The following is a 57671-nucleotide window of genomic DNA, read 5'->3' on the forward strand; positions in this document are numbered from 1 at the left end:
TTCGGCCTCTACAACATGGTGCAGTCCTGGCTACCCGCCCTGCGCGCCACGCGCGGCTGCATCCTCAACATCGCCTCCGGCGCGGCCTTTATCGCCCAGGGCAACGCCATGGGCTACTCCGCCTCCAAAGGCGCCGTCAAAATGGCCACCCAAACCTTGGCCCTCGACCTGGGCCGCGACGGCATTCGCGTCAACGCCCTGGCCCCCGGCGTCATCCACACCCCCATGACCGAAGCCACCCGCAACAACCCGCAGCGCCTGCAAGGCTTTATCCAGCGCACGCCTGCCGGGCGGATTGGCGTGCCGCAGGAGCTGGCCGGGCCGGCGGTGTTTTTGGTGTCAGGGTTGGCTAGTTATGTGAATGGGGTGACGTTGCCGGTGGATGGGGGGACGGTGGCGGTTTAGGGGGTGGGAAGTTGTTGGTAGAGGGTAATGGTTCCACTGATAGCGATTCGAAACGCCTTTAAAACCAGTGACGCGTTGGAGCGAGCGCTTAGGCGCGGCTGAATCCAATAGTCTTGACGTTTATATTTACTCGAATTGGAATCTCGTGCATTTATGGAGGTTAAGCACTGCCTAGCCTCCGCTTTTGCCGGTGAATTTGCAACGCCAAGACACCTTCGCATTTTATAGGCAATACCTGCAATGCAGCGATTGAAGTCTTTCGCGTACCGATCTCAACCGCGTACGTTGGTTAAGAGCTGCCACTCACCGCACTGTTGATATTCACGCAAACTCACCGCTTACTAGGATATTGGTTGCTCATTGGGGGCTTCACACAAAGAAACACCCTCTTCCAGTCGTCATGCATTGCTTTGTTCTTAGCATTGATCTCGTCAACGTGCAGAGCCCAGTGCACTAACTTCTTATATGGCCAATCTGACCCCCACCTCTGAACCAAATCCGATTCGACGAAGCGAGGATCAACTGTCGCGAGGAAAAGTTCAAAGTTCACGAATGCATCTTCATCTACCGAAGTCGAAAGAAATAGCCCAAGCCAGTGAAAGCACGCCTTTGCTCGAACATAGCGGTCATAGGAAGCCATTTTCACTTGCGCAAGCCATGGACTAAGGTTGGTAGATGTATTGATCTTGTCCCAAATTCCATCGCTGACCCCAGAGGGCACCAAGAAACCTGCCAGGGTGATTCCTCGGGCGACGTAGCCTGCCATTTCCATTGTCAAATCAGACTCAATTTGCTCCAAAAGCTTGTGTTCGAGGTTCGACCTTCTGAGCCCTGCAGCGTAAGCGTATAGTTTCTCATCGGTGTTGGCCTCTGCAAGAACACTAGCCCGTAGTGTCTGGCCCGCCTTCGTAGCAATGCCCAACGCCGTGTCACGGATACTGCCAAGATGAAATATTGACTCCAACTCATCTTCAAGTAGCGCCTCAACCAGTTGAGCTGAAAGCTCTGGTCGAGTTTTCGATATCGCTTGAATGGACTCGATCAATGGAAATCCTTCAGCCCCCCCGGAAATCATGCGTCGATTATCCTTTTTCAAGAACGGCAATAACCACTCTGCAAGCTGCGACTCGAATCTATCAATAAGTTGATCCCAACCCGAGTGCTTATTAAGAAGAGATCTTGGAAAGGTCCCTGAACGAGCAGTTACAAGATAGGAGAGCTCATCTCGCACATGGTCTGCGAACAGATCAAGATACTCGGCCACATCGGGAAATACCTTCACAAATTCCCCCATCACTTCAGGATGCACACGGCGCTTGCATTCGTCGACTGAAATAGGGCTAGAGGTACATGAAAGCAATATCGACCCGTAGGCTTTCTCCTCTCTGGATTTCGCTTGTGAACAGCTCCAATTGCTCGCTGCTAACGCGTCCGCCAATATAGATGACTGTGTATTAAGGCCAATCCGAATAACTCTTTCACGTACGCTAGTTGAGACATGACCCAGGTACTCTTCAAGAACGACACCATCCAAATCCTTCACACTAATTGCAGTGCATTGAAGATATTCAAGCCAAAATATCAGTTCGCTTTCGGAGGCGCAATTTTCTAGGCGCGTCATTACTTCTTCGCCTGCCTCAGCACTAATTCTTACAAGCAAGTTTGCATAGTAGGTCGGCATTGCCTGCTTAGGAGACGAGTCCAAAAGCAAGATCTGCTCAGCAGACGGTGCCTCCAAGAAGCTCACGAGTTGAAGATCCCAATTCCATTCTTCTCTTTGTACTCGCGCTCTGCAGGCAACACCTTTCCATCGATGCAATTGGTCTAGACTCATCACCATAAAAGACCGTGGCAATTCTGCAGCTAAGACTGCAATTTCGCTCCTCTCTATTGCAGGAGAACATAGCTTGTTAAGAACACTTTCTATACTGTCACATTCAAGCTTGACGCGTAAGGACGGTGACCATCGGGAAAGAACGTGTCTCGTTGTAGCCGCAGCAGTTTTTGAAAAGCTTCGGGGAGACTCCTCCGGATTTGGCGTAACCAAATTGAGGGCAGATTCCTCAACCCCCGAAAGGTAGTTTTGAGGCAAAGCTGACTGCGGATCAGTAGGTCTTGCAGAGACTATATCGCTCGCGTTTAGCTCCTTCGGAGCGATCCCAAACGCTGTAAGGGAGGCACCAGCGCTTGGCGTAGACAACAGCTCCAATAGGCTGCGAGCAGCTTCAAGTCCAACTCCGCCAAGTGATGCAAGCTCTTTGGATCTCAGCAATAGCGCTTGCTCGGACGCTTGGAAGTCGCACTCATTCCATCGGATCAGCCACGCAAACATTTCCTGCTGCCGAAATTGCCCCATGACACCGCGTGTTATCGCCCACGCTGTTATGGGGCGTAGCAAAGGCTCGCGCGGCAACCAAGACATCATTTCAATGGCCCTATAACATCCCCAGGCTCTATTAGAAGCATCGACTTGCCGGATCTCCACGCCAAATTTCGCTGCATCAGCACTGGCTGACCATTCCTCATAACGGCGCTGCGTCTGCGCTCTACGAGCTTTAGCTTGGTCATCGTCAGAAATCTGGCCAAGCACCTCACCCTCAAGCGGGTCAAGCCAGAAGCCTTCAAACCATCGGGTCAAACGAGCCTCACAAGCCTTTTCGACTGAAGCCCACTTGAACGAGTTTGCGAAGGCCTTGACCAGAACTTCATGTTCGCTATGACGCCCAGTTCTGTTGAACCAACAGCGCTCGGCGACGTCCAGAACTGTCTCAGGGAACAAACCAAGACATCGCCAAAAACTCTCAAAATCGGTCAGGCCAAAATTTTGCGCAGCAAGCCAGTAGGTTAAGAGACCTCGACGCACAACCTCAGGTGTTCCCTCTTCCATCATTGCAAATGTGCTTGCACACCGTAGGATCTTTACGCTGTAATCAGAGCCCTGGTACGCATCAAGTGCCTTATCCAGACTACTCCGTACCTCCTCCTCTGACTCAGCCTCACTGAGCTCGGAGACGAGAGCCAAGCCGAGAACGTAGGGAAGCTTGCTATCAAGTACTTTGAACTGGTGCGTTTTTCCCGACGAGGTTACCCACCCTCCATCGATGATCTCACTTAAGACACCCTCGTACCTCAGCGAGTCATCTCCGCTATCCATTGTGAGCTCGCTGAGGAGCTGCTTTCTAGAGACTTCGCTACCCTTTATATTGTCCTTATAACGTTGAGCAAGGCCAGTAATGAACGTTCTAAACTCTTTCTCACTCAGAACCTTCAATGCTTGTGGCTGCCTCCCTCGCCAGTCTTCATACACGACACGCTCCGGTGTAATGTCTCCACTTTCTTCGAGTTCCTTTCGTCGACGCAAGGCCTGTCGGCATGGCCTGGGATTTCGAAATAGCTTCAATAACGGTTCGGATAATTCACGAATTTCCAAACCATAGAGGGCGAGAAGTTGTTCCAACTCTGCATCATTAAAGGGCTCAACAGTAACTTGGACCGGCGTCGTCGAAAGGTCCTGAAGACATTTCAGCCGAAAGTTAAAAAAATCCGGGCGGACGGTCAACAGTACCGCCGCCTTACCCCTTCGATCTGACCCGGAAATAGCGAGAACCAGCTCCGACCAGCTTGAGTACATCCAGTTCTGATTGAGACCATCAATGATCACAAGTAGGTTTGGGCGCGAAGTCTCATCCGATAGCCAACGCGATACCCTGCGTTTCCAAAATGCCTGGTCCCGAATCTGAAAGGCGGTATATAGTGTGTTGGCAATGATTTCATCAGAATCTGTACCTCCTACGTTCTTAGCTGGTACAACCACTACCAACGGAAATGCAGGATCTGAGCCCATGCGTCCCAGCACCCAATCCAATGCTGCCCAAGTTTTCCCAACGCCTTCCTGACCGAGAAGCACACCAGTTTTGGTGCAATCTTCAGTCAACCATGCGTCAAGTCTCGCGCTTATTTCATCACGACTGATCCTATGCGAATCGGTCTTAAGCAACGCTGCATGGGAATCAAATGCCAATCTTGATGCGTCCTCATCCTTCATTCGAGACTTCAGCCAACCCAACATCTGGTTCTTGGCAGCGGCCAAGCCAGCCAGTGGACTTCGTAACCGGCTAAGTAGGCGTTTAGACGCTGACTCGAATAGCTCGTGACTGCGCACAAACGCCAATGCATCCGTCAGCGACCTTGAGGCCTGCAGCCTCACACTGACTGTTGTCGGCGACAACGCGCAGAGAACTGCAAGCAGAGGTGGTTCCGTCGCTGCTGGCTCCCAATCCAGCACAAGTACATCGATCCCGGCAGAGTTACCGACTGCCTCCAACTCTTTGACATCTCCGCCGCTTATGGGACGTGTCGCCGCGAGAACCCACAAATCAAGCGTCGGAAAATTATCCGCCGCGTCACGGATTTTTGACTTTAGTTGATCCAATGGCAGTGACGTCGAAGGAGCGTAGTGCTTACCCTCAATGCCGACATCCAGACCGTTCACTGGGGTATCCCCAATCACATCCACGCCACCCTGCGGCCCGTTCTTCATCAACCGAAATCCCATTCCGGTGACTTCAGTGAACATGTCACGGATCAGCCCCTCAAACCCGTCGGACTTCGTGGCACTGAGATCTCTCATCGCAGCAAACAAAGGAAGTAACTCGTTCATGCTTCGTCTTTTCTATCTGAACAGTTGGTAAGTTTCGTGTGGAGGCCATCAATTCAGGTTAAGGACCTGCCCTAAATCTGTTTCCATCGAGCAACCAGCAGTCTGCATGCCGGCAGTAATTCTTGTACTTAAGGCTGAGCAGGCTCAAAGCGTCATGCTAAATCCGAGAATCGATCGGTATCGATTATTGCTGTTGACCGGATATCTCGCGAAGCTTATAGCACCAAAAACCGTAAACATTTCCGCGGGCGCAGGTCGAAACTTCGGCGCTCTGAGAGCAATACACTACGACACAGCTATTCCAGAGAATTCGATGCGTCTTGCCGTCGTCTAATCTTCCCGCCAGCATTTGTATGCATAAGCGTCCAACGCACCGTCATTGCTTGGGACTGGCCCATGCCCCCTCGAGCCCTTCTAAGCCTATGCCAAAAGTTACGCCTAGGCGCAAAGCGTTCAAACATAACCAAGACCCGTCACTTCATCACCACACAACTAGCCGCCACCTGCCAGCCCTCCCCCCAATCACCTGAGCGACACCCCCACCCCTCCCCCGTACCAACCCGCTTGAGCCCTCCGCCGTTATTCGCTAATATTTACTTGCCGACCGGTAAATTACTAGTATTCAACCAGGAGACCCTGCATGGCCTACAACACGCTCATCGTCGACATCAAGGACAAGATTGCCGTTGTCACCCTCAACCGCCCGCCCGTCAACGCGCAGAACAAGGAGTTCCGCAACGAGATCATGGAGCTGTTTGACGAGCTGTCTGACCGCGACGATGTGGCCTGCATCGTGCTCACGGGCACGGGCAAGGTGTTCTCGGCCGGTGCTGACATTCGCGAGCGCCCTAACCTGGCGGGTGAGCCCGGCGCCTATGGCCGCCACAACCGCCTGGTGCGCGAGTCGAACAACGCGATCATGGAATGCTCCAAGCCCATCATTGCGGCGATCAACGGGCCGGCGCTGGGGGCTGGCTTTGGGCTGGTGATGGCTTCGGACATCTGGGTGGCCTCGGAAGATGCCTATTTCTCGATGCCTGAAATCAATGTGGGCCTGGCGGGGGGTGTCACCTTCTTGCAGCGCTATTTCAGCCAGTCGCGCGCACGCCGCATGTTCTTTACCGGCATGAAGGTGTCGGCGCAAGAGATGTACCGCCTGGGCCTGATCGAGGCCTGCCTGCCCGCCGACCAGCTGATGCCCTATGCGATGGAGATGGCGCGCGAGATTGCCTCCAAGAGCCCTATCGCCTTGCGCCTGGCCAAGGAAGCTGCGCGCATGACCTTGCTGATGCCCACCCGTGATGCTTACCGCTATGAGCAAGGCAACACCGTGGCGCTGTCCAAGACGGAGGACACGCGCGAGGCGCAGCAGGCATTTTTGGAAAAGCGCGAGCCGGTCTACAAGGGCCGCTAAGCGCCGCTTACGCCGCCCTTGGTACGTCCTTGTCTGGCGAGCCGCGCCCTGCCTTGTTGTGCGTCCGCACTGCCTGCGTCAGGACGCCGTGTCAGGGACGCTCAGCTGGGGGCGCCTAGCTGGGGGTGCCAAGTCAGGGGCGCCGAGCCTCAACGGCAAACCTTCGGTTTGCTGGGTGCTATTAGCAGCTCCCAGTCCCACGCGCCGAGAATCATCGATCGCTGCCGCTGTCCCAGGGCCACAACACCCGGCCAGCGCAGCCTGGGCGGCCGCCAAACAGCGTCGGGCGGGGCCCGATGGATGGATGATTTTCGTTGAACTATGATGGTGCCACCGCCCAGAAGCCACAAGCCTACGGAAGCGGATCGGCCGTCTACCGGCCGATATCAGGGCAAACAAATTTTGGTGACTATGCAAAAAAACACGACGAAACCCTCCGACGCCCCCGAAGAAGGCAGCAGCACGCGCATGCGTGTGGAAGACCGGAAAGAGCAACTGATAGAGATAGCGGTCCGGCTGTTTGCCAGCAAGGGCTTTGACGGTACCTCGCTGCGCGACATTGCCGACGAAGCCCAGATCACCAAGGCAGCGCTCTACTACCACTTCCCCAACAAGGATGCGCTCTACGAAAGCATCCTCGTCGATGGCATGCGCACCCTTGTCAACTATGTGTCTACAGCCATGGGCAAGGTGGCCAGCCCCGAGGGCAAGGTGCGCGAGTTCATGCTGTCCTCGGCCGACTACATGGACCGCAACCGCGACTCCTGGATCGCCGGCTCCAACATGTTCTGGTTTGGCGACAATGCCAAGCCCCGCACCGAGAACCTGGCCCTGCGCGACCAGTATGAAAAACTGCTGCGCGATGCGATCAAGCAGGCCGTGGACAGCGAGGTGTTCCAGAAGGTGGACCCCACCATTGCCAGCCGCATGCTGCTGGCCGTGCTCAACCAGCTGCCCCGCTGGCATTCGCCCACCGGGCGGCTCAGCGCCCGCCAGGTGGTGCAGCAGTACATTGACATGATTTTCCAGGGACTGCTGGCCAGCAACCCGTCCCGATAAGCCAGACACGGGATACCTACAAAACAAGGCCCAGGCGCTGCAAACGCCTGGGCCTTGTTGCGTATGTCAGCCTTTAGAAGCTGTGGATGATGCCCACCCGGTAGGCATTGCTGTTGCCGTTGTTGGTAAAGCCCGCAGCGGTCACCGCGCCGGTCAAGGTGTAGCCGGCACCGTTCTTGTTCTTCACATAGCCATAGTCCGTGTACAAGGTGGTGCGCTTGGACATCGGGTACAGATAGGCCACGCCGTACTGGCGCGCATCGCGGTTCAGCGGGCCGGTGTCGTTCAGGTCGATGGCGTTGAGCAGCAAGGTGCCAGGGCCGAGCTTGACGGAGGCGCCAATCGAGAAGCTGCGGTCGTCCTGGCCTTCGTAGTAGCCCACCGAGGGGAAGCCGGCGAGCTGGCCGCTGTTGTCCAGGCCGGTGTTCACCGTGGGCGTGATGGCGGCGCCCGGGTTCTTGAAGGTGGCAAACGAGCCAAACAGCTTGAAGGCCTTGAAGTCATAGGCCAGCGCCGAGTTGAAATAGCGCGTCGCCGATCCATCGGTGGGGTTGGTCATGCGCGTGGCCGATACGGCTGCGCTCCAGGCATCGTTCTTGTAGAACAGCGCCAGGGTGTACTGGTGGGCACGGTGCTCGATGTCGATGCTCTGGCGCGTGTACTCGCTGATGGTATAGGCCGCCTTGCCGATAAAGCCGCCAATCGACGGGCTTTGGTAGAGGATATTGTTGTTCTGCCGGCCGGGCGATGGCTGGATGCCCTGCAGGTTGCCGCCGCCGCCCAGGCCAAAGGGGTCACCGACGGCCTGCACTTCGGTCGGCAGCGATGCCAAAGTACGGCCCATGCGCAGCTCGCCAAAGTTGCCGGTCAGGCTGATGAGCGAACCCCGGCCAAAGGCCTTGGCGCCAAAGCCCTGGTTTTGCTGCTGCGCGCCGTTGGAGGTGTTGATGCCCATCTCCAGCTGGAAGTTGGCCCGCAGGCCGCCGCCCAGGTCCTCGCTGCCCTTGAAGCCCAGGCGCGAGCCCATCATGTGGCCGCTCTCCAGCTTGGTGGCGCGCTGGCCCTGCATCGATACGCTGGCCACGCTGCTGTCGATCAGGCCATAGACCTGTACCGAGCTGCTGCCGCCCGAGGCCAGCCCCCCGGCCGGCGAGGTGATCTGCTTGAGCTCCTGGGTCTGCGCGGTTTGCGCCGCCGCCCCCCCGGCCGCCGTGGTGGCGATGAGTGCTGCGAGCAGCGGATGAAGTCTGGGCTTGTTGGCTTTCATGGTTTGTCTCCTGGTGTAGTTTTGGAAAGACGTGGTCGGGCCTGGCCCCATGCACGACCACGGTGAAAACGCTTTGCTGTTTTTTTTAGACCGAGCAGATCCCCACCGCGCTATGCAGTGCAGTGAGAAAGGGAGTCCCTGCAGTCAAACGCAGGGGCAGAAGGGGCGGACGCGATCCGCCAGATGGAGCGCGGTGAGCGGCGCGGCTATGGGCTAGCGGGCATGGCCACCTCGCGCATCAACGCGTACCAGGGGTCGTCAGGCGCCCTGGCACCCATGGGCAGGCGCCGGCCAAAGCGCGTGGCTTCGTCCTGCGTGGGCGCGGCCCAGATGTCCTGCCAGTCGTAGACCACCACGCGCTTGGCCACCCGCCACTCGCGCGCGGCCGTGGCCGTGGCGCGGCAGGTGAACAGATCGACATAGCGGCCGCACAAGAAGGTGGCGCGCGGCGCGCCAGCGGCATCGCTGTCGGTCTGGTAGGCCAGAAAATACGCCTCCACCGCAGCCGCATCGCCGTTCAGCTGGATCGACAGGTTGGCGATGTTGTGGATGTAGCGCCCCTTGGCCAGCTGGGGCAGCGCCGCCTGGATAAAGCCTTCCGCACTGCCCTGGTAGGCGCCATGGCGGTCGGTGGCATCGGGCCAGTAGGCGGCACGCAGCGCTGCTTCATCGCCCCGGTCAATGCCCCGGCAGTACGAATAGAGTGCTTCGCGGATCGCCTCGCGGTCGCAGAGCGCCTGGAGCCGCGCCTCCAGCTGGGCCAGCCTGGCTTCGCTGCTCATGGCTGTGCCCCCTGCTGCGTCTGCACGCGCAGCTCGATCACCGCATCCAGGCACATGGCTCCTTGGGTGCGCACCATCAGCGGGTTGATGTCCACGCTCTGGATGCTGTCAGCATGCTGCATCGCAAACTCCGACAGCCGGCACAGCGCCTGCACCAGCGCGGCCTCGTCATACTGCGGACCGCCGCGCCAGCGGCGCAGCAGTTGGCTGGAGCGCACCGCATCGACCAGCGCCTGGGCGCGGGCGGTACTGAGCGGTGCCGATGCCAACGCCACATCCTGGAACAGCTCCACCGCCGTGCCGCCGCTGCCATACATGACCATCTGGCCAAAGGTCGGGTCGCGGTGCAGGCCCAGGATCACTTCCACACCACCGCTCAGCATCGGGGCGATCAGCACGCCCTCCAGCCGGGCGTCGGGCCGCGCTGTGCGGGCGCGGTCCATCAAGGTGCCAAAGGCGCGCTCGACGGCAGCAGCATCCTGCAGGTTGAGCATGACGCCGCCGACCTCGGTCTTGTGCGCGATATCGGGCGAGACGATCTTGGCCACCACCGGGAAACCCACCTGCGCTGCGGCAGCGGCAGCTTGTGCGGCACTGCTGCACAGGTGTTCGGGCGGCACCGGCAGGCCGGCGGCCGCCAGCGCGCGCTTGGCGCCGCTTTCGGTATGCACATCGTCCAGCGCCAAGGCGGGTGCGGCGGGTTGCGCGCTGCCTGGCAGCTGGTACAGCGCCTGCCAGCGCTGGCGGATCTTGGCCAGGCCGGCAACGGCGCGCACGGCGCGGGTCGGGTCTTCAAACACGGCCACGCCCTGCTTTTCCAACGCGCTGCGCACCTGGGGCAAGGCCAGCATCACCAGAATGGTCAGGCGCTCGCGGTGCTGCGCGGCCAGTGCGGCAATCTCTTGCTGCGTGCTGGCAAAGCGCTCGGGCGACAGGCCCACATGGGCCAGGTAGCCCAGCACCGCGCCATAACGCGTGTGCTCCAGCATCACGCCCAGGGTGCGCGAGGTGCCACTGGCCACCGAGGTGACCTGGGCCGTCATGTCCAGCGGGTTGGCGGCCACCGCAAAAGGCAGCAGCGCCAAAGTGGCTTCGCGGGCGGGGGCGGGCAAGGGTGGCAGCTCCATGCCCTGCGCGCCCGCCTCGTCGGCCATCAGCACGCCGATGCCACCCGAGCCGGTGAAAACACCCAACTCGTCATTGGCCGGCAGCACGCCGCTGACGGTGTAGAGGTAGGCGATGTCGAGCATCTCCTCGATGGACTCGGGCCGCAGGGCGCCGCATTCGCGGAACACCGTGTCGTAGACCTTGTCGTTGCCGGCCAGCGAGCCGGTGTGGGTGGAGGCAGCAGCGGCACCCAGCTCGGTACGCCCCACCTTCATGATCAGCACCGGCTTGCCGGCGCGGGCCGCCTTGAGCAAGGCGCGGCGCAGGCGGTTGCCGTCACGGCAGGATTCAACCGCCGCGCAGATGATGCGGGTGTCCGGGTCGTCTGCCAGGTAGTCGATGCTCTCGGCCACGTCGACATCGGCCTCATTGCCCGTCGCGATGATCTTGCTGAAACCCAGGCCGCGCAAGGTGGCCAGGCCATAGGCGGCCGAGCCAAAAGCGCCGCTTTGCGTGGCCAGCGAGATGGAGCCCGGCTGGGGCTGGGCGCCGTTGAGAAAAGTGGAGAAGGTCGAGAAAAAGCGCGCCGGCACATTCAGCAGGCCCAGCGAGTTGGGGCCCAGCATGCGCACACCGGCAGCACGGCACAGGCCCACAATGCGGTCCTGCAGCGCGCGGCCGGCCGCGTCAATCTCGGCAAAGCCGGCCGTCATCACCTGGATGGCCTTGACGCCCTTGGCAATGGCATCGCGCACGGCCTCTTCCACCCCGGCCACCGGCACGCAGATGATGGCCTGGTCGACCGGGAACGGAATATCCGACACCTTTTGGTAGGACTGCAGGCCCTGGATTAGCGCGCCGCTGCGGTTGACCGGGTAGATGGGCGCGGCAAAGCCGGCTTCGCGCATAAAGCGCAGCGGGCGGCCGCCAATGCGCTCGGGATCGGACGAGGCGCCGACCAGCGCCACCGAGCGGGGGTGGAACAAGGCGTCAAGGGACGAAGATGCGTGGCTCATGGCGGGTCCTCTCAGGCGCGGGCGGCGGTGGGTGCCGATTCAGCGGCGACTTCGGCTGCGATCTCGGCGGCCATGTCGGCTGCCAGGCTGTCCAGCTGCTCGTAGCGGTCGCCCCACTGCAGGCTGCAGCCAATCGCATGCATGGCCAGGCGGGCGGCAGGCAGCTCACGCGACATGCCAATGCCACCATGCAGCTGGATGGCCGACTCGCCCACCTGGCGGGCCGCGATGGACAGGTAGTGCTTGAGCAGTGCCACTGCATGCGCATCGCCATCGCCCAGATCAAAGGCCACCACGCGCTCGCGCACCATACCGCGCACGCTTTCATAGGCCACATACATGTCCACCGTGCGGTGGCGCAGTGCCTGGAAGGTGGCAAGCTGCACGCCAAACTGCTGGCGGGTGTTCAGGTACTCGATGGTCTGCTCGACCATCGCGCCAATGGCGCCGACGATCTGCGCGCAGCAGACCAGCGCGCCCACGGTATTGGCGCGCTCGGCAGCGGCCACTGCCGCCCGGCCGCGTTGCAGCACGGCGCTGGCGGGCAGGCGCGTGGCTTTCAGGCTCAGGTCGGCCGTCAACCGGCCGTCGTGGCCAGCCCAGCTTTGCAGGCTGCCGCCCAATTGATCGCGGCTGGCCAGCAGCAGCAAGGCCTCGCCAGCAGCGCTGCGGGCTAGGAAGAGCAGATGGCTGGCGGGCTCGCTCAGGTCAATGCCGCGCAGGCTGCCCTGCAGTTGCACGCCTTCGGCATCCACCATCGCCGTCAGGCTGCAGCTGCCGTCATGGGCAAACACGGGGGCGATGGAGACTTCGCCGGCCGCTAGCAGCCCCAGCATCTGGGCCACATCGTCGCGGCCGGGGATGGCGCCCAGCACCGCTGGCACCACGGCGCAGCGTGCGACCAGCGGCGTGGTCAGGCCATAGCGGCCAGCGGCCTCTGCGATGGACGCGACATCGGCAAAGGTCGAGCCCGCGCCGCCACTGGCCTCGGGCACCAGCACGGCTTGCCAGCCGAGCTCCAGAAACTGCTGCCAGCTGTCACTGGCCTGGTCGGAGGCCTGGGCCTGGGTCAAAGTTGCATTCACCGCCTGGGCATCGGCTGCCACCCGCAACGTCGTGTCGTACAGATCGCCCGGAAACATGGGAGAGGCTTGAAAAGGCATGGGTCAGGCTCCAAAGATATCGCGTGCAATCACGTTTTTTTGTACTTCGCTGGTACCACCGGCCAGGGTGCGCGAGCGGTAGAAGAGGTAGGTGTGGATCAGCTCGCGCTTGAGCTCCACATCGGCGGGGCTGTGTTCGGGCAGGCTCGGAATCAGGCGGGCTGCGTAGTCGGGGCTCATGTCGAAGGCAATGCCGATGATCTGCTGGGCCAGGTCGGAGCAGAACAGCTTGAGCGCCGAGGATTTGGACGAGGCCAGCGTGCCCTGCATCTCTTCGTCGATGGCGCTGATCAGCATCTCCTTGGCGCCGGCCACGGCGGCTTGGGCCAGGAACAAGCGCTCCAGCAGCATGTGCTGGCTGGCGCCCTGTTGCGTGCGGCCGCGCTCGCGCAGCGGCTGCTCGATTTGTTCCAGCAGGCGCACCAGGCGCGGCACGGTGGCGGGCGACAGGCGCTCGCGGTCGAGCAGGAACTTGGCGCAGGCCCAGCCGCCGCCCTCCTCGCCAATCAGGTTGGCCACGGGCACGCGCACATCGCGCAAGAACACCTCGTTGACATGGTGCCAGTGGTCAATCGTCGGGATGGGGCGCACCTCGATGCCGGGGGAGTCCATCGGCACCAGCAGCAAGGAGATGCCGGCCTGCTTCTTGCCCTCTTTGGAGGTGCGCACGAGGGTGTACATCATGTCGGCCTCCTGCGCATGGGAGGTCCAGATCTTCTGGCCGTTGATGACATAGTCATCGCCATCGCGCACCGCTGCCGTGCGCAGCGAGGCCAGGTCGGAGCCAGCGCCGGGCTCGGAATAGCCCTGGCACCACCATTCGCTGCCGTCCACAATGCGCGGCAGGTAGCGCTCCTTTTGCGCGGGCGTGCCAAAGTGCATGATCACCGGGCCGATGTGGCCAATGCCATGGTGGTAGAGCGGCGGGCAGTCTTCCTGCGCCATCACTTCTTCAAACAAATAGCGCTGCTGCATGTCCCAGCCGGTGCCGCCCCATTCGATCGGCCAGTTGGGGGCGCTCCAGCCCTTGCGCTGCAGGATCTTGGCCCACTCGCTCATCTCGGCGCGGCCCAGCTTCTCGTTGGCGCGGACCTTGGCTTTCAGCGCGGGCGGGCAGTGCTGCTGCGCAAAGTCGCGCAGGGTTTGTCGAAAGTCGGCATAGGGATCGGTGGTTGCTGTCATGTTTCCGGGTTCAAGGTCAAATCAAACGACAAGGGGCGGGCAAGGGCTGGGCGCCCCCTGCCCTCATTCCTGGGTAATGTGTTTTTCTCGGATCACGGCGGCCCAGCGCGGGCGCTGGGCATCCAGGTAAGCCGTGAAGTCTTCGGGGCCGAGCAGGTGCAGCTCGCCGCCGGGGCGGGTGACGCCCTCGGCCACCGTGGGCACTTCCACCACCGCACGCAGATCGCGGTAGATGCGCTGCTGCAGTGCTGCGGGCACCTTGGCAGGCATGAAAAAGCCAAAGAAGCTGCTGCAGCTGTAGGGCTTGAGCTCGGGCGCGGACGACTGGGAGAACGGGGTCAGCGGCAGCGCGCTGCGCACGGGCTTGTCGCTGGCAACGCCCAGCACCTTCATGCGGCCGGCCTGTACGTAGCTCACTGCGCTGGGTGCATCCAGCAAGGCTGCTACCTCGCCGGCCATCAAGGCATTCAAGGCCGGGGCATTGCCCCGGTAGGGCGCGTGGATGATGTGCGCGCCGACGGCCGAGGCCAGCATCTCGGCACAGATATGCGGGCTGGAGCCGACGCCCGACGAGGCGAAGGCCACCTTGCCGTCATTGGCGCGCATATAGCTGGCGAACTCGGCCAGGTTGTTGGCGGGCACCTGCTTGCCCACATAGAGCACGCTGGGCGACTCGGACACCATCATCAATGGTTTCAGGTCCTGCGGGTCATAGGGCAGGCGGGGCATCATCAGCGGATTGGTCAAATAGCCCAGGCTGCTCAGCAGCAGGGTGTGGCCATCGGCGGGGGCGCGGGCGACCAGGGCCGTGCCAATGGTGGTGCCGCCACCGGGACGGTTGTCGATCACCACCGGCTTGCCCCATTTCTCGGCCAGCACCGGCGCAATGGCGCGGGCCACCTGGTCGGTAAAACCGCCGGCCGCATAGGGCACGACGATGGTGACCTGCTTGTCAGGGAATTCCGCCGCCTGCACCACGGCCCCGGCCCAGGCGCCGATGAGCACGCCCCAGCTGGCGGCCCGCTTGAATTTTTGAGAGATAGACACGGCAGGTCTCCATCACAAAATACGTTGTTGCTAGGGGCTGGCCCGTTGCGGCCTAGCCTGCGGCAGCGGCCTGGGGCAAGCGGCGCTGGGCCGCCTGGTCCTGCCAGGCCTGTTTGGGCAGCGAGGCCATCATGGTGTGGGCCAGTCCGCCATCGATCACCAGCTCGGCGCCGTTGATGTAGGCGGCCGCATCGCTCAGCAAGAAGCTGACGGCACCGGCTATATCGCCGGGCTCACCAATGCGGCGTAGCGGCACGCGCTGCTCGCGGTGGGCCTTGGCGGCCGGATCGGCATAGGCCAGCGCAGTACCGGGCGTGGCGATCAAACCGGGCGAGAGCGCATTGATGCGCAGACCCAGAGGGCCCCACTCGGTTGCCAGCTGGCGCACCAGCATCAGCGCGGCTGCCTTGCTGGCGCTGTAGGCGCCCAGCGGTGGTGTGGCATGGCTGGCCGATACCGAGGTGATGACCACGATGCTGCCGCCACTGGCACGCAGCGGTGCCAGCGCCGCCTGGGCCAGCAACAACGGCGCCCGCGCATTGAGCGCAAAGGTCCGGTCCCAGTCGGCCACCGGGTAATCGCTCAAGGCCCCGGGAAAGGCCGCGCCCGCATTGCTGACCAGGCCATCGAGCCCGCCCCAGTGCTGTACGGCAGCGGCCACCGCCTGGGCGGCAAAGTCCAGCCCCGACAGATCACCCGCCAGCACCTGGACCTGGGCGCCCAGCGCTTGCAGCTCGGCGGCCACGGCATCCAGCTCGGCCGCATGCTGGTCCAGCAGCGTCAGCTGCGCTGGGCGGGCCTGGACGTCGCCCTGGTCATGGGCGTCTTGGGCCAGGCGCAGCGCAATGGCGCGGCCAATGCCGCGTGCGGCACCGGTGACGAGTGTGCGGCCCATCACTGCCCCTTGAGCAGATCGCAGGCGCTTTCGGAGGCGGGGCGCCAGGCCTCTTCAGGCGCGATGGTGCCAATGATCTTGTAGTAGTCGAACTTGGCCTTGGACTCCGCCGGCGTCTTGACCTGCACCGCATAGAGCGGGCGCAGCACCTGGCCATCGGCCCGCACCTTGACCTGCTTGGAGAAGAAATCGTTGACCGGCAGCTCGCGGATCTTGGCCGCCACGGCCTTGCCCTCGTCGGTGCCAGCGGCCTGCACCGCCTGCAGGTAGTGCATGGTGGCGCTGTAGGCACCGGCCATCAGGTAAGTGGGCGCGCCATTGTTGTAGCGCGCCATAAAGCGCTTGGACCAGGCCCGGGTCTCGTCGTTCTGGTCCCAGTAGAAGGGCAACGCCAGTTGCAGGCCCTGGGCCACATCCAGGCCCATGGCGGTGACGCTGTTGATCGTCATGCCAAACACCGCTACCTTCTGGCCGCCCCGCGCAATGCGGTACTCGGCCGCCTGCTTGAGTGCGTTGGACAGGTCCAGCCCGGCGTTGATGATGACAATCGCCTCGGCACCGCTGGCTTGTGCCTGCAGCAGGTAGGACGAGAAATCGGCCGTGCCCAGCGGATGGCGCGTGACCCCGGTCACCTTGCCGCCGCCCTCTTTGATAAAGCGGGTGGCCTCGTCCAGGTAGGCCTGGCCAAAGGCATAGTCCACCGCGATGAAGTAGAAGCTCTTGACGCCCTGCTTCATCAGCGCCTTCACCCCTGCCTTGGGCATGGCGTAGGAGTCGGCGACAAAGTTGAAATTCATCGGCGAACAGGCCTTGTTGGTCAGGTCGGCCGTCGTAGTGCCTGCGATCAGATAGGGCTTGCTGCGCTCCTTCATCAGCTGGGCCACCGTCAGCGCAATCGACGAGGCGGAGTTGCCGACGATCGTGTCGAACTTCTCCACATCCAGCCAGCGGCGGGTGATGCTCAGGCCAATGTCGGGCTTGTTCTGGTCATCGGCCACCACCACCTCGATGGGTTTGCCCAGCACCTTGCCACCAAAGTCCTCGACTGCCATCTTGACGGCCAGCGCATGGCCGGGACCGCCGTTGCCCGAGTAAGGCCCCGTCTGGTCCCCCATCACACCAATGCGGACCACGTCATCACTGACCTGGGCCCAGGACGCGGACGGTGCGGCCATGGCTGCGAATAACGACAAAAGCAATGCATGCGGGCGAAAAGATTTCACGTTGTCTCCTTGATCAGCTCTTTTTTTGCGATGAACCGTGTCTTTGGCCGGCCGTCCAGATCTTGGTGTTGGACTACATACCTGCCGACAGGTAAATAGTACAAACAAAAGCTTGAATGGCTTTCAGTGCTAACCCTTGGTCGCTGGGAGCTGTGTGTTTTTGCCCCTGCTGGATGGGGCTTGGGAGGCCGATGCACGGGCGGTGCTGGCTGCCATGAAAGACCTGAGAGAACGCCGAAGGCGCCTTGCTCTAGGCGGCAGTTGCGCATGCCCCAGCAGGCAGGGGCCAAAAAGAAAACGCCTCGGCTTTGGATAAGCAGAGGCGCAAAGGCGCATAGAAGGCGCCGCTGGGGGAGGCCGTAGCAAGCGTTGCCTGGCGCGACGGCTTGCCGAATCTCACAACATCAGCCGCAAGCGCCCTATTCCCAAGCGTTTGCAGCCAGACAAGGTCACGAAGCCAGCGCCCGCATCTCCGCGATCAGATCGGACTTGCCTTCAAAGCCAATGCCCGGCAGCGCTGGCAGGGTGACATAGCCGTTGTCCACCTTCACGCCATCGGGGAAGCCGCCATAGGGCTGGAACAGGTCCGGGTAGCTTTCGTTGCCACCCAGGCCCAGGCCTGCGGCGATGGCCAGCGACATCTGGTGGCCGCCATGGGGAATGCAGCGGCTGGGCGACCAGCCGTATTCCTTGAGCATGTCCAAGGTGCGCAGGTATTCCACCAGCCCATAGCTCAGTGCGCAGTCAAACTGCAGCCAGTCGCGGTCCTTGTGCATGCCGCCGTGGCGGATCAGGTTGCGGGCATCCTGCATGGAGAACAGGTTCTCCCCGGTGGCCATGGGGCCCTGGTAGACCTCGCCCAGCTTGGCCTGCAGTTCAAAGTCCAGCGGATCACCGGCCTCTTCGTACCAGAACAGCGGGTACTGCGACAGCGCCTTGCCGTAGTCGATGGCGGTTTGCAGGTCAAAGCGGCCATTGGCATCCACCGCCAGTTGCTGGCCCGGGCCCAGGATCTTCAGCACCGATTCGATGCGCTCGCAGTCCTCGGCCAAGGTGGCGCCGCCAATCTTCATCTTGACCACCGAGTAGCCGCGCGCCAGGTAGCTTTCCATTTCGCGCTGAAGTGCCTCCAGGCCCTTGCCGGGGTAGTAGTAGCCGCCGGCGGCATAGACAAACACGCGCGGGTTGGGCGTGCCATTGCCATAGCGTTCGGCCAGCAGCTGGAACAAGGGCTTGCCGGCGATCTTGGCGGTGGCATCCCAGACAGCCATGTCGATGGTGCCCACCGCCACCGAGCGCTCGCCATGGCCGCCGGGCTTTTCATTGATCATCATGCGCGCCCAGACCTTGTGCGGGTCCAGGTTCTCACCGGTCTCGTCCAGCAGGCTGCCGGGCTCGGCTTCGAGCACGCGGGGGATAAAGCGCTCGCGCATCAGCGCGCCCTGGCCGTAGCGGCCGTTGGAGTTGAAGCCGTAGCCAATGACGGGCTTGCCATCACGGATGACATCGGTAACCACAGCCACAAGGCTCAAGGTCATCTTGGAGAAGTCGATGTAGGCGTTGCGGATGTCCGACTTGATGGGACGGGTGGATTCGAGGATGTTGACGATCTTCATGGTGGTCATCGGTTGTGAAAATGGGGGGATGAAATATCAGCGGGCCAGAGACGAGCCACCACAGATGGCGATGTCCTGCCCGGTAATGGCGGCAGCCGCCGGAGACAAAAGAAAGCCCACCAGGGCCGCGATCTCGGCCGGCTCGATCAGGCGGCCCATGGGTGGCAGGCGCGGCGCACTGCCGGCGCGGGCCGGGTCGCTCAACATACCGGTCGCCGTGGCTGCGGGCGAGACCACATTCACGGTCACGCCCTGCGCAGCCACCTCGGCCGCCCAGCTGCGCGCCAGCGCGATCAAGGCCGCCTTGGTGGCCGCGTACTGGCCGCGCCCTGCCATGCCTTGCGCCACCCGGCTGCCGATAAACACCACCCGGCCCTGGCCGCGCTGGGCCATGCCGGGCACGATGGCATCGGCCAGGCGCGTAGCGGCATCCACATGCAGGCGCCACATCAGCGCGCCGCCTTCATGGTCAAGCTGGCCCAGCGCGCCCACGCGCAGCACGCCGGCGGCATGCACCAGTGCATCCACGGCGGGCAAAGCCGCAGCGCTGCGCGCAATGGCGGCACCGTCCGTCAGATCCACCGGCACATGCGCATAGCCGCCATGCACGATGGTGGCCTGCGCCACATCGAGCCCCGTGACGCGCCAGCCAGCCGCCAGCAGCGCCTGGGCAATGGCGCTGCCAATGCCACTGCTCGCGCCGGTCACAACGACATGGCCCAGCTCAGTCTGCACGGATGCCTCCTTCGCTCACGATCTTTTGCGCACGTTCGATCTCGCTGCGCTGGAATTTCACAAAGTCCTCGGCGCTGCCGGGCGTGGGCAGCAGGCCTTGCTCCTTGAGCTTGGGCGCCATATCGACCAGGGCCTTGTTCACCTCGGCGTTGAGGCGCTGCACCAGCGCGGGCGCGGTCTTGGCAGGCGCCCACAGGCCATACCAGCTGTAGAACTCATAGCCGGGAATGGTCTCTGCCACGGTAGGCACATCCGGCAGGCTGGGCACGCGCTCGGCCGAGGTAACGGCCACCACCCTTAGCATGCCGCCCTTGTGGTACTGGAGGGATCCCAGGATGGGGTCGATAAAGCCGTCGATCTGCCCGCCAATCAAATCCTGGAACGCGGGCGCCGTGCCTTTGTAGGGAACGATCAGGTAGTCCAGCCCGCCCGCGCGCTTGAGCAGCTCGGTAGACAGATGCCCGGCCGAGCCCAGCGACCCCACGGCAAAGGTCATCTTGCCGGGGTGGGCCTTGCCGTAGGCGATGAGCGACTTGATATCGGTCACCGGCAGGTTCTTGTTGATGGCCACCGACAGCGGGGCCTTGGCCACCAGCGCAATCGGCACAAAATCCTGCGTGACGTTGTAGGGCACGGACTTGAGCGTCAGCGGGGCTGTGACATGCGTGGAGGCACTGAACAGCAAGGTGTAGCCATCGGCCGGCGCGCGGGCCACCGTCTCCCCGCCGATCACGCCGCTGGCACCGGGCTTGTTCTCGATGACAAAGGGCTGGCCCAGCTGGTCGGCCAGCTTTTGCCCCAGCATGCGGCCCACCGCATCGAGCGTGCCGCCCGGCGGAAAGGGGATCACGACCCGCACCGGCTTGGCCGGATAGGTCTGCGCAAAGCCGCTGGCGGCCAGGGCCAAGGCGGCGGCACCGATGGCGGTGCGTAGCGCGGTACGGATAAATGGTTGGCGTTGCATGGTGTCTTGTCTCCTGTCGGTTTTTTTAGATGTCTGACCCCAGGGCGCAGGAGCTCAAAATCCCCTGCCCTACTTCAACGGCTGTTTAGCGCTTGAGCAGCCCGGCTTGCTTGACGGCGGCGCGCAGTACCTCCACTTCCTTGGCATTGGGCGCTTCGGTCGGTGGGCGCACGGTGGCGTCGTCGATCACGCCAGCCAGGTACATGCCGCCCTTCATGCGGGCATGGGCCTCGCCGGTGGGTTCGCCACCGCCGTACACGGCATCCTTGAGCGGGGTGATGATGGCCTGCACTTCCATCGCCTTCTTCAGGTCGCCCGCCTTCACGGCGTTCCACAGGTCGATGATCAGTTGCGGAATAAACGTCGCAAAGCCCACCAGCGCGCCGTCCACGCCCTGCACCATCGAGGCGAGCAGGTACTCGTCGTGGCAGGTCAGGATGGCCTTGGAGGCATCAGCCTCGCGGATCGCCTGGATGTCGCGGGCATATTTGTTCATGTCGCGCTGGCCCACCTTGAAGGCCTGCAGGTAGGGCAGCTTGGCCAGGTCGGCCAGCAGTTGCGACGAGTAGGAGGCACGCGTCCAGGCCGGGTAGACATGGCAGACCAGGTCGGCATGGGGGGCAGCTTGGTGGATGGCATCGAAGTACTGCAGCGCGTGGCCGGAGGTGAAGCCAAAGCGCAGCCAATGGTGCGGGGGCATCACATCCAGCGCCACGGCGCCGACTTCCACCGCAGCGCGGGCATGTTCGGCCGCATCGGCCAGGCCTTCGCAGACGATGGACGAGATGACCGGCATGCGGCCCTTGAGCTCGTCGGCCACAATGCGCGTCACCTCAGCGCGCTCGGCCGGGGTCAGCGAGAACACCTCGCCGGTGTGGCCATTGGTCATGATCGCGACCACGCCTTCGTGGCCGGCTAGCCAGGATGCGAGCTTGCGCAGTGCGGGTTCGTCAATGCGGTGGTCGGGGGTGAAAGGGCAAGAGATGGCAGGAATAATTCCACGATAATTCGTGATGGCAGGCATGTTTTTGTCTCCGTTAGGGGTGCTGGTGGTCAACGGTGTTCATCATTTCCTACCGGGTCCCTGCTGTCCAATACCCGAAACGCATACAACTATCTACGAGCCAGGCAGGCTCCAAGGAAACCCATGGGACCCGGCAACCGCCCGCTCGATCTGGAGTGGCTCGAAGACTTCATGGCACTGGCCGATACCGGCAACTTCTCGCGCGCAGCCGAGGCCCGCGCCATTGCCCAGCCGGCCTTTAGCCGCCATATCCGCTCGCTGGAAGACTGGGTCGGCGTGGAGCTGTTTGACCGCAGTGCCCACCCTGCCGCGCTCACCCCCGCCGGCCAGCGCTTTCTGCCGCTGCTGCAAAACGTGCTGGCCAACCTGGAGGCCGCCCGCATCAAGGCCCGCGCCGCGCACGACCAGGCTGCCGCCAGCCTGCGCTTTGCCGCCACCCATGTGCTGTCGCTCACCTTCTTTCCGCGCTGGCTGGTCGGCATGGAAGCGCAGTTGCGCATGGGCCCGATCCAGACGATGAGCGACAGCTCACTTGCCTGCGAAGACCTGATGCTGCAGCGGCGCGTGCAGTTTGTGCTGTGCCACGGCCACGCCGCCGTGCCCGGGCGCCTGGACGAAGGCCAGTACCCCGTGCTGCGCCTGTCCGATGACCTGCTGCGCCCGGTCAGCGCCGCCGCCCCCAATGCACCCGGCCAGCCGCTGCACCGCATCGGCCAGGACAGCGCTGTGCCCGTGCTCGCCTACAGCGAAGCCTCGGGCCTGGGCCGCATCATGCGATCGCGCATGCGCGGCATGTTTGCCGATGGCGCAGACGCCGTGCACTCCCCCACCCCCGGTATGGCACAGGGCGTCGCCGTCGTCTTTACCGCCCACCACGCGGCCTTACTCAAAACCATGGCCCTGGAAGGCCGAGGCGTCGCCTGGCTGCCCCACAGCCTTATCACCGAAGAGCTGCGCAGCGGCAGCCTGGTGCCTGCGGGCGACGACCGCTGGAACGTACCGGTGGAGATCCGCCTGTACCGCCAACGGTCGGAGATGGCGCCGGCGGCTGAGGCTTTGTGGGCGCTGGTGCAGGGGCAGCAGCCTGAGGGTGCGGATGGGAAGCAGGTCGGCTAGGCCCTGAAGCGCTGCGGTCATCGCGCCGCTGCAGAATGGGCATGGGTGAGATGACCCCAGACCCAGGTGCTGCGCATCGTGTTTTCAACCGGAGTGGATGATGGATCTCACTATCGCGGCCTTCGCTGTGCTCGCCGTCCCTGTCGTGCTGTTCTTGCTCTGGGACCAGTGGCGGCTCGGCGAGAAAGCCTTGCGTGACGCCAAGCGTGAACGGCCATTTCCGGCGGAGCCCGCGAAGGCTGGCTCGCGGGATGATGCAGGGGCCAATGGCGGCGGCGGTGATGGCTGTGGGGGCGATGGGGAATAGTTGCTCTTGACAGCACTTCCAGCCTGCGGCCGCAACATCCAAACCTGAGTAATGCGCCTATCTGCCCAACCAAATCTCCACTGCCGAACGCTCAAACAGTGGTTTTGCCAAAGCGCTGCAGCCAGCGATTGAAGGATGCGGACAACACACTCTGGTTCGCATCGAGGATCGTGCATTTATCGACTTTTTTCAGCTTGACGCCGTTGGTGGTAGCGCCCGTGATTTTCTCCAGCTGTGCCTCCAGCTTGTAGCTGACGCAGTAATCGCCAGGCAATGCTCTTGCGCCTGCGGCTAGTTGGCCCACCATGGCTTCAATGAGCCGGTTCATCGCCAGCTCCGCGATTTTCATGGCAGCGGCTTGGGATTCCGGAAGCAGTTCGGCCAGCGCGGCAAAGGGCTCGCTGTTTACTTTTCCAAATTTGGTGCGGTAATCCTCGTCCTCGACCAGCGCAACCAGCGTGGAGAGAATGTCGTTGCGCGATTGGAATAGCGCACAGCCAAAAATATCTGCATGGTTCTGGAGCCGATTTTCTGCATCGGCCAGCAGTTGATCGCCTGTGACCGGGTAGCTGGGGATTCGACCCATGCGAAAAGGTTTGACCGAACGATTTGGAAAGCTTTGGTCCATGTGGGTATTCCAATTTGTCTAATGAATGTGAGCCATCAAAACGGCGTTTAAGCGCCGGACGCCTGGATACTACATCTCCTTTTGAATAAACCCATTCGATCATTTTGTGGGCGTCGTACACTGCCAGCCTCTGCCTTTTAACAAGCTTTGTGCAAGCCAATGACAACGCCCATGTTCCCCGACAGTATCGACACCCCCATCCAAACACCCCGCCTGAGCTTGCGCCTTGCCGGCCCCGGCGATGGTCAAGCCGTTTATGCAGCGGTGGTAGAAAGCCTGGCCAGCCTGCGCGCCTGGCCCACCTCGCTGCCCTGGGCACTGTATGAGCCGTCGGTATCGGCGTCCGAAGACTTCTGCCTGGCCAGCATGCGCGATCGCGAAAACGGCGCTGGCCTGGCCTTTCTGGTGTGGAACCACGAGCAACGGTTGATCGGCAGCGTGGGCCTGCACACGATCCGCTGGGATATTCCCAGCATGGAAATTGGCTTTTGGATGCGCAGTGGCGTGCACCGAAACGGATTTGCGAAGGAAGCGGTCACGGCAGTGCTTCACTTGGCATTCACGCATTTGAAAGCGCGACGGGTATTTGCGCGCACCGATGAAGATAACGCGGGCAGCCGTGCGACCTGCGCCAGCGCGGGGATGCTGTTGGAGGGGGTGCTAAAAAATGAGCGCATCACGCCATCAGGGCAGTTGAAGAATGGCTGTGTGTATGCGTCAACCAGGTAGCCTGCGATTGCCGTAATCGGCCCAGCGCAGATCTGGAGCGGCTTGGCTGCTGCAGGTTATAAACCGCGCCTTGATGCCCTGCGCCCAGGCAACTCTGCAGCAGCCCGAGGATCCTCCGCTGCTGCCACTACTCGGGCTTGCCCTTCATCCCCAACAATTCGCTCGCACCGATGATGGCCTGGGCGATGTCTTCGACCGATACGCGCTTTTTCATGGCCTGCTCACGCAGCATTTCGTAGGCGCGGTCTTCACTGACCTGGTGGGTGGCAATGAGGATGGCTTTGGCGTCAGTCACACGGCGTTGGCCCAGCAGCTTGTTTTGCAGTTTGTGCACATGTTGCTGCATCTGCCGGTGCTCCTTGTGCATCTGGCGCGCGACAACCAAGGTGGAGAGCAGGCCAAAGGAGCGTATGGGCGAAGGCAGGATCGCCTGCGCCTTGAGCTCCAGCACGGCAGACACAATGGTGGGGTTTTCATAGTTCACCACCGCCACCAGCGCAGGCGCCTGCTCACCGCTCGCCCAGGCCATGAGCAGGTGCAGAAAATCAGGGCGTACCGCCAACAGGACGATATCCGGGTCGTCCGGCAATTGCTGCACCGGTGGCCAGACGCTGCGCACCTGGCAGCCGATGCGCTGGAGCTGCTGGGCCAGCAGCAAGCCATCGGCATCCTCGGGGTGCATCAGGATGATTTTGAGTTGGCGCAGCTCCTTGAGGTGCTGCGAGGTGGCGCGGGGCTGCTGCGGGTTCACGCTCAGACCTCGATCTTGGCCGTCCAGTCGCCCAAGGAATGGGTGACCAGATAGGGGTCCGGCGATACGGCGCGTTTGGCCTCGCGCAGTATGGTGAACTCCCCTTGCGCATTGGCCCGCCCAATGCGCGGGTAGACCCAGGTGTGGTGGTTTCCGGGATCGATGCGCACACGCCCCTGAGGGGCATCAAACTCGCTGCCCAGCAGGTAAGGCAGCAACTCGCTGATGGTGTCGCTGCCCGAGCGGCGAAAGGCATTGGCAAACATATGCAGCTGAAAATAGGAGGCTTCCCAGCACAGATTGGGGCGGCAGTCATCGCCGAACAGCCGCTTGAGGTGGGCCAGGCAGCGCTGGTTGGCGGCCGATTGGATCGACTGAAAATAAGGTGCCGAGGTGATGTGGCCGGCTGCGATATCAAAGCCCATTTGTCCGATCTCGGCCTCCGAGGTGGTGAGGCTGCAGATCGGCATTTCTTTGGTGCTGAAGCCGGCATCGGCATAGGCGCGGTAGAGCTGGGCGGTGGAGTCTCCGACCACCGTGGAGAAAATGAAGTCAGGGCGCTTCTGGCGGATATCTTCCATGACGGTTTGGTAGTCGTGCTCGGTGGCCGCCAGTGGCAGGTAGCGCTCGCCGAGGATTTCGCCCTCGGGGTGCTGCAGGACCAACTCGCGCAGTATGCGGTTGGATTCATAGGGGTAGATGTAGTCCGAGCCGATGAGGTACACACGCGCACCAAAGCTGCTGGTCATGAAATCGGCCAACTGCACGCTGTTCTGGTTGGGGGCAGCGCCGGTGTAGATGATGTTCGCCGAGAACTCGAAGCCTTCGTAGAGCGTGGGATAGAACAAAAGCTTGTTCCATTTCTCGACCACGGGCAGCACGGCCTTGCGGCTGCTGGACATATAGCAGCCAAAGATGGTGTTGACGCGGTCGTGCATGATCAACTGCTCGGCCAAACGCGCGTACTCGGCAGGATTGGAGGCTGGGTCATAGCGCACGGCCACCAGCTCACGCCCGAGCACACCACCGGCGTTGTTGATTTCGTCGATGGCCAGCAAGCTGCCTTGAAGCTGCGATTGGCCGATGATGGACGTGGTGCCCGTTTCCGAAAAGAGAATGCCGACGCGCAAAGGATCGTTGTTTGCCAAAACCTGTCTCCTGGTCTGTCCCCCTGCCATGCTTTGGGGCATGGAGCGGGCACGGTGAAATGGCTGCAAGCCTGGCAGCCAGCTTAGCGCAACTGAGGGCGCTGGCATGCCGCATCGGCGCAAGGCTGAAGCGTGCCCTGCACATCTAACGCCCAGCGGCGAGCCGCGCACCCATCCTGGTCAAGCGTGGCACCAGTTGCAAGGCCTCATCCGCGATGTCGTAACCCCGCCAGCCAAAGATGTGGCGCACATAGGCATCGGCCTGCGCATCGACGGCCAGACAGCAAACGCGCACACCTGCACGCTTGGCCTCTTGAACGGCATGCCGCGCGTCTTCGATCAGGTATCGCTTGTCGTGCACATCGATATCGTGCGGAGCGCCGTCGGTGACCAGCAGCAAGCTGCGCTGCCCTTCGGGTTCGTTGCGCAGCAGGCTGCTGGCATGGCGCAGGGCCGCGCCCATGCGTGTGGAATAGCGCCCGCGCACCGCCTGGATCATGGCTGCCGTGGCGCTGCTGTGCACCTGGCCAAAATCAAGCAGGCGGTAGTAGTTGACTTCTGCACGGGTGTTGGACGAGAACGCATGGATGGCTAGGCGTTGCGCGCTGCGCAAGCACGCCTGGGCCAACAACAACGCGGCTTGCTTCTCCAACGCCAGCAGGCTCTGGCCCTGCGGGCCGATGTCGTTGACCGATTCGGAGATATCTAGCAGCACCAACATGCTGCCAGGGCGTGGGCCCTTGCCGCTGCGCATGAAAAGGCGCGGGTCGGGGCGTAGCTGCAAACGCATATCCACCTGCACCTCGATAGCCGCATTGAGGTCCAGCGCATCGCCCTCCCACTGGCGGAGAAGCCGGTGGCGCCGGTCGAGCACGCGAGGATGGGGCAAAGCCAGACTGTCGACTCTGCTGGTACTGGAGAGGCGCACACTGCTGATCTCGCTCAGCCCCTGCCAGGCGGGGAGTTTTTCGATCACCTGGCACCAATCGGGCTTCATGTGCTCGCTCTTGCAGTCCCATTCCGGGTAATGAAAGCGGGCGAGCTCAAATTCTTCGGCCGCCAGAGGCGTTTGCGCCGGCTCGGGCGGCTCTTGCGCATTGCTTGTATCCGCCGCCTGCTGTTGCGCGGCAGTCTGGGGCAGATGCAAGGCCACGTCCTGGTTGTCTTCCGACTCGGGATGTTCCCAGAGGTAGCTGTTGTCATCCCGGTAGAGCGTGGGCCCGGCGTAGTGCTGTGGATCCATCCGCACGCGCATCTGGCCAAGGTCATTGGCGAGGATGGAGGAGATGGCGCGGAATGCCGCATAGTCTTCAAGCCCATGCCTTTGCACCGTGTCTTCAAAAAGCTGCTGCGCCTTGTTGACCCAGTGGTTGGCGCTGTGACTGCCTGCCAGCAGCAAGATCCGGTCAAGCCGCGCCATGAAGGCGACGAAACCCAGGTTTTCCGCCTCGGGCTCAGGCGCGATCTGCGCCTGGAACCAAGGGCGTATGCCGGGGTAGTCGCGCAGCAAAAGGCGCTCGACGCGGGCGTCTTCTATGGCCGAGACCAGCACCATGCCCATGGGCTTCAAGGCCTGGCTAGGCTGGCGCGCGGGCGAATGCAGCAGATGCGCCGCAGCATGCGCAACCATGGCGGTGTGCCGGCGGGCACGCTCGGCCTCGGGCAGATCATGCAGCGGCGGCAGCATCAAGCGCACGGCATTTGAAGAAGCCCCCTCGTCTGCAGTCAGCACAATGGCACGCTGCGCGGAGGCAAGTTGGGCCGCTGCGCCGCCCAGCAGTCCGCCCGCCTCCTGACGCTGGCTGGCAGCCAGCAAGGGATGGACCTGCACCCGCGTCAACGCCAGACAGGATGCCAGCCTGGCCATGCGCTCAAAAGCCGGTGTGTCGTCGTCGATCCAGGTGGTGGTGGAGTGCTCGCTGTACAGAGGCGCGGATGATGGGGCCATGGTGGTGTGCGTCCTAGCTACCAAATTTGGCTTGCACGAGTTTCTTCAGCGCCTCGGTGGTGTCGGGGTCATCCGTCAAGGCCTGGGTGATCGTCATGTCGCAACTGTTGGCGGGCGATACGCCATCGCGTATCAGCAAGCCGGCGTAGATGAGCATGCGGGTGGAAGCGCCTTCATCGAGGCCATGGTGCTTGAGCGCGCGCGTGCTGTGGGCCAGCGCGACCAGACGCTCGGCCAGCGCAGGCGCGATGCCCGCTTCGTGCGCGACGATGTCTGCCTCGGTTGCGGCATCGGGGTAGTCAAACTCCAGCGCGGCAAAGCGCTGGCGCGTCGAGGGCTTCATGTCCTTGGCGCTGCTCTGGTAGCCCGGGTTGTAGGAGACCACCAGCTGAAAATCCGGATGTGCATGCACGACTTCGCCTTTCTTGTCGAGGGGAAGCACGCGGCGCGCGTCGGTCAGCGGATGGATGACGACCGTCGTGTCCTGCCTGGCCTCCACCACCTCATCGAGGTAGCAGATGGCACCGTAGCGCACCGCCATGGTGAGCGGCCCGTCATGCCAGGCCGTGCCATCGGCATCGAGCAGGTAGCGGCCGACCAGGTCAGAGGCGGTCATGTCTTCGTTGCAGGCCAGGGTGATGAGCGGGCGCTGGAGCGCCCAGGCCATGCGCTCGACAAAGCGCGTCTTGCCGCAGCCTGTTGGGCCTTTCAGAATCAGCGGCATGCGGTGGCGGTAGGCCTGCTCGTACAGCGCGATCTCATTGCGGGCGGGCCGGTAAAACGGCTCTTTGGCCATGCGGTACTCGGCCAGCGGGTCATCGCCGCGGGCGGCATGCAGAGGGTCTTTTGCATTCATCATGTTCACCATTTCCCCATCAACAACATCAAACCTGGAATCCAGCAGGTCACAATGCCCACCAGCACCGTGTAGGCCGCCAGAAAGCGCAGCTGCTTGCCGAGCCCCAGCGCAAGAAAGAAGAAAAACCACAGACTCGCCCATACCAGCCACATGGCGATGACGCGGATATCACCGGCAGCGGCGGCAAAGGCCAGCGCACTGACCGCCACAAACAGGCAGTACCAACCCAGGCCCACGCCTTTGAGCGCCCACCACTGCACCACCGCCAGGTACAGGTAGGTGAAAGCAAAAAGCAGGCCTCCTGCGGCAGCGAAATAGTCAGGGTCCGTGTCTGCACGAAGAATGCCAACGGCATTGATGAACAAGGCCAGCAGACCCACGAGCAGATTGACAGGCGCAGAGTCCCGCGCGTCGATGCGGCCGCTCAGGCCCATACCGTTGACGATCAGCACCATGCCAATGAAAAAAAGTGCGATACCCAGCATGTTTGTCTCCTTGTTTTTTATCGGATGGCATGGCTGCTCGATACCGGGCGGCCATGCCCACTGACTGGGGTTGCGGCTTTAGCGGTGCTGGGGCGCTTCGTGCGGAATCCCTTCTATCGGGCATTCAGGGGTGCCCACCGTCGTGCGGGTGAAGGACTCGACCATCTCCCGCGTCCCTTCGGGGTCGTTGACCCACTGGCTGTAGAAGCTGAAGGGGCAGGCGGCAACGCCCTTGTCGCCATCGCCCGAATTGATGGTGCCGGTGTAGCCACGGTGCACCAGTTTGAAGAGGTGGTTTTGCGACTGACCGTTCTTGCGTGCATCGCGGATCAGCGATTTGGACAGCTCCGCATACTGGATGCCCATTTCTTCTTCACCGGTCTCGCCCAAGGTGCGGCCGTCAAAACCGATGATGGCGGAGTGGCCAAAATAGGAGTAGACACCGTCAAAGCCCGCCGCATTGGCCACGGCCACGTAGGTGTTGTTCATGAACGCCATGGCCTTGGACACCAGGATTTGCTGCTCCTTGGCCGGGTACATATAGCCTTGGCAGCGGACGATCAGCTCGGCGCCACGCATCGCACAGTCGCGCCAGATCTCGGGGTAGTTGCCGTCGTCGCAGATGATCAGGCTGATCTTCATCCCCTTGGGGCCTTCGCTGACATAGGTGCAGTCGCCGGGATACCAGCCTTCGATAGGCACCCAGGGCATGATCTTGCGGTATTTCTGCACGATCTCGCCCTGGTTGTTCATGAGGACCAGGGTGTTGTAGGGCGCCTTGTTGGGGTGCTCTTCATGGCGCTCGCCGGTGAGCGAGAAAATCCCCCAGACATTGGCCTTGCGGCAGGCATCGGCAAAGATGGCCGTCTCTTCACCGGGAATGGCAGAGGCGGTCTCGTACATCTCCTTGGAGTCGTACATGATGCCGTGCGTGGAGTACTCGGGGAACACCACCAGGTCCATGCCCGGCAACCCTCGCTTCATCCCCACCACCATGTCGGCGATCTTGCGGCAGTTGTCCAGTACCTCGGCCTTGGTGTGCAGGCGTGGCATCTTGTAGTTCACCACCGCTACGCCTACGCAATCATTGCTGCTTGAAATATCTCCGTGTCTCATGGCTGTGCTCCAAGTTAATGAGAAAAAAGTGCGACCTGTCCGGCTGGCAGCCGCAGCGCAGGGGTTTCAAAGCAGCGTAGGCAAAGCTCCGCCAGCGAACCAAAGGCCTGGTCCGAAAAACGGGAATACCAAAAAACGAACGAAAAAAAGCCCGAATCGACTCTGGAATGAATCGATTCGGGCTTTATTGCCGGACATCTGCGCTGGCAACCTTGGCAGCTGATGTCAATATCTGCAACGAAATCTGCGTGGCGTTTGTCCGCCGCCAGACAATGGTAGAACGATTGTGGCCATGGCCGCCTAGAACATCTACCGGTTGCAGCGTTTGAGCGATGGTGGTAATTGGCGAGCCGCGCAGCGAGAAAATGGGCAAGAACCATGCGAACCGGGAACAAACCTTGGCTCATCTGCTTGCAACGGCTCGCTTCGAATCAATCAGCCTTCTTGTTTATCGGCTACATTCGCGATCGTGACCAGCAGCAGTTGGCCAGCCATCTGCCAATGGCCCCACATAACACCGCAAGGAAATCTCTTCCACCATGAGCCTTGTCACCGATCTTCTCGCCGGCATTGCGGAGTTTTTCGCCGATGTGTTTGTGTTCAGGCGCCAGCGCGAAAAACGGGGCCATGCCAGGCGCGATATCGCCGATGACGCCATGGCGGTCGCGCATTTTGATGTCATCACCTTGCTGTGGATTGCGCTGGTCTGTGTTGGCTTGATGTTTCTGTTGATTTTCGGCTTGGGGGTGCCTGTGGGTTGGGGAATCGGCATTGGCCTGGTCGTTGCAGCGGTATGGGGCTACAGAAAATACGCCCAGATGCTGCGCGAGCCTTGATGGCTTGGGTCCTCAGAACCCAGCTTTTTGCATGCCCAACTCAGGGCGAGCCCGGCATTTCCACCCAAGCTCGCAGGGCTAAATAGCAACCACTTACAAAGCCGTTACAATCGCGGCTCTCTCCTCCCCAGCAACAGATCCGCCCCGGCGGTCTCAGCCAAGCCAGGAGTTCTCTTCTTGTCTTCCGGCTGAGGTGTGTCCGTGCCCGAGCGCTACTACAGAGAACTGCTGCGGTATTTCACACGCAGCGCAGGTGACGGTGATGTCGCCGCCGACTTGGTGCAAAGCGCCTATACCCGTATCTATGCGATGCAGCGTTCTGGTGGAACGGTGCTGGATGCGCGCGCCCTGCTCTACAAGACGGCGCGCAACCTGGCAGCCAGCGGTGCAACGCGCAGGCTGGCCGAGCAGCGTGTGCTGGATGCGCTGAGCCTGGTCGCACCGACCAGCGCGCCCTCGGCAGAAAGCGCGGCCATGGCCCGTGAGCAGCTGAACCTGTTTTTGCAGCGGCTCGAAGCCATGCCGCGCAAACGCCGCGATGTGTTCATCCTCGTACGCATCTACGGCTACAGCTACCGGGAAGCCGGCGAGCACCTGGGCATGACCGAATCCAATATTGAAAGGCATGTCATGCGCGGCATCCTGGATTGCGCAGCGTATGCGCCCTCTCGCGCCTGAATACGCAAGCACGGCAAGACCATGGCATCTTCTGAACCCCCTCGCAAACTGGTGGAAGCAGCCTTGCTGCTGGTCGGTCGCGTCCACAAGGGCAGCAGCGATGCAGCGCTGGCGGCCGAGCAGGAATTGGCGGCGCACTGGCGTACCGGCTCCCCCGAATGCCGGGCCGCACTGGAGACCGCCGAGCGCCTCTGGGCCAGCACCGATGGTAGCCATCTGCAAGCCAATGTGCCGCCCCCTTCACGCCAGGACCCACGGCGCGCGCGGCGCAATACCTTGGGCCTGCTGGGCCTGGGCGGCTTGACGGCGGTGCTTTGGGGTGGTGGCCGCTGGGCCTGGCAGCGGCCGGTGTATGAGCAGGAGTTGCAGACCGCGCATGCGCAGCAGCGTGACCTCAGCCTGCCCGATGGCTCGGAACTGAGTCTCGCGCCGAACACCCACACGCGCATCGCCATCTACCGCGATCGCCGCGAGGTGCAGCTGCTGCGCGGAGAAATGCGCTTCCGCGTGGCCCCGGACGCCGACCGTCCCTTCAGCGTCACCACCGACTGGGGTGGCGTGCGCGTTTTGGGCACGGTGTTCAGCGTCGGCGTGCGAGAGCAGCAAATGCGAGTGGCCGTGGCAGAAGGCCGGGTGGCGGTATGGCCTGCAGAACACCCCGGTGCGGCCGTGGACATGAAGGCCGCGCCTCCCGTCACGCTGACGGCTGGCGACGCGATTGCGGCCGACCAGCGCGGCCTGGGACCCCGCTTGCAAGTGCCTGCCGACAGCGTGGGCGCCTGGCGCAGCGGCTGGCTGGTGTTCCACAACACGCCACTGGACCAGGTGCTGGACCAATGGAACGACTACCTGGCGCGCCCGCTGCGGCTGGGCAGCCATCCGCAGCTGCGGCAATTGCGGCTGTCGGGGAGCTTCCCTTTGCGCCAGCCCCAGGCCTTTTTGACGGGCCTACCGGACATGCTGCCGGTGCGCGTGCTGCGCAATGGCGCAGGCGATGTGAGCGTGGAGTTGCGCTGACGGCGCCCTCACGCAGCGCCCTTTGGCGCAGTTACAAATATTTTTTGGAAATTTTATCAGGGTTGAAGCCCTTCGTTGGTCTTCTGCTGGAAACCCTCCACTGGAAGCACCTTCTCATGACCCGACCCTCTCTGGCAGCGCGCAGCGCGCGTTCCTTTGCTCTATCCCCGTTGGCCTTCGCCGCGCTGACGGCGGCCGCGACCCTGACCGCGTTTGGCATGGCGCCCGCCGCCTGGGCCCAGGCGCCTGCTAGCGAGCAAAGCCTGCAGACCGCTGTGCCGGCGCAGGCTTTGGCGCTGACGCTCAACGCCATCTCTCGGCAAACGGGCATCGCCATTGGGGCCGATGCCGCGCTGTTGCAGGGCAAAACTGCACCCGCCGTGCCTAGCGGCCTCAGCCTGCAGCAGGCCATCGACCGCGCCCTGGCGGGCAGCGGCCTGGTGTCCGTGCGCAGTGGCCCGGGCACCATCTCCATCCGCCCGCAGCCACCAGTGGCGCAGGACGCGCTGACCCTGCCGGCAGTGACCGTGACCGCTGCGATGGACACGGAACGTGCGAACGGCCCTGTGGCTGGCTATGTGGCGCGGCGCGCCACAGCGGGCAGCAAGACGGACACGGCCATCATCGATACGCCGCAGTCGGTGTCGGTCATCACGAATGACGAACTGCGCAGCCGCCAGGCCGAGACCTTGTCCCAGGCACTGAACTACACCCCGGGCGTGACCACCCAGCCCACCAGCTTCAGCCGCACGGCCGACCGTTTCCGCATCCGTGGCATGGATGTGGAGTCCGCCAACAGTGGCTCGATGCGCGATGGCCTGCGCCTGCAAAGCAACTCCTACGACGGCATCCAGGAGCCCTATGGTTTGGAACGGGTGGAGGTGCTGCGCGGAGCGGCGTCGGTGCTTTACGGGCAGCTGTCACCCGGTGGCGTGGTCAATGCCGTCAGCAAGCGCCCCACATCCGAGCCCATCCGGGAGCTGGGCTTGCAGCTGGGCAACCACAACCGCCGCCAGCTGACGGCAGACTTCAGCGGCCCCGTGGCCGGCAGTGACACGCTGGACTACCGGCTGACCATGCTGGGGCGTGACAGCGGTACCGCCAACCGCTACATCCCGGACGACAAGCTCTACATTGCGCCCGCCCTCACCTGGCGGCCCAGTGCGGACACCACGCTCACCTTGCTGTCCTTCTACCAAAAGACCAATACGCGCTTCTCAGCCCCCTTGCCCTACCAACTGGTGGAAGGCGTGGGCCAGGGCCCCCATTTCATTGGCCGGGGCGACTTCATTGGCGAGCCCGACTACGACAAGATGAAGGGCGAGATGTTCACCTTGGGCTATGAGCTGAGCCACGCGCTGAACACAGACACCCGCCTGCACCACAGCCTGCGCTTCTTTGAATCTAAGGTGACCTGGAACTACCTGCAGGCCCAGACCAGCGCGGCGGCCATTGCCGAGGCTGCCTCCACCGGCGTGCTGCGCCGCCAGTACAGCGACCGGCGCGAACATGCCAAGGGCCTGGTCTCGGACACCCGCATGGAGTTCAACCGCCAACTGCTGGGTGCCGACCACAAGCTGCTGCTAGGCCTGGACCTCTACCGCATGGACTATGACTCGGAGAACTTCCGCGCCAATACCTCGTCCATCAACCTCGGCAGCTACAACTATGGCCAGCCGGTCAACGTGAACCGCGATCCGGCGCTGGACCGTGGCTCGCGCCGCAAAACCACGCAAGCCGGCCTCTACCTGCAAGACCAGGTCAGCCTGAACGACCGCTGGACCGTGCTGGCCGGCCTGCGCCGCGACTGGGCACAGCAGGACCAGACCGCGCACCGCGACGGCAGCAATGCCAAGCAAAAAGACGGCGCCAACACCTGGCGGATGGGTGTGGTCTACAAGGTGCCCAACGGGCTGGCACCGTACCTGAGCTACAGCGAATCCTTCTTCCCGGTGTCGGTGTCTGAAGTCTCGGGCATGAGCTTCCGCCCCACCACGGGCAAGCAGTACGAAGCCGGCCTGCGCTACCAGCCCGAAGGCAGCCGCACCCTGCTCAGCGCCGCTATCTACCAGCTGGTGCAAGACAATGTGCTGAAGTTCGATGCCGGTGAGAACAGCTACCGCCAGACGGGACAGGTCCGCTCACGCGGCCTGGAGCTGGAAGCCAAGACCGAGGTATCGCGGGCGCTCAGCCTGATCGCCTCCTATGCCTATACCGATGCCAAGATCACGCGCAGCACCATCGCCAGCGAGATCGGCCAGCGCAGCGAAGACACCCCCTACCACCAGGCCGCTCTTTGGGCTGACTACAACTTTGCATCCTGGGGCCTGCCACAGCTGCGCCTGGCTGCAGGCGCGCGCTACAAGGGCAGCACCCGCGCATCAGGCATTGCCACCGGCATGCCCGCCTACACCGTGGTTGATGCGCTGCTGGGCTACCGCTTTGACGCGCATTGGGATCTCAGCGTCAACGTGAGCAACCTGATGGACAAGAAATTCACCCAATGCGAGTTCGCCATCTGCCACTACGGTGACGAACGCCAGGCCAGCGCCAACCTGACCTACCGCTGGTGATGTCTCGGCGCAAAGCCTCGCTGCGGGGCTGGTTGGTCCTGGCCCACCGGATTGCCGGTCTGAGCCTGGCGGCCTTCCTGGTCGTGGCCGGGCTGACCGGCAGCCTGCTGGTGTGGAACAAGGAGTTGGATGCGGCACTCAATCCGCACTGGTTTCGTACCACCACCTCAGATGCCAGCGCCCAGCCCATCGACGCACTGGCGCTGCGCGACATGGTGCAGGCGCAGCACCCCCATGCCTTGGCCCTGCGCGTGCCACTGGCACAGGAGCCCGGCCATGCACTGGTGTTTTTGCTGCGCCCGCGGCCCGGCAAGGCGCCGCTGGAGAACGACGAGGTCTTCGTCGATCCCAGCAGCGGCCAAATCCTGGGCGAACGACGCTGGGGCGATATCACGCAGACCTGGCGCAACCTGATGCCGTTTCTGTACCGGCTGCATTACTCGCTGGCCCTCGGTGCGGTGGGCACCTGGTTGCTGGGCCTGGTGTCGCTGCTCTGGATGGTCGATAGCGTCATCGGCTTTTGCCTGACCTTGCCCGCCAGCGCCAAGAATGCAAAACGCCCCTGGCTGGGACGCTGGGCACGCGCCTGGAAGCTGGACATGCAAAGCCGCTGGCGTGCCACCTACGACCTGCACCGCGCCGGCGGCCTGTGGCTGTGGCCGCTGCTCTTCGTGCTGGCCTGGAGCAGCTTTGCGCTCAACCTGCCGCAGTGGCACGACCCGATCCTGCGGGCCTTCAGCACGCAACAGCCCAGCACCGCCGAACTGCCCCGGCGCAAAACGCCGCTGTGGCAACCCGCGCTGGACTGGCAGGCCGCGCACGCGCAGGCCCACAACCTGATGCAACAATTGGCCCAGCAACAAAAATTCCAAGTGCTGGCAGAAAGCTCCTTTGCCTATGACCCCCGACTAGGCCTGTACCGCTATGACGTGCGCAGCAGCCTGGACATCAAGGACGAAGGCGGCAGCACCCGCTTGTTTATGGACGGCGACAGCGGCGCCCTAGTCGCCACCTGGTTCCCGACGGGCACTGCCGGCGCGGACACCTTGATCACCTGGATCAGCAACCTGCATATGGCCAGCGTGGGCGGCCTGGCCTACAAGCTGCTGATTACCGTGACGGGAGCAGGTGTGGCGATGCTCAGCGCGACGGGGGTGTTGATCTGGCTGCGCAAACGCGCCGCGCGTAAAAAGAGCTGAGCTTGTTTTTCGTCAGCTGCGGACGAAAGCAGTCAAAAGTTCACATGCAGCAACGGCGGCACCAGGCGCGGATCGCGCAGCTTCTCCACCCACCACTGCAGCGCAGGCCCTGCGCGGTGCGAGTGCCATCCGACAAACAGCAGATTGGGTTCGCGCGGGTCTTGCGTGGCCAGGGCCACCAGGCTGCCATCGGCCAGATGATCGCGCACCTTCTCCAGCGGTAGCCAGCCAACGCCCAAGCCTGCGACCTGGGCAGCGATCTTGGCGCGCATGCTGGGCATGGCCAGGCGCTCCTGGTGCGTCTGCACGCCATAGCTGCGCGCGACCGCCAGGCGCGAGGTATCGGCCACCACGACCGAGCGGTGCGCAGCAATCGCCTCCACCGACAGGGGCTCCCCGTCTTGTGCCTCGCCTGCCAAGGGGTGGCGCGGTGATACGGCAAACACCCATTCGAGCTGCGCCAGCTCAAACCATTGCAGATGCGCCATCGCGGGCGGCTCGTTCGTCGCAGCCACCACCAGGTCGGCGCGCTGGTCCAGCAAGGCTTCCCAGGTGCCGCCCAGCACCTCATGGGCAATGCGCAGGCGCACGCCGCTGTTGAGCGCATCAAAGTCGGCGATCAGCGGCAGCAGCGCCTCGGTATTGGCCAGCTCGTCGGTCACGATGCGCAGCTCCGACTCCCAGCCCCGCGCCACCTGCTTGACCCGCTCCGTCAGCCGCCGCGCCTGGGCGTGCAGCTGGGCGCCCTGCTCCACCAGCAGCAAGCCCGCTGGCGTGAGCGCGATGCGGTAGCCCGCACGGTCAAACAGCAGGGCATCCAGCCGCTCTTCCAGCTGGCGCGCCGCATAGGACACGGTGGACGCGGCCTTGCCCAGGCGCTCGGCCGCGCGCGACAGGCTGCCGGTGGCACGCACCGCTTCGAGTAGCTGTAAATCTTCGAGACTCAACATGTTCGATATTTTTGCACGAGTTCATCGAAATCCTGCTGTCTGTAGCGCCAACCTTCGTCAGATACTTCATTCATCGGCCCTGCACCAGGGCTGATAAACCAGCAAGACATCAACGAAACAACTGAAGGAAACATCATGAACCGCTTTGAAGGAAAGAATATTTTGGTCACCGGTGGCAGCAGTGGCATCGGCGCTGCAGCCGCTATCGCCTTTGCCCGTGAAGGCGCCCGGGTAGCGATCACCGGCCGCGATGCCGACAGCCTGGCCCGCGTCAAGGCCGAATTGGGCCCCCACGCGCTGGCCCTGGTCAGCGAAGCTGGTGACGTATCAGCCCAAGCCGCACTGGTGGCCGAGTTGCAAACGCAGATGGGCGTGATCGATGGCGTGTTCATCAACGCCGGCGTGGCCAAGTTCGGCCCGCTGCCGCAGATCGACGAAGCGCTGTGGGACAGCAGCTTTGACACCAATGTCAAAGGCCCCTACTTCCTCATCCAACGCCTGGCAGCGCTGATGACGCGCGGCGGATCGATTGTGCTGAACGGCTCGATCAACGCCCATATCGGCATGCCCAACTCCAGCGTCTACGCCGCCAGCAAGGCCGCACTGATCTCCCTGGCCAAGACCTTGTCGGCCGAGCTGCTGCCCCAAGGCGTGCGCGTGAATGTGGTGAGCCCCGGCCCCGTCAGCACCCCGCTCTACGGCAAGCTGGGCCTGGCACCCGACCAGGCCAAGGCCATGGCCGCCGGCATCCAGACGCAGATTCCGCTGGGCCGCTTTGGCACGCCGGAAGAAATCGCTGCGACGGTGCTGCACCTGGTGTCGAAGGAGTCCGGGTTTATTGTGGGCACCGAGATCATTGCGGATGGGGGCATGAGCCAGATGTGAGGCGGGGGCAGCAGGTGCCGGCGCGATGGGCTCTTCTGAAGCCGACACCCTTCAGAAAAGACCCAGGCACGCGAAACTGTATGCATAGACAGTAGAATTTTGCCCTTGATAGTTTTCACAAAGGCCCCAAAAAATGTCCGAAGAGCTCCAACAAGAAGCTGCCTCCGTCTTCGAAGACCGCCTTTGGCACCATAACGGCTGGGAGGCCCGCGTCATCAAGAATGAAGACGACGATGGCTGGGCGGTTGCCATGACCCAGGACGGCCAGGCCGAGCCAAGCCTGGTGGGGCCATGGACGATGGGCCGCGACAAGAAAAATCCCAAGCCGCTTGACGTTTCTGCTTTCAACACCCTCGTCAAGACTGCCCACGAAGTCATGCGGCGGCATGAGCAGCACCTGGCGGCCCAACTGCACAAAGACATCCAGATCTTGGTGAATGGATCGCGCGTGACCATCTCTCTCGATATTGAGCCCGACGAGGACAATCCCTCCGCGACCCTCACCGCCACCGCAGAGGATGGCAGTGAATTGGCCAAGGTTCGCGTCAGGCCGGACCATGGCCTCAGCCGAGCGTCGGCGCAACGTTGGGCCGATGCAGGCTATCCGCGTCCCGGCGAGGACTGAGCTTCAGCCCGCACCAGCTCGCGCGGATGCTTGGGTCGGCAGCGCTTATTCATATGCCACCATCGGTGACTCACGTCGACCGGGCTGCGCCCCCAAGGCGTGCGCGTGCGCGTCGTGAGCCGCAGCGCTCTCAGCACCTCCCCTCTACCGTAAGCTAGGCCTGGCCCCGATCGAATGAAAGCCATGGCAGCCGGCATCCAGACGCACATCCCGCTGGACCGCTTTGGCACCCCAGAGACGGAGATTGTTTCGGATGGGGGATGAGCCAGATGTGAAGCAGAGGGCCAACCTGTGCACGCCGTTTGAGCAGAGGGTCAGGCCGTGCTGCGTGCCACTGGTGGATAGACCACGCGGAATCGCTCGCAGGCCAGCAGCATGTCTTCATCGAACGAGCGACCTGTGTTTTCGCATTCTCTGCTGAAGTACGCAAAATGCGCTTCACGCCAGTAGGCCAGAGAGCCATCCCCTTCGCCCTCCGTGGCCGCAAATTCCGCCGTAACGGCGCTAAACGGCACGATATCGACCTGAACCGTCTCGATGATGCACAGCGGGATGTCATTGGAGTCGGTTACGACGCTCAAGTCACCGGGCTTGGGCACACCTTTGCCAGATGACTCGTAGGACCAGACGGATCCGGCAGTGGCGCGCTTGGTGCCTGCCAGCACGAGCTGCCCGAGTTCATCAGCCATCGACGGAGAGTCGCCAAAGCCGAAGGCTTCGTAGAACCTATCGTCCTGGATTCCGCCTTGCTCCAAAGAGTATGCGGACCACATCGAGAGAACGTGAGCTGGGATGGTCATGGTGCTAGATGTTGTGCGCTGCAGCGCCGTGCCAACCGCAATGCCTACGGCATAGTCTGATCACTGATGGCGCCTGAAAGGCGCCAGGTTTGAAACGGGACGACCGTACCAACGTCCGAGTATAAATAGTCCCACCCAGCGCGTGCGCCCAACGATACCGAGAAACGCAAAGGGCTTCCGGGAACCCCTACTTCAGGCGTTGGTCTTCACCGATGTGCGGATGCCGCTACACAGGGGCTCCCCGCGCGCAAAGACTCGGCCCGCTTTTGGATTCCTATGCGTAATCCAGCTGGCGCAACTGCAAAAAGCCGAAGCACCAAGCAGTTCTCACAACTTCCAACAGGCACAAGCAGTGATGTGTCCTGCCTCCGCACAAGCCAGGCGCCCCCATATGCGGTGGAATGCCATGGAACGCCTGGCTTGCGGCTAAAGAGAGCCCTCACAGCTCCCTACAAAACCCACCCCTCAGCCAACCGCCCCCTGGCTAGGCTGCCCATCCACCAAGCGCCACAGCCCCAATGCATTGCCATTTTGCAAAGCCACCGGCAGCAGCGCATCGGGCAGATCCTGGTAGCAGACCGGACGCAAAAAGCGGTCGATCGCGCTGGCGCCGACGGAGGTGTACATGGCGTTGGAGGTGGCGGGGAAGGGGCCGCCGTGGACCATGGCGTGGCTCACTTCCACGCCGGTGGGGAAACCATTGACGAGGATGCGGCCGCACTTGCGCTCCAGCACCGGCAGCAGGGCGCGGGCGCTGTCGTGGTCGCCCTGCTCCAGGTGCAAGGTGGCGGTTAGCTGGCCTTCCAGGTGCTGGGCAACCTGCAGCAATTCGTCCACACTGCTGGCTTTGACGACGATGGAGGCGGGGCCAAACATCTCTGACTGCAAGGCCTCGTTTGCCAACAAGGTCTGGGCGCTGGTCACATACAGCGCGGCCTGGGCGGCGTTGGCATGGCCCGCGGCCACGCCGGCGGCCAGCTGCTCCACGCCGGCAGCGGCTTGCACCTGCGCACGGCCGGCCTCATAGGCCTGGTGGATGCCGGCGGTCAGCATGGTTTGCGCGCCCTTTGCGCGGATGGCCGCAGCTGCCGCACTGATAAAGCTGTCAAGCGCGGGGCTGTCGATGGCCAGCACCAGGCCGGGGTTGGTGCAGAACTGCCCGGCCCCCATCGCCAGCGAATCGGCAAAGCCCTGGGCCAGGGCCTCGGGCCGCGCGGCCAGCGCCTGGGGCAGCAAGAAGACGGGGTTGATGCTGCTCATCTCGGCGTACACAGGGATGGGCTCGGCGCGGCTGTTGGCGATGCGCAAGAGCGCCAGACCACCTTGGCGCGAGCCGGTAAAGCCAACGGCCTTGATCACGGGGTGGGCCACCAGGGCCTCGCCCAGTTCACGGCCGGCACCCACCAGCAGCGAGAAAACGCCCTCGGGCATGCCCTGGCGCTGCGCGGCCTTTTGCACGGCCCGCGCCACCATTTCCGAGGTGCCCAGATGCGCGCTGTGCGCCTTCACGATCACCGGCGCGCCAGCGGCCAGTGCCGATGCGGTATCGCCCCCCGCCACTGAGAACGCCAGCGGAAAATTGCTGGCGCCAAACACTGCCACCGGGCCCAGCGGGATCTTGGCCAGGCGCAGATCGGCACGGGGCAGCGGTTGGCGCTCAGGCTGGGCGGTGTCGATGGTGGCGCGCAGAAAATGGCCATCGCGCACCACCTGGGCAAACAGGCGCAGCTGGCCCACGGTGCGGCCGCGCTCACCCGTCAGCCGGGCGATGGGCAGGCCGCTTTCCGCATGGGCGCGCTCAATCAGCGCATCACCCAGATTCAGTATTTCTTCAGCAATCGCCTCCAAAAAGGCAGCGCGCTGCGCCAAGGGCAGGTTGCGGTAAGGATCGAAGGCGGCAGCGGCCAGGCTGGCGGCCAGCTCGACCTCGTTATTGCCACCCAGGCCAAACTCGGGCTCGGCGATGGGGGCGTTCAGCGTGGGGTTGAAGGCGCGTTGGCTGCCGCTGCTGCCGCGCAGGCTTCGGTAGCCAATGACCATATCTCCAGTGATCTGCATGGAGGGTTTCCTCAAAATGTTGAATGGGGGAAAGATGAATGCGAGTGCTAGGGCCGCCCAGCATGGCAAGACCCACCGCAGGCCAGCAGCGCTGCGGCAGGTCCGGCCCTTCAGGCCAGTATTCAGGCCATCACTCGTCCAGCGGCAGGCCGCTGCGGTCGCGGGCAATACCCACGGCGACGATGGAGACCAGCGCACAGAGCACCAGGAAGATGACGACCGGCACATAGCTGCCGCTGTAGTAGGCGATCAGCGCGGTGGCTATCAGCGGCATCGGGCCGCCCACCAGGGCCGCACCAATCTGGTAGCCCAGCGACATGCCGGTGTAGCGGATGTCCGGCGGGAAGGCTTCGGCCAGCAGGGTGCCGATCATTGCGCCATAGCTGGACCAGATGATGCCCAGGCCCACGCCGACAGCCAGCGCCGCTGCCCAGACGGACTTCTGGTCGAGCAGCCAGAAGTACGGGAAGATCCAGAGCATGAAGGCGATGCTGCCGCCGATAAAGACTTTCTTGCGGCCGATCTTGTCCGACAGGTGCCCAAAGAACAGCATGCAGGGGAAGGCGATCAGCGCGCAGACCAGCACGATATTGAGGATCGTCGCGCGGGCAAAACCGTGGTCCATCATGTACGAGATGGTGAAGGTGGCGTAGAGGAAGAAGGTCGAGGTCTCCACCACCTTGGCGCCGATGGCGATCAGCACTTCACGCCAGTGGAACTGCAGGGTCTGCTTGATCGGGATAGGCGCGCTGCTGCGGCTGGCCTGGATTTTCTTGAACGATGGCGTCTCGCCCACCGCATTGCGGATCCACATGCCCACCATCACCAGCACGATCGAGCCGACAAACGGAATGCGCCAGCCCCAGGACAGGAAGGCCTCTTCGCTCATGCTTGCGCTCAGCAGCGAGGTGATGATATTGCCCAGCGCCAGGCCCAGCACCGCGCCAGTCTGCGGCACGGCGCCGTAAAAGCCACGCTTTTTGCGGGGCGAGTATTCGACCGCTAGCAGCACGCCACCACCCCACTCGCCGCCCAGCGCCAGGCCTTGCATCAAACGCAAAACGGTCAGCAGGATGGGGGCCAATATGCCGATTTGCGCATAGTTGGGCAGCAGGCCCATCAGCACGGTTGACAGGCCCATCATCGACAAGGTCATCGCCAAGGTTTTCTTGCGGCCAATGCGGTCACCGATGTGGGAGAAGATCACGCCGCCAATCGGGCGGATCAGAAAGGCCAGCGCAAATGTGGCCAGCGACAGCATCTGGCTGACCAGCGCGTTGTCGCTGGGGAAGAACTGCTTGGCAAAGATGATGGACGACATGGTTCCGTAGAGGAAATAGTCGTACCACTCGATGGTGCTGCCCACCGCGCTGCCAATCAGCGCGCGCCGGCGTTCCGCATCCGGAACCATGGTTTCCTTGTCGGCCATCGTGGCCGTGTGATCCAGAGAGCTGCTGCTCATGTCTCCACCTTTTGCTTGTTGGTTTGGGAATGTCTGCCTGTGCGCAAGCCTGCGGCCAGCCAGCCGTTGCGGCGGCGGGCCGGGCATGCGTCTGTTTTGTAGAAGTGCCGGTTTACATCGACTGGCGCAGCATCTCGACATAGTCGTCGGCGCTGGCCTCACGCGGGTTGGTACGGTGGCTGTGGTCGGCCAGCGCGCCCTTGACGATGCGCTCAAACAGGTCTTCGCTCACACCCAGCTCGGCCAGGCCCGTGGGCAGCTGCAGGGCGCGGGATTTGGTGACCAGGGCCTCTTCCACCGATACGCCATCGGCCAGGCCCATGGCCTGTGCCAGGCGGGCGATCTTGTCCTCACGCACCACCGACTCTGCGCCCCGGTTGAAGCGGATCACCGCCGGCAGCAGGATGGCGTTGAGGGTGCCGTGGTGCAGCTTGGGGTTGATGCCGCCCAGCGAATGGCTGAGGCTGTGCACGCAGCCCAGGCCCTTCTGGAAGGCCAGCGCGCCTTGCAGCGAGGCGCTCATCATGTTGCTGCGCGCCTCCACATCGGCGGGGTCACGGAAGGCCAACTCGATATGGCGCCAGGCGCGCCAGAGGCCGTCGAGCGCAATGCCGTCGGCCGGGGGGTTGAAGGCGGGCGCCAGAAAGGTCTCGATGCAGTGCGCAATCGCATCCATGCCGGTAGCGGCCGTTAGGCCTGCGGGCAGGCCCAGGGTCAGGTTGGGGTCGCAGATGGCGACCTTCGGGATCACATGGGGCGAGAGGATGCCGACCTTGCGGCCATCGTCCAGGATGATGATGGCGCCGCGCCCTACTTCGCTGCCAGTGCCCGCCGTGGTGGGCACGGCAATGATGGGCAAGGTGGCGGCAGTGATCTTGAGCGCGCCGCCCTCGATCAGCGCAAACTGGCGCAGCGGCCCTGCATGGCGGGCCGATACTGCCACCGCCTTGGCCAGGTCAATCGATGAGCCGCCACCCACGGCGACGATGCCGTCGCAAGCGCTGCTGTTGAGCGCCTCGACGCCGGCGCGCACGGCCGTCTCCGACGGGTTGGGCGGCGTGCCATTGAACAGGCCAAAGCGCGCCGTGCCCAGCGCCTCTTTGACCTGGTCGATGATGCCGGCCGCCTCCACACCTTTGTCGGTCACGATCAAAGGATTGGTAATACCCAGCTTCTCGCACACTTCTTTTAGTTCCGCCAGCACACCGGCGCCAAAGCGCACTTCGGTCACATAGTTGATCAGAGCCATAACGTTTTACCAGTTATATCCATTGCTATCAGAAGGCCCGAAGTCTAGGCAGCGCAGCCCATTCGGTACACTGACGGCTTCCCATACCGATATAACTTTTATTCATGGCCAGCGGCATCCCCAGCCTCAATTCCGTCATGTCGCGCCTGCATGCCAAGCAGCTGCGCCTGCTCATCGCCATCGAGGAAAGTGGCTCCCTGCTTGGCGCTGCGGACAAAGTCGGCCTCACGCAGCCGGGCGCCAGCAAGGCGCTGCGCGAGCTGGAGTCGACCTTGCAGGTGGACCTGTTCGAGCGCACCAACCGAGGGTTAATCCCGACGGAGGCCGGGCACTGCGCACTGCGTTTTGCCCGCCTGATCCAGTCGGACATCAACCAGCTGCGCTTTGAGCTCGATGCCATCGCCAGCGGCGTGGGCGGCCACCTGGCCATTGGCACCATCATGGGCGCGGTGCCGCTGCTGTCCGATGCGCTGTCGAACGTGCTCGCGCGCCAGCCGCATATGTCGGTGGAGATCATCGAGGACACCAGCGCAACCCTGCTGGGCATGATCGAGCGCGGCCAGATCCATGCGGCCATCTGCCGCTCGTCCGTCAGCCGCACGCCCGAGGTCTATGAGTCGCTGTTCATCAAGCAGGAGTCGCTGTCGGTGATTGCCAGCGTGCGCCACCCTGCGATGGGCGCCAAGGCCGTGCAGTTGCAGGACCTGCAGGACAGCCGCTGGCTGGTCTACCGCGCCCGCATGCCCATGCGCCGCTTGCTCGAGCGCGAGTTCCACGAAGCAGGACTCCACTTCCCCTCGCACCTGATCGAAACCACCTCGGCCCTGGCCACCGTCACCATGCTCGGCCGCAACAACGACCTGGTGGCCCTGGTCTCCGACGACATCGCGACCTACTTCTCGCGCAATGGCCTGGTCGGCACCATCGATCTGACCCTGCAATCGCGCAGCGAACCCTATGAGCTGGTGCTGCGCAAGGGCGCGCCGCGCAGTGCCGCACTGGGGCTGTTGGTGGCGGCGCTGTGCGGCGCATAAGGCATCCAAAGAGAAAGACGGCTGCATGGCGGCGTTTTGCAGCTGAACATCTGCCGCCTTAGTCGCATCATCGTAAGCTTATGTAATAAAAATACTGCTAGGATGGGGCATGGCACTCCTGTTCCTCAAGACCAAATTCGTTTTTATTCAATGCGTCTTTGGTGTATCTCAGTGACCGGGCCAGGCAACGATGCCCGTGACTTTTGCGCGCTAAGAATTCAAACGAATAACCAGCATCAAATAACAAATAGCACATGAACACCACGCAGATTGCGATCGCAGCGGCCAGCCTTGTCCTGCTGGGGGGATGCACGCCTTATGCCTACCAGGGACGCATGTCCCAGGATGAGCAGCTGAAGATCTACCAGGATGTGGAGACCTCGCGCCGAGAAGCCGCCCGGAATTTTGAGAAATATGCGGCGATTTGCCTGGCTGAGTTTCCGAATGCCACTGACGCCAAGAACGATGGCAACCAGCATCTGTCGGACCAGTGGGCGGTGAATGTGGCCATGGTCTCTGATGGCGATCCGCTGGTGTGCTCGGTCAACCGGGACAACCTGACCGTGGAGCGCATCCACAGTGGCTCGCGCACGATGGCACTGGGCGAGTACCGGGCTTACCTCAAGGGCGAATTGGCGCCCAGCGTCTACCAGTCCAAGGATGTGTCGCTGGGCCCATCGGACAAGTACCTGCTGGCACCGCGCCCCACCCTGCAGTTGTCGCGCCTGGTATGGGATGACCTGGCTGCGCCGGAGCGCCAGCTGCTGGAAGCGAACTACAGCATCGACTACTTCGCAGCCGCAGAGTTTGGCACCATCATTGATGTGCAAGGTGTCGATGAATCCACACCGGGCACCCACGCGGGCGCGGCCATTGGCAGCGCCGTCGCCAGCGCCGCCTATATTGACCGCGCGATTCGCGGTGGACACAACTACTCCGTCGGGGTCAACCTGGCGGTCGGGATATTGGGGGCCGTGCTCGGCTCGCTGGCGGACAAGCCCGCCGTCACGCAATTCCAGTTCCGCTACACCGTCAAGAAAGGCGATGGCGAGCTGGACTATGTCCACCAGGTCCAGGAGACGGCCTTCCGCAGCTCGCCGGGCGCCTGCGTGCTGTTGCCCACCTTGCAAGCGGCCACCCAGCAGCTGTGCGACCAGACCCCGGACAGCCTGCGAAAGCGCCACCTGGCCAAGCTGCAAGCGGCAGCGGCAGCGGCGACCGCGACCGCAACCGCAGCACCCGCGCCCCAAGCAGACTGAAGGGGCGCCCTGGCTGGGGCCAGTGGAGCTTATGAACCAGTGGCCTCCCCAGCCGCCACTGCGGCCCTTGGCGTGGCATCCGCCCCGCCACCCAGCACCTTGTAGAGCGTCACCCGGTTCACCGCTTCCTGCAGCCGCAGGCTGATCAGGTTCTGCTGCGCGCTATAGAGCGAGCGCTGCGAGTCCAGTGCCTCCAGGTAGCTGCTGACGCCCTTGCGGTAACGGGCCTCGGCCAGCTGGTAGCTCTGCTCAGTGGCGCTCACCAGGGCGGCCTGGGCATCGAGCTGTTCGCCGATATGGTCACGGGCCACCAGGGCATCGGCGGTTTCCTTGAATGCCGTCTGGATTGCCAGCTCGTACTGCGCCACGGTGACATCCTTCTGGATCTGGGCCACATCCAGCGATGCCTGCAGCGCGCCAGCATTGAACAGCGGCACGGTGATGCTGGGCATGAAGGACCAGGTACGGGAGCCGGCGCCAAACAGCCCGGACAGCGCATCGCTGCTGCTGCCCGCCGATGCGGTCAGCGAGATGCTGGGGAACAGAGCCGCACGGGCGGCGCCGATATTGGCATTGGCGGCCTGCAGCGTTTGCTCTGCATACAGCACATCGGGGCGCTGCAGCAAGACGCTGGATGGCAGCTCGGCGGCAATCGGCGACAAGGCGAGCGCATCCCTGTTGCTGGCCCCTTGTGCGGCCGGCAACATGGGATCGGCAACGGCGGCGCCCACCACCAGGTCGAGCGCATTCCTGGCCTGGGCCAGGGCTGCGGTGTAGCTGGCCACATCGGCGCGGGCGGTCTCCACACTGGCCTGTACCTGGCGCACATCGATGCCGGAGGCCGCGCCATGCTGGTGCTTGCGCTCGGTCAGCCGCAAGGTCTCGCGCTGGCTTTGCAAGGTTTGCTGGGCCAGCGCCAGCCGCTCCTGGTAGGCGGCCACCGTGAGCCAGTCCGTTGCCACCTCAGCGACCAGGCTCATGCGTGTGCTGCGCTGGGTCTGCGCGGTGGCCAGGTAGCTGGCCAGGGCGGCATCGCTGAGGCTGCGGATGCGGCCAAACAGGTCCAGCTCCCAGCTGCTCAAGCCCAGTTGCACCGTGGCACTGCGGCCCACCTGGGCTTGCCCGCTGCCGCTGGCAGCCGCGCTGGTGCGCGCGGTGGTCTGGCTGGCACTGGCCTGCACCGTGGGCAACAGGTCGGCCTGCTGAATGCGGTACTGGGCCCTGGCCTTTTCAATATTGAGCAAGGCCACGCGCAGATCGCGGTTGTTGTCCAGCGCCATTGCAATGACCTGCTGCAGCCGTGCATCCAGGTAAACGCTGCGCCAGGCCAGCGGCGGCGTGGCTGCGCTGGCGTCGGCCTGGCTTGCCGCCACGGCGCCATTGCCAAAATGTGCCGCAACGGGCGATGCGGGGCGCACATAGTCTGGCGCCATGCTGGCGCATCCACCCAGCGACAGCGCGATGGCGGCCACCAAAGGACTAAGCCAAGCGGGGGAGAGAAAGCAGCGCTGCATTGCGGCGGTCATGGCGTCACCTCGGAGGTGGTTGGCGCAGCCGGTTGGCGGCGCGGGGGGTTGCGGAAGATGCTGCGCACCAGGATGTAGAACAGCGGCACAAAGAAGATGCCCAGCACGGTGGAGGCCAAGGTGCCGCCCAGCACACCGGTGCCCAGCGAATGCCGCCCGCCCGAGCCCGCACCGCTGCTGACCACCAGGGGCAGCACGCCCAGCATGAAAGCCAGCGAGGTCATCAAGATGGGGCGCAGGCGCTGCCGGGCCGCTTCGAGCGTGGCGTCGAGCAGGGATCGGCCCTGCTCCTCCAGCTCCTTGGCGAACTCGACGATCAGGATGCCGTTCTTGGCCGCCAGACCAATCGTGGCCAGCAAGCCGACCTGGAAGTACACGTCGTTGCTGAGGCTGCGCAAGGAGGTGAACATCAGCGCACCCACCACGCCAATGGGCACGGCCAGCATCACCGAGAACGGGATAGACCAGCTCTCGTACAGCGCGGCCAGGCACAGGAAGACAAAGAGCAGCGATACCGCATAGAGCAGCGGCGCCTGTGCACCCGATTGCTGCTCCTGGTAGGACAGGCCGGACCAGGCATAGCCAATGCCGGTGGGCAGCTGCTGCACCAGGCGGGCCATTTCCTGCATGGCCGCGCCCGAGCTCACGCCCTCGGCCGCCTGGCCGCTGATCTGCATCGACGCCGAGCCGTTAAAGCGCGCCAGCGATGCAGGCGCATAGCTCCAACCGGTGTTGGAGAAGGCCGAGAACGGTACCATCTCCTTGTCACCATTGCGCACGGTCCAGCGGCCAATGTCCTGGGGCAGCATGCGTGCGTCGGCCTCGCCCTGCACATAGACCTTCTTGATCCGCCCCCGGCTGACAAAGTCATTCACATAGGTGCTGCCCAGCGCCGTCGACAGCGTGCTGTTGATGTCGCTCTGGCTCAGGCCGAGCGCGCCAGCCTTGGCGTCGTCGATCTTGAGATCGAAGCTGGGCGCGTCTTCCAGGCTGGCGTAGCGCACCGCCGTCAGCTTGTCGCTTTTGGCGGCCAGCGCCAGCAACTGCTGGCGCGCGGCCACCAGGGCCTCATGGCCGGCACCACCCAGGTCCTGCAGCTCCAGGCTGAAGCCGGCGCTCTGCCCCAGGCCGGGAATGCCCGAGGGGGCCATCGCAAAGATCTGCGCGTCATGGAATTTCTGCGACATCTCGCGGGTGATGCGCATGCCAATGGCGGCGGCGTTCGACTCGCGTTCGCCCCAGTCCTTGAGCCGCACAAAGCCCATGCCGGAGTTCTGGCCGCTGCCGCCGGTGCTGAAGCCGGCCACGGCCATCAGCGAATCCACCTCGGGCTGCTGGCGCACATAGTCCGACAGCTGGTCCATGACGGTAAGCGTTTGCTCCTGCGTGGCGCCAGACGGCAGCTTGACCTGCACCATCAGCATGCCCTGGTCTTCCTCAGGCAGGAAGGAGGTGGGCAGCTTCCAGAACAGCAAGCCCATCGCGCAGACGATCACCGCATAGCCCAGCAGGCCCAGCTTGCGGTGGCGCGCCACCTGGTGCACGCCGCCATGGTAGCGCTGCGTCAGCCGCTCAAAGCGGCGGTTGAACCAGGCAAAGAAGCGCCCCAGCGGCCCCCGCACGCTGGCATGGCCGCCCTTCTCAATGGGCTGCAACATCGATGCGCACAGCGCTGGCGTCAAGGTCATCGCGACCACCACCGACAGCAGCATGGCCGAGGCGATGGTGACCGAGAACTGGCGGTAGATGGCACCAGTGGAGCCGCCAAAGAAGGCCATCGGCAAGAACACCGCCGTCAGCACCAGCGCAATACCCACCAGTGCGCCGGTGATCTGGCCCATGGATTTGCGCGTGGCGTCATAGGGCGACAAGCCCTCTTCGCTCATCAGGCGCTCGACGTTCTCCACCACGACGATCGCGTCGTCCACCAACAGGCCAATGGCCAGCACCATCGCAAACATCGACAAGGTATTGATCGAATAGCCCAGCAGCGCTAGCACGCCAAAGGTGCCCATCAGCACCACCGGCACGGCAATGGCAGGGATCAAGGTCACGCGCCAGTTCTGCAGGAACAGGTACATGATGGCCACCACCAGCACCACGGCCTCCAGCAGCGTCTTGACCACCTCCTCGATGGAGATCTTCACAAAGGGCGTGGTGCTGTAGGCCACGTGGTAGCTCAGCCCGCTGGGGAAGAACGGCGACAGCTCCTGCAGCTTGGTCTCCAGCGCTTTCGACACATCCAGCGCATTGGCCCCGGATGCCAGCTCGATACCCATGCCGGCGGCCGCCTTGCCGTTGAACTTGCTGACGGCGGAATAGGACTTGCTGCCCAGCTCGACCCGGGCCACATCCGACAGGCGGATGGCAGCGCCCGAGGTGTCGGACTTGACGACGATGGCCTTGAACTCATCCACCGTCTTGAGGCGGCTGCGCGAATTGACGGTGGCGCTGAGCCGCTGGCCCTGCACCGAGGGCAGCGCACCCAGCGAGCCCGAAGAGACATCCGAGTTCTGCGCGCTGATGGCGGCGGTGATGTCGGAGGGCATCAGCGAATAGGTGCGCAGCTTGTCCGGATCCAGCCAGATGCGCATCGAGTACTCCGAGCCCATGACCTGCACATTGCCCACACCGGAGACCCGGCTGATCGGGTCCTGCAAGGTCGAGACCATGTAGTCGGCGATATCGGTGGCGTCCAGGCTGCCGTCGCTCGACGTGAAAGCCAGCACCAAAAAGATATTGCCCGAGGCCTTGGTCACCGTCACCCCGGTGCTCTGCACCGCATCAGGCAGCATCGATTGCGCCTGCTGCAGCTTGTTCTGCACCTGCACCTGGGCGGTATCGGGATCGGTGCCGGAGGCAAAGGTCAAGGTGACCTGGGCACTGCCCGACGAGGTACTGCTGGACGACATGTACAGCAGGTTGTCCAGGCCGGTCATGTTCTGCTCGATCACCTGGGTGACCGAGTTCTCGGTGGTCTCGGCCGAGGCGCCTGTGTAGGTGGCGCGGATCGATACGCTGGGCGGCGCGATATCCGGATACTGCTCCACCGGCAGCGTGAAGACGGCCAACGCGCCCGCGAGCGTGATGACGATGGCGATGACCCAGGCAAAGATGGGCCGGTCAATAAAAAAACGTGCCATGGCTGGACCTCAGCGTTGGGACGTGGATGCCGAATGGCCCGCGGCCTGCGCTTGCAGGGCGCTGTCTGCCTGGGCTTCTACCTGCGCGTTCTGCTGCGCTGGCGCCTGCGCCTGCTGCTGCGCCTGCACCGTCCGCACTTGCACCGAGTCACCGGCAGCCACCTTGCTGCCGCCTTCGACCACCAGGCGCTCACCCGCCTGCAGCCCGTCAGTGATGACCCACTGGTCCTTGATGGCCTCGCCCGCCTGCACCACGCGCTCGCTCACCTTGTCGTCGCTGCCCACCAGCTTGACGACGGCCTCGCCCCGGGTGTTGCGGCTCACCACCGACTGCGATACCAGGATGGCATGCTCATTCACCGCCAACGGCAGCACGGCCCGCACATAGGCGCCGGGCAGCAGCAGGCCGCTGGGGTTGGGCACCACCGCGCGCAAGGTGATATTGCCGGTGCCGGTGCCTACCGAGGTGCCGACAAACTCCAGGGTGCCTGGATGCGCATAGGTACTGCCATCCTCCAGCACGATCTGCACCTGCGTCTTGCCATTCACTGCCTTGAGCGCGCCGCTGTCCATCTGCTTGCGCAGCGCCAGCAGCTGGGCGCTGGTTTGCGCCACATCCACATAGATGGGATCGAGCTGCTGGATGGTGGTGAGCGCGCTCTCCTGGTTGGCGGTGACCAAGGCCCCCGGCGTGTAGCTGGAAGTCGCAATGCGCCCTGCGATCGGCGCCGTGATGCGGGTGTAATCCAGGTTGATGCGCGCCGTCTGCAGCGATGCCTTGGCGGCCAGCACAGCGGCCTCGGCCTGGCGCAGGGTGGCCAGCGCATCGTCGCTGTCCTGCTCGCTGATGGCATCGATCTGCTGCAGCTCCTTGTAGCGCTGCGCCTTGGGCTTGGCCGAGAGCACGCTCGCCTCCGCCTGGGCCAGGGTGGCGGCCGCATTGTCATAGGCGGCCTGGTAGAAGCGCGGGTCGATCTCGTACAGCGCCTGGCCGGCCTTCACCTGCTGCCCTTCGGTAAACAGGCGTTTGCGGATGATGCCGCCCACCTGGGGCCGCACATCGGAGACCATGTAGGCAACGGTGCGACCCGGCAGCGACTGCTGCATATCCAGCCGCTGCGTGGTCACCGCCTGCACACCAACCGTTGGGGTGGACGGGGCCGGCGGTGCATCGCTGCGGCAGGCGCTCAGCGCCAGGGCGCCCAGCAGCAGGCAGCAGCGGCAGGGCAAAGTGAGAGAAGAGAAGGATCGTTTCAGCATGCGGCTCCAGATAGGTGCGATGGAGGGGCATGCTAAAAATCAAATGTGCAGGAAATCCGAAGATCGCCAGCCCCATGGGGATACCGCTTGTGCTTGGGGCAGGACTGCGGCCCAATACAGCCATCGCCTGCATTTTTCCGTCCCTCTTTTACCCATCCGCCTTCATGAAGCTCGGCATCTCCGCCAAACTGTTCATCGCCATCCTCGCCGCCTGTGCGGCGGTGCTCACCGTCAACGGCATTGCCAGCCGCATCAGCTTTGAGCGCGACTTTATGGGCTACCTCAACGACCAGGGCGTGGAGCGCATGCGCGAGGTGCTGCCTGCCATCGAAAATGCCTACAAAGCCCATGGCTCCTGGGATTTTGTGCGCGGCCGGCCCGAGGTCTGGTTCTCCTTTATGCGCCCACTCAGCCCTCAAAGCGCCCCACCCGTCTCGGACCAGACCGGCGCCGTGCTGCGCTTTGCACTGCTGGACCTGCACAACCAGCTGGTGATGGGCAATCCCAATGCCGGCAGCGATGCGATACGCATGCCCGTCGCCGTAGATGGCCAGACCGTGGGATCGCTGGTGATGGTGCCGTTTCAGCGGGTGATCGACGCGGGCGACATGCGCTTTTATGAGGCCCAGCTGCGCGCGCGCTGGGTCAATGGCCTGGCCAGCGTAACCGTGGCTGCCGCGCTGGCCTGGCTGGTCTCGGGGGCCTTGCTGCGGCGCATGCGCGATGTCACCCGCAGCATCCACCGCCTGGCAGCGGGCGATTACCGCGAGCGGCTCCAGCCCGCAGGCAATGACGAGCTGAGCCGCCTGGCGCTGGATGTGAACCGCCTGGCCGCGGCGCTGGAAAGCACCGAGGAGAACCGCCGCAGCTTTATGGCCGATATCTCCCACGAACTGCGCACGCCCCTGGCCGTGCTGCGCGCCGAGATTGAGGCCATGCAGGACGGCATCCGCCCGATGACCAAAGCCACCTTGGAGCCGCTGCAGGACGAGGTGCGGCGTCTGGGCAAGCTCATCGACGACCTGCACGACCTGGCCATGACCCAATCGGGCGCCCTCACTTACCGGCTGACGGCGCTGTCCTTGAACCCGCTGCTGGAGCAGGCCGTGACCCATCTGCGCACGCGCTTTGACCATGCCGGGCTGACGCTGGCCTTTGAGCCGGCACAGGCGGACCTGGTGATCCAGGGTGACGAGCGGCGCCTGCAGCAGCTGTTGTCCAACCTGCTGGAGAACTCCCTGCGCTACACCCAAGCCGGTGGCTCGGTCGTGCTGCGCTCGCAGCTGCTGGGCGACCGGGTTCAGGTATGCGTCGAGGATTCCTCACCCGGGGTGCCCGATGCGCAGCTGTCACGGCTGTTCGAGCGCTTTTACCGCGTCGAAGGCTCACGCAACCGCGCCAGCGGCGGCAGCGGCCTGGGCCTGGCGATCTGCGGCAACATTGTGGAAGCGCATGGCGGCAGCATCCGCGCCGAGACCTCCCCGCTTGGCGGCCTGCGCATCGCCATCGAACTGCCCCGAGGTGCCGCATGAACCCGTCGCCCCCCATCAGCGAGCATGTGCTGGTCGTCGAGGACGAGCCGCGCCTGGCCAGCGTCGTCTGCGACTACCTGCATGCAGCCGGCTACAGCAGCCAGTGGATTGCCGACGGCGCGATGGTGATGGACAGCTTCCAGCAGCGCCATACCGATCTGGTGCTGCTGGACCTGATGCTGCCCAACCGCGACGGCATTGCGCTGTGCCGCGATATCCGCGCCATCCGCGCCGTGCCCGTCATCATGGTCACCGCCCGCGTCGAAGAAGTGGACCGGCTGCTGGGCCTGGAAGTGGGCGCCGACGACTACATCTGCAAGCCGTTCAGTCCGCGCGAGGTGATCGCCCGCATCAAGGCCGTTCTGCGCCGCCACAAGTACGTGCCCCAGCAGCACACAAGCACCATCCAGATCGATGAGCAGGCCCACCGTGCTGCCCTGCATGGCCAGTGGCTGGACCTGACTCCCATCGAGTTCCGGCTGCTGCGCATTCTGGCCATGACCCCCGGCCGGGTCTGGTCCCGCGACCACCTGATGAACCATCTCTACGACAATCACCGCATCATCACTGACCGCACCGTGGACAGCCATGTCCGCAATCTGCGCCGCAAGCTCAGTGAGGCCGGCGGCGGCGGCGACCCGGTGCCTTCGATCTACGGTGTGGGGTACCGGTTGGAGATAGGGGATGCCGCCGCTTGAAGCATCGTGATCGCTACGGAGGTCGATGCCATCTGTGTCAGCAGCCGAGCTGGCCACCAGTCGGTTCTGATGGATCTTGCGGCATGGCGGACTGCATGCCCATGGAGTGGCTGCCACTACAAGCCTTCACCGACCTGTGCGTTTGCGGCTGCGCCAGTCGGGTGGCTGGCGGCCCTCACCGTTGGTGAACCTTGCCCATTCGAGGGTAGGATGGGCGGCTCACAGCCACCAACGGTGGTTCGTCGTTGAGCCAACATTGCATCACCCATCCCCAGTGGAAGCCCTCGCTATGCCCACAGAAGCTGAGCTGAACATCGCCGAAATTCCCTATGCCTCAGGAAGGCCCAAGTTCCGATACAGCCGTTTCCTGGCACCAGACGGAACCCGATGGGTGCGACACGGCTTGTTTGTGGCGTACCACGAGAACGGCGTAGTGAGTTCCGAAGGCAGCTACGTCCAGGGTGTGGAACACGGCCTGTGGCGTGAATTCCATGAGAACGGCCAGCCAGCATCAGAAGGTAGCTACCAGCATGGCGAGGAAGTGGGGACATGGCGCTTCTGGGGTGCTGACGGCGTAGAACAGCCATCAGTCGGGCGTGAGCGCTGACGGCCAGTTGCTGCCGTTCAAGCAAGTGGCACAATCCGGCCAGTGTGCAGTCATTGAAATTTTTTTTCAATCGCAGGTACTTGGTGCACGTTGCTGAAAACCTGGTAGCCGTTCTTTGAAGTTCTTAAGCCGATGTTAGAGGACTATTTCACCCTTCAACTGAGATTTGCAGGCCGCTAATCTTCGGTAGCCCACATATCGTTTGCAGCTGCCATCTCCAGTTGCACGAACTTGCGCCGACGTTTGAACCTAATGGGAGTCGAAGGCGAAAAAGCTTGGAACAACTTGCTGAATTTCGCAGATACGAATTCATCTAGTTTGGTAGCCATAGTGGACAAGTGTGTTCACCTTCATGCGTTTTATAGCTCCAACTCCAGCAATTCTGCCTTTGGTTGTTTTTCGTACGAACCGCCCAATGTTGAAGGCGTTGTGCGCATTCATTTCTTGCCGCCGCTGAATCAACAAAGCAGCCCCCTGTCGCAAGAAAGAATCGCCGAAAGAAGGTGCGAGCTGAAGGCCATGTTTGCAGAAATCAGCCTGCTCCAGCCACATGCAAAAGTTGTGCGCGGTGTCTCTTGGCTTTACAACTTAAATGCCTACAAGCGCCTATTCCCCGCTGCTTTTGTGACAGCCATTGAGGAGCCTCGATTTCCTATACACCTAAATGGGACTTCTACTTGGGGTCAAGTTCTGGACTGGCGGCAAAGAGTCAAGCCCGACATAGAGGCGAAGATTGTTAGTGAGCTTCCGAACATGCGTGAACAAGCGCCATGGGAGATTTTTCCGCTTAAGGCCTTGACTACTTATTGTGAACTCGAGAAGTTCTACGAGCACCTTCTTTAGCTACACCGAATGTCTCTTCAGGGTCGAGCCGCAACATTCATGCGCAGCCAATTGGCGCTGCTGGTACGATGCCTCAATTCGGCCAGAAGCAGAAGTACACAATACGAACCCACTGCGACCACTGAACAAAAATTTGGATTGAAATGGCATATACGCTCCAAGCAATCATTGCTAAGTCCGGCTCGCTTCCCAGGGAGTTACCTCAGCCGCTGAAGGTGGTTCATCTACAGACCGATGTGGCGCTTGTACCTCTCGGAGTCGATGCGCGAAAAGCTCTACATCTTCCCTTTCTCCCTCTGACAGATGAAGGAAACCAAGGACTTCCAGTTCAACTCCACGAACTATGTCAACGGCTGAGTCTTGGCTGTTCACTCGCGTACATTGAGGCAGAGTTTTTTGGTGGAGTCGGGATACAGGCGCACGCTCTCTACTCAGATGGCAAATCGCTGGGGTTACCACTCCTCTCGGAAGGAGCCGTCAATGTCGCGCTCCGGTTTGTCGGCAGCCCTCATGGTGCGTCAACGGATGAGTTCGACACCGCAGGTTTGTGCCTCCACCGAGACACAGATAGCTGGCTGAAATAATTAACTGAAAGACCTGTTTTTCGCAGCACATACCGCATCCGTGACACTCAGCTATAGCGAATCAGTCACGCGATGCTACCAACGTACGGCCCATGTACGCGGCTTCCATTAACAGAGACTTTCAAGCCAATGCGCCAAGCAGCACAAGTACTTCATGACATCGACCAGTTCCATCCCGTGGATGGTCATTGGCTAGCACTCGACGAC

The 57671-nt window shown here is 62.9% G+C and carries 48 protein-coding genes (2 of these 48 running past the window's edge); 20 read left to right on the forward strand and 28 right to left on the reverse strand.

Translation table 11 applies throughout. The features are described 5' to 3' along the window. On the forward strand, window positions 1-405 hold the 3' end of the coding sequence (locus WH265_RS18375; RefSeq protein WP_339559212.1) for an SDR family NAD(P)-dependent oxidoreductase. 420 nt of this gene lie to the left of the window's left edge; the window shows 405 of its 825 coding nt (coding positions 421-825); the start codon falls outside the window, past its left edge; it ends in the stop codon at window positions 403-405. 331 nt (window positions 406-736) lie between these two features. Here the strand turns inward: WH265_RS18375 and WH265_RS18380 are convergent, their stop codons facing one another. Next, complete coding sequence (locus WH265_RS18380) at window positions 737-5065, reverse strand: hypothetical protein (RefSeq protein ID WP_339559213.1); 4329 nt, start codon at window positions 5063-5065, stop codon at window positions 737-739. 640 nt (window positions 5066-5705) lie between these two features. On the opposite strand from WH265_RS18380, the gene WH265_RS18385 reads away from it, so the two are divergent. Continuing rightward, on the forward strand, window positions 5706-6479 hold the full coding sequence (locus WH265_RS18385) for an enoyl-CoA hydratase/isomerase family protein (protein WP_021028139.1): 774 nt from the start codon (window positions 5706-5708) through the stop codon (window positions 6477-6479). A gap of 411 nt (window positions 6480-6890) precedes the next feature. Then, on the forward strand, window positions 6891-7538 hold the full coding sequence (locus WH265_RS18390) for a TetR/AcrR family transcriptional regulator (protein ID WP_339517731.1): 648 nt from the start codon (window positions 6891-6893) through the stop codon (window positions 7536-7538). A 73-nt stretch (window positions 7539-7611) separates the two neighbouring features. Here the strand turns inward: WH265_RS18390 and WH265_RS18395 are convergent, their stop codons facing one another. From WH265_RS18395 to WH265_RS18450, 12 genes are all read right to left on the reverse strand, one after another. Continuing rightward, window positions 7612-8805: a porin gene (locus WH265_RS18395; protein WP_021028141.1), complete on the reverse strand. Its 1194-nt coding sequence runs from the start codon at window positions 8803-8805 to the stop codon at window positions 7612-7614. A 206-nt stretch (window positions 8806-9011) separates the two neighbouring features. Beyond that, window positions 9012-9587, reverse strand: coding sequence for a nuclear transport factor 2 family protein (locus tag WH265_RS18400; protein ID WP_339537352.1), 576 nt, complete (start codon window positions 9585-9587; stop codon window positions 9012-9014). After that, window positions 9584-11710 (reverse strand): acetate--CoA ligase family protein, encoded by a 2127-nt coding sequence (locus tag WH265_RS18405; protein ID WP_339559214.1) that lies wholly within the window; start codon window positions 11708-11710, stop codon window positions 9584-9586. The genes WH265_RS18400 and WH265_RS18405 overlap by 4 nt, the downstream gene beginning before the upstream one ends. 11 nt (window positions 11711-11721) lie before the next feature. Next, window positions 11722-12873, reverse strand: coding sequence for an acyl-CoA dehydrogenase family protein (locus tag WH265_RS18410; protein WP_339559215.1), 1152 nt, complete (start codon window positions 12871-12873; stop codon window positions 11722-11724). 3 nt (window positions 12874-12876) lie between these two features. Next, window positions 12877-14055, reverse strand: coding sequence for an acyl-CoA dehydrogenase family protein (locus WH265_RS18415; protein WP_339559216.1), 1179 nt, complete (start codon window positions 14053-14055; stop codon window positions 12877-12879). Window positions 14056-14118: 63 nt separating this feature from the next. After that, window positions 14119-15102: a Bug family tripartite tricarboxylate transporter substrate binding protein gene (locus tag WH265_RS18420; RefSeq protein ID WP_339559217.1), complete on the reverse strand. Its 984-nt coding sequence runs from the start codon at window positions 15100-15102 to the stop codon at window positions 14119-14121. A gap of 52 nt (window positions 15103-15154) precedes the next feature. Then, on the reverse strand, window positions 15155-15997 hold the full coding sequence (locus WH265_RS18425; protein WP_339559218.1) for an SDR family NAD(P)-dependent oxidoreductase: 843 nt from the start codon (window positions 15995-15997) through the stop codon (window positions 15155-15157). Then, window positions 15997-17172 carry an ABC transporter substrate-binding protein gene (locus WH265_RS18430; RefSeq protein WP_052330157.1) on the reverse strand — a complete coding sequence of 392 codons (1176 nt, stop codon included), beginning with the start codon at window positions 17170-17172 and terminating at the stop codon, window positions 15997-15999. The genes WH265_RS18425 and WH265_RS18430 overlap by 1 nt, the downstream gene beginning before the upstream one ends. Window positions 17173-17669: 497 nt before the next feature. Then, window positions 17670-18836: a mandelate racemase/muconate lactonizing enzyme family protein gene (locus WH265_RS18435; protein WP_339559219.1), complete on the reverse strand. Its 1167-nt coding sequence runs from the start codon at window positions 18834-18836 to the stop codon at window positions 17670-17672. A 36-nt stretch (window positions 18837-18872) separates the two neighbouring features. Then, the gene (locus WH265_RS18440; RefSeq protein ID WP_339559220.1) at window positions 18873-19571 is read right to left on the reverse strand and encodes an SDR family NAD(P)-dependent oxidoreductase; all 699 of its coding nucleotides are present in this window, start codon (window positions 19569-19571) and stop codon (window positions 18873-18875) included. Continuing rightward, window positions 19561-20535, reverse strand: coding sequence for a Bug family tripartite tricarboxylate transporter substrate binding protein (locus WH265_RS18445; protein ID WP_339517715.1), 975 nt, complete (start codon window positions 20533-20535; stop codon window positions 19561-19563). The genes WH265_RS18440 and WH265_RS18445 overlap by 11 nt, the downstream gene beginning before the upstream one ends. 85 nt (window positions 20536-20620) lie before the next feature. Then, window positions 20621-21559, reverse strand: coding sequence for a dihydrodipicolinate synthase family protein (locus tag WH265_RS18450; protein WP_339559221.1), 939 nt, complete (start codon window positions 21557-21559; stop codon window positions 20621-20623). Window positions 21560-21682: 123 nt separating this feature from the next. On the opposite strand from WH265_RS18450, the gene WH265_RS18455 reads away from it, so the two are divergent. Together WH265_RS18455 and WH265_RS18460 are read left to right on the forward strand one after the other, a co-directional pair. After that, window positions 21683-22675 carry a LysR family transcriptional regulator gene (locus WH265_RS18455; RefSeq protein WP_339559222.1) on the forward strand — a complete coding sequence of 331 codons (993 nt, stop codon included), beginning with the start codon at window positions 21683-21685 and terminating at the stop codon, window positions 22673-22675. Between the two features lie 100 nt (window positions 22676-22775). Beyond that, on the forward strand, window positions 22776-22982 hold the full coding sequence (locus tag WH265_RS18460) for a hypothetical protein (protein WP_339559223.1): 207 nt from the start codon (window positions 22776-22778) through the stop codon (window positions 22980-22982). A 91-nt stretch (window positions 22983-23073) separates the two neighbouring features. On the opposite strand, the gene WH265_RS18465 is transcribed toward WH265_RS18460, so the two are convergent. Next, window positions 23074-23610, reverse strand: a complete 537-nt coding sequence (locus WH265_RS18465; RefSeq protein WP_339559224.1) for a hypothetical protein — start codon at window positions 23608-23610, stop codon at window positions 23074-23076. A gap of 171 nt (window positions 23611-23781) precedes the next feature. On the opposite strand from WH265_RS18465, the gene WH265_RS18470 reads away from it, so the two are divergent. Then, window positions 23782-24339, forward strand: a complete 558-nt coding sequence (locus tag WH265_RS18470) for a GNAT family N-acetyltransferase (RefSeq protein WP_339559225.1) — start codon at window positions 23782-23784, stop codon at window positions 24337-24339. Between the two features lie 127 nt (window positions 24340-24466). On the opposite strand, the gene WH265_RS18475 is transcribed toward WH265_RS18470, so the two are convergent. The 6 genes from WH265_RS18475 to WH265_RS18500 form a co-directional block, all read right to left on the reverse strand. After that, window positions 24467-25090 carry an ANTAR domain-containing response regulator gene (locus WH265_RS18475; RefSeq protein ID WP_339537338.1) on the reverse strand — a complete coding sequence of 208 codons (624 nt, stop codon included), beginning with the start codon at window positions 25088-25090 and terminating at the stop codon, window positions 24467-24469. 2 nt (window positions 25091-25092) lie between these two features. Next, window positions 25093-26238 carry a transporter substrate-binding domain-containing protein gene (locus WH265_RS18480; RefSeq protein WP_339559226.1) on the reverse strand — a complete coding sequence of 382 codons (1146 nt, stop codon included), beginning with the start codon at window positions 26236-26238 and terminating at the stop codon, window positions 25093-25095. A gap of 145 nt (window positions 26239-26383) precedes the next feature. Then, window positions 26384-28186, reverse strand: a complete 1803-nt coding sequence (locus WH265_RS18485; RefSeq protein ID WP_339559227.1) for a nitric oxide reductase activation protein NorD — start codon at window positions 28184-28186, stop codon at window positions 26384-26386. 13 nt (window positions 28187-28199) lie between these two features. Next, window positions 28200-29042, reverse strand: a complete 843-nt coding sequence (locus WH265_RS18490) for a CbbQ/NirQ/NorQ/GpvN family protein (RefSeq protein ID WP_339559228.1) — start codon at window positions 29040-29042, stop codon at window positions 28200-28202. Window positions 29043-29047: 5 nt separating this feature from the next. Beyond that, window positions 29048-29530: an AmiS/UreI family transporter gene (locus WH265_RS18495; RefSeq protein WP_021027504.1), complete on the reverse strand. Its 483-nt coding sequence runs from the start codon at window positions 29528-29530 to the stop codon at window positions 29048-29050. A 78-nt stretch (window positions 29531-29608) separates the two neighbouring features. Then, complete coding sequence (locus WH265_RS18500) at window positions 29609-30646, reverse strand: aliphatic amidase (protein WP_339559229.1); 1038 nt, start codon at window positions 30644-30646, stop codon at window positions 29609-29611. A 539-nt stretch (window positions 30647-31185) separates the two neighbouring features. Here WH265_RS18500 and WH265_RS18505 point away from each other — a divergent pair. The 5 genes from WH265_RS18505 to WH265_RS18525 all read left to right on the forward strand — a co-directional run bounded on the left by WH265_RS18505 (window position 31186) and on the right by WH265_RS18525 (window position 36949). Further along, entirely contained in the window at window positions 31186-31482 is a 297-nt protein-coding gene (locus WH265_RS18505) for a hypothetical protein (protein WP_339559230.1), read from the forward strand. 201 nt (window positions 31483-31683) lie between these two features. Then, window positions 31684-32160, forward strand: coding sequence for an RNA polymerase sigma factor (locus WH265_RS18510; protein WP_339559231.1), 477 nt, complete (start codon window positions 31684-31686; stop codon window positions 32158-32160). 21 nt (window positions 32161-32181) lie between these two features. Beyond that, complete coding sequence (locus tag WH265_RS18515) at window positions 32182-33177, forward strand: FecR family protein (protein ID WP_339559232.1); 996 nt, start codon at window positions 32182-32184, stop codon at window positions 33175-33177. Between the two features lie 116 nt (window positions 33178-33293). After that, window positions 33294-35750, forward strand: a complete 2457-nt coding sequence (locus WH265_RS18520) for a TonB-dependent siderophore receptor (protein ID WP_339559233.1) — start codon at window positions 33294-33296, stop codon at window positions 35748-35750. Next, complete coding sequence (locus WH265_RS18525; protein ID WP_339559234.1) at window positions 35750-36949, forward strand: PepSY-associated TM helix domain-containing protein; 1200 nt, start codon at window positions 35750-35752, stop codon at window positions 36947-36949. The genes WH265_RS18520 and WH265_RS18525 overlap by 1 nt, the downstream gene beginning before the upstream one ends. 32 nt (window positions 36950-36981) lie before the next feature. Here the strand turns inward: WH265_RS18525 and WH265_RS18530 are convergent, their stop codons facing one another. Continuing rightward, complete coding sequence (locus WH265_RS18530; RefSeq protein ID WP_339559235.1) at window positions 36982-37899, reverse strand: LysR family transcriptional regulator; 918 nt, start codon at window positions 37897-37899, stop codon at window positions 36982-36984. Window positions 37900-38034: 135 nt separating this feature from the next. Between WH265_RS18530 and WH265_RS18535 the strand changes: the two genes are divergently transcribed. Both WH265_RS18535 and WH265_RS18540 read left to right on the forward strand, forming a co-directional pair. Further along, window positions 38035-38784 (forward strand): SDR family oxidoreductase, encoded by a 750-nt coding sequence (locus tag WH265_RS18535; RefSeq protein ID WP_339559236.1) that lies wholly within the window; start codon window positions 38035-38037, stop codon window positions 38782-38784. Window positions 38785-38917: 133 nt separating this feature from the next. Then, window positions 38918-39409 carry a hypothetical protein gene (locus WH265_RS18540; RefSeq protein WP_339559237.1) on the forward strand — a complete coding sequence of 164 codons (492 nt, stop codon included), beginning with the start codon at window positions 38918-38920 and terminating at the stop codon, window positions 39407-39409. 314 nt (window positions 39410-39723) lie between these two features. Here WH265_RS18540 and WH265_RS18545 read toward each other — a convergent pair whose 3' ends face one another. The 4 genes from WH265_RS18545 to WH265_RS18560 all read right to left on the reverse strand — a co-directional run bounded on the left by WH265_RS18545 (window position 39724) and on the right by WH265_RS18560 (window position 44978). Beyond that, the gene (locus tag WH265_RS18545) at window positions 39724-40209 is read right to left on the reverse strand and encodes an ASCH domain-containing protein (RefSeq protein WP_339559238.1); all 486 of its coding nucleotides are present in this window, start codon (window positions 40207-40209) and stop codon (window positions 39724-39726) included. Window positions 40210-40674: 465 nt separating this feature from the next. Continuing rightward, window positions 40675-42267, reverse strand: a complete 1593-nt coding sequence (locus WH265_RS18550) for an aldehyde dehydrogenase (NADP(+)) (protein ID WP_339559239.1) — start codon at window positions 42265-42267, stop codon at window positions 40675-40677. Window positions 42268-42397: 130 nt separating this feature from the next. Continuing rightward, window positions 42398-43729: an MFS transporter gene (locus WH265_RS18555; RefSeq protein ID WP_339559240.1), complete on the reverse strand. Its 1332-nt coding sequence runs from the start codon at window positions 43727-43729 to the stop codon at window positions 42398-42400. Window positions 43730-43841: 112 nt separating this feature from the next. After that, window positions 43842-44978, reverse strand: a complete 1137-nt coding sequence (locus WH265_RS18560; protein ID WP_339559241.1) for an iron-containing alcohol dehydrogenase — start codon at window positions 44976-44978, stop codon at window positions 43842-43844. A gap of 104 nt (window positions 44979-45082) precedes the next feature. On the opposite strand from WH265_RS18560, the gene WH265_RS18565 reads away from it, so the two are divergent. After that, on the forward strand, window positions 45083-46012 hold the full coding sequence (locus tag WH265_RS18565; protein ID WP_445228265.1) for a LysR family transcriptional regulator: 930 nt from the start codon (window positions 45083-45085) through the stop codon (window positions 46010-46012). Window positions 46013-46266: 254 nt separating this feature from the next. Beyond that, window positions 46267-47271 (forward strand): hypothetical protein, encoded by a 1005-nt coding sequence (locus WH265_RS18570; protein ID WP_339559242.1) that lies wholly within the window; start codon window positions 46267-46269, stop codon window positions 47269-47271. 29 nt (window positions 47272-47300) lie between these two features. On the opposite strand, the gene WH265_RS18575 is transcribed toward WH265_RS18570, so the two are convergent. The 3 genes from WH265_RS18575 to WH265_RS18585 are packed head-to-tail and all read right to left on the reverse strand — an operon-like array spanning window position 47301 to window position 53200. Next, window positions 47301-48797, reverse strand: coding sequence for an efflux transporter outer membrane subunit (locus tag WH265_RS18575; RefSeq protein ID WP_339559243.1), 1497 nt, complete (start codon window positions 48795-48797; stop codon window positions 47301-47303). Beyond that, on the reverse strand, window positions 48794-51940 hold the full coding sequence (locus WH265_RS18580) for an efflux RND transporter permease subunit (RefSeq protein WP_339559244.1): 3147 nt from the start codon (window positions 51938-51940) through the stop codon (window positions 48794-48796). Before WH265_RS18580 ends, WH265_RS18575 begins: the two co-directional genes overlap by 4 nt. A 9-nt stretch (window positions 51941-51949) precedes the next feature. Next, window positions 51950-53200 carry an efflux RND transporter periplasmic adaptor subunit gene (locus tag WH265_RS18585; protein WP_339559245.1) on the reverse strand — a complete coding sequence of 417 codons (1251 nt, stop codon included), beginning with the start codon at window positions 53198-53200 and terminating at the stop codon, window positions 51950-51952. A gap of 164 nt (window positions 53201-53364) precedes the next feature. Here WH265_RS18585 and baeS point away from each other — a divergent pair, with 164 nt between their 5' ends. From baeS to WH265_RS18610, 5 genes are all read left to right on the forward strand, one after another. Beyond that, a complete protein-coding gene (gene baeS / locus WH265_RS18590) occupies window positions 53365-54732 on the forward strand; it encodes a sensor histidine kinase efflux regulator BaeS (protein ID WP_339559246.1) in 1368 nt (455 codons plus the stop codon). After that, complete coding sequence (locus WH265_RS18595; protein WP_339559247.1) at window positions 54729-55430, forward strand: response regulator; 702 nt, start codon at window positions 54729-54731, stop codon at window positions 55428-55430. The genes baeS and WH265_RS18595 overlap by 4 nt, the downstream gene beginning before the upstream one ends. A 289-nt stretch (window positions 55431-55719) precedes the next feature. Then, window positions 55720-56037 (forward strand): toxin-antitoxin system YwqK family antitoxin, encoded by a 318-nt coding sequence (locus tag WH265_RS18600; RefSeq protein WP_339559248.1) that lies wholly within the window; start codon window positions 55720-55722, stop codon window positions 56035-56037. Between the two features lie 252 nt (window positions 56038-56289). Beyond that, complete coding sequence (locus WH265_RS18605; RefSeq protein WP_339559249.1) at window positions 56290-56880, forward strand: hypothetical protein; 591 nt, start codon at window positions 56290-56292, stop codon at window positions 56878-56880. A gap of 713 nt (window positions 56881-57593) precedes the next feature. Next, on the forward strand, window positions 57594-57671 hold the 5' end (the start) of the coding sequence (locus WH265_RS18610) for a hypothetical protein (protein WP_339559250.1). It continues 240 nt past the right edge of the window; 78 of the gene's 318 nt are visible here — the first part of the coding sequence; its start codon is at window positions 57594-57596; its stop codon lies off the right edge, out of view.

Origin of the sequence: Comamonas sp. MYb396 (assembly GCF_037479555.1) — a bacterium.
Taxonomy (GTDB): Bacteria; Pseudomonadota; Gammaproteobacteria; order Burkholderiales; family Burkholderiaceae_C; genus Comamonas.

Coding starts and splice junctions, on each gene's coding strand:
- WH265_RS18560 (WP_339559241.1), bottom strand. CDS start 44,978: ATGGCTCTGATCAACTATGTGACCGAAGTGCGCTTTGGCGCCGGTGTG.
- WH265_RS18485 (WP_339559227.1), bottom strand. CDS start 28,186: ATGGCCCCATCATCCGCGCCTCTGTACAGCGAGCACTCCACCACCACC.
- WH265_RS18450 (WP_339559221.1), bottom strand. CDS start 21,559: ATGCCTGCCATCACGAATTATCGTGGAATTATTCCTGCCATCTCTTGC.
- WH265_RS18415 (WP_339559216.1), bottom strand. CDS start 14,055: ATGACAGCAACCACCGATCCCTATGCCGACTTTCGACAAACCCTGCGC.
- WH265_RS18565 (WP_445228265.1), top strand. CDS start 45,083: ATGGCCAGCGGCATCCCCAGCCTCAATTCCGTCATGTCGCGCCTGCAT.
- WH265_RS18405 (WP_339559214.1), bottom strand. CDS start 11,710: ATGAGCCACGCATCTTCGTCCCTTGACGCCTTGTTCCACCCCCGCTCG.
- WH265_RS18490 (WP_339559228.1), bottom strand. CDS start 29,042: ATGAATGCAAAAGACCCTCTGCATGCCGCCCGCGGCGATGACCCGCTG.
- WH265_RS18515 (WP_339559232.1), top strand. CDS start 32,182: ATGGCATCTTCTGAACCCCCTCGCAAACTGGTGGAAGCAGCCTTGCTG.
- WH265_RS18600 (WP_339559248.1), top strand. CDS start 55,720: ATGCCCACAGAAGCTGAGCTGAACATCGCCGAAATTCCCTATGCCTCA.
- WH265_RS18555 (WP_339559240.1), bottom strand. CDS start 43,729: ATGAGCAGCAGCTCTCTGGATCACACGGCCACGATGGCCGACAAGGAA.
- WH265_RS18585 (WP_339559245.1), bottom strand. CDS start 53,200: ATGCTGAAACGATCCTTCTCTTCTCTCACTTTGCCCTGCCGCTGCTGC.
- WH265_RS18385 (WP_021028139.1), top strand. CDS start 5,706: ATGGCCTACAACACGCTCATCGTCGACATCAAGGACAAGATTGCCGTT.
- WH265_RS18395 (WP_021028141.1), bottom strand. CDS start 8,805: ATGAAAGCCAACAAGCCCAGACTTCATCCGCTGCTCGCAGCACTCATC.
- WH265_RS18580 (WP_339559244.1), bottom strand. CDS start 51,940: ATGGCACGTTTTTTTATTGACCGGCCCATCTTTGCCTGGGTCATCGCC.
- WH265_RS18470 (WP_339559225.1), top strand. CDS start 23,782: ATGTTCCCCGACAGTATCGACACCCCCATCCAAACACCCCGCCTGAGC.
- WH265_RS18570 (WP_339559242.1), top strand. CDS start 46,267: ATGAACACCACGCAGATTGCGATCGCAGCGGCCAGCCTTGTCCTGCTG.
- WH265_RS18540 (WP_339559237.1), top strand. CDS start 38,918: ATGTCCGAAGAGCTCCAACAAGAAGCTGCCTCCGTCTTCGAAGACCGC.
- WH265_RS18535 (WP_339559236.1), top strand. CDS start 38,035: ATGAACCGCTTTGAAGGAAAGAATATTTTGGTCACCGGTGGCAGCAGT.
- WH265_RS18550 (WP_339559239.1), bottom strand. CDS start 42,267: ATGCAGATCACTGGAGATATGGTCATTGGCTACCGAAGCCTGCGCGGC.
- WH265_RS18530 (WP_339559235.1), bottom strand. CDS start 37,899: ATGTTGAGTCTCGAAGATTTACAGCTACTCGAAGCGGTGCGTGCCACC.
- WH265_RS18525 (WP_339559234.1), top strand. CDS start 35,750: ATGTCTCGGCGCAAAGCCTCGCTGCGGGGCTGGTTGGTCCTGGCCCAC.
- WH265_RS18445 (WP_339517715.1), bottom strand. CDS start 20,535: ATGCAACGCCAACCATTTATCCGTACCGCGCTACGCACCGCCATCGGT.
- WH265_RS18425 (WP_339559218.1), bottom strand. CDS start 15,997: ATGGGCCGCACACTCGTCACCGGTGCCGCACGCGGCATTGGCCGCGCC.
- WH265_RS18390 (WP_339517731.1), top strand. CDS start 6,891: ATGCAAAAAAACACGACGAAACCCTCCGACGCCCCCGAAGAAGGCAGC.
- WH265_RS18465 (WP_339559224.1), bottom strand. CDS start 23,610: ATGGACCAAAGCTTTCCAAATCGTTCGGTCAAACCTTTTCGCATGGGT.
- WH265_RS18430 (WP_052330157.1), bottom strand. CDS start 17,172: ATGGCCGCACCGTCCGCGTCCTGGGCCCAGGTCAGTGATGACGTGGTC.
- baeS (WP_339559246.1), top strand. CDS start 53,365: ATGAAGCTCGGCATCTCCGCCAAACTGTTCATCGCCATCCTCGCCGCC.
- WH265_RS18505 (WP_339559230.1), top strand. CDS start 31,186: ATGAGCCTTGTCACCGATCTTCTCGCCGGCATTGCGGAGTTTTTCGCC.
- WH265_RS18500 (WP_339559229.1), bottom strand. CDS start 30,646: ATGAGACACGGAGATATTTCAAGCAGCAATGATTGCGTAGGCGTAGCG.
- WH265_RS18520 (WP_339559233.1), top strand. CDS start 33,294: ATGACCCGACCCTCTCTGGCAGCGCGCAGCGCGCGTTCCTTTGCTCTA.
- WH265_RS18455 (WP_339559222.1), top strand. CDS start 21,683: ATGGGACCCGGCAACCGCCCGCTCGATCTGGAGTGGCTCGAAGACTTC.
- WH265_RS18545 (WP_339559238.1), bottom strand. CDS start 40,209: ATGACCATCCCAGCTCACGTTCTCTCGATGTGGTCCGCATACTCTTTG.
- WH265_RS18595 (WP_339559247.1), top strand. CDS start 54,729: ATGAACCCGTCGCCCCCCATCAGCGAGCATGTGCTGGTCGTCGAGGAC.
- WH265_RS18400 (WP_339537352.1), bottom strand. CDS start 9,587: ATGAGCAGCGAAGCCAGGCTGGCCCAGCTGGAGGCGCGGCTCCAGGCG.
- WH265_RS18495 (WP_021027504.1), bottom strand. CDS start 29,530: ATGCTGGGTATCGCACTTTTTTTCATTGGCATGGTGCTGATCGTCAAC.
- WH265_RS18460 (WP_339559223.1), top strand. CDS start 22,776: ATGGATCTCACTATCGCGGCCTTCGCTGTGCTCGCCGTCCCTGTCGTG.
- WH265_RS18605 (WP_339559249.1), top strand. CDS start 56,290: ATGGGAGTCGAAGGCGAAAAAGCTTGGAACAACTTGCTGAATTTCGCA.
- WH265_RS18575 (WP_339559243.1), bottom strand. CDS start 48,797: ATGACCGCCGCAATGCAGCGCTGCTTTCTCTCCCCCGCTTGGCTTAGT.
- WH265_RS18435 (WP_339559219.1), bottom strand. CDS start 18,836: ATGAAGATCGTCAACATCCTCGAATCCACCCGTCCCATCAAGTCGGAC.
- WH265_RS18410 (WP_339559215.1), bottom strand. CDS start 12,873: ATGCCTTTTCAAGCCTCTCCCATGTTTCCGGGCGATCTGTACGACACG.
- WH265_RS18380 (WP_339559213.1), bottom strand. CDS start 5,065: ATGAACGAGTTACTTCCTTTGTTTGCTGCGATGAGAGATCTCAGTGCC.